Genomic DNA, 57,671 nt, shown 5'->3' with positions numbered 1-57,671 from the left:
GAAGTGGATGTACGCCTCCGCGTCATTGTCGGCGGCGTGGAAGCCGACGAGGAACGCCCTGATCCCGGCATCGTCCTCCAAGACCAGGCTCGTACCGGAAAAGAACTGCAAGAACAGCTTGGGAAGCAAGAGCGAAAGTTCGCGGGCTTGTTCGGGTGTCCGTGAGTCGCCCCACCACTGTTGCACGCGGGTGACTATCGCGTGGTGGTCGGAGACGTGGGCTCGGCGCGGCTCGGACATTTCACTCCTTGCTCGTAGGCTGCCGGCCTGGGTGCGGCCGGGTTGGGACTGACTGTGTGGATTTTGGTGCGTCTGACGCACCAAAATCCACACAGTCAGTCCGAGGCTTGACGATGAGGGTTGGTCGCTGGAGGGTTGCCGCTCATGGTCACCTGATCAGGGCGGGGACTGCGCGTCGCCGAGACGCTGGCGGACTTCGGCGGCTTTATGGGGGTAGCCGGTTTCGTCGTAGATGGCGGCGGCTTCCTGCCAGCAGACAAGGGCTTCGTCGGTTCTGCCGAGTTGGTGAAGACAAGTTGCCAGGACATCGAGCGGCTCGGCGATGGTTTCGTTGCGGTAGAGCGGTGTACTGCGGCCGATGGCGATCGCGTCCCGACACAGCGCTATACCCTTTTCTGGATTACCTAGGTGTCGCCAGACACGTGCCAAGTGCGTCATTGCCCACGCCTCGCCAGGGCGATCTCCGGCCTGGCGGCGCAGGCGAAGGCCTCGTTCGGCGTGCTCGAACGCGATCTGGTTGTGGCCGAGGCCGAGGTGGGCAGAGCTGAGATTGCCTTCCACCACCGCCTCCCACCGTCCAGTGTCGAGGCCGCGGCTCAGCGGCAACGCCGAGTTGAGCCATCGCACGGCCTCCTCGAACCGTCCCCGCCGAATCAACAAAAGGCCATGGTCGTTGAGCCCGTACACTTGAAGCGGTGTGTGGTCGAGTGCCTGGGCCAGTGTGGCTGCCTGCTCGAGATCGGCGCGAGCTTGGTCCCACCATCCCAGATTGCTGGCCGTTTCCCCACGGTTGAGCAGGAGGACCGCTTCCTGAGCGCGGTTTCCAGCGCGATTGGCAGCTGCTATTCCGGCACTGTAGGCGTCGATCGTCTCGTGCGGGCTTCCTGCGGAGTCTAGGAAGCTGCAGGCGCGGGCGAGGGGAATGGTGTGGTGGTTCAGTCGGTGATCGGCGGCGTATTGGAGTGATACCAGGATGTTGGTGCGCTCGGTGGTGAGCCAAGCCCATGCCTGCTCAAGGTCTCTAAGGGCGTGTGGGTGGTCGGGTTCGGCCACGGTAGCGGGTATCTGTGAGGACAAAGGGTAAAGGCGATGATCGGCCGCAGTGGCGGTGTGGGTGTAGAAGATCAACATCGATTCCAGCGCCCGGTCCCGATCTTCGGCGCTGTCGTGGCGACGGGCTTGGTCGGCGGCGTAGGCGCGCAGCAGGTCGTGGAACCGGTAGCGACCACCTGCCGCGGGTTCGATCAGGTGCGCGTCGGCCAAAGCGGCGAGCAGGGGGCGGGTGTCCGTGGGCGGCAGCTCGGCGAGCGCCGCGGCCGCGGGGAGGGACAGGTCGGGTCCGGGGTGCAGGCCGAGGCGGCGGAACAGCCGCGCTTGCTCGGGCGGTAGTCGCCGGTAGGACCAGTCGAACACCGCGCGCACGGCGGTTCGTTCATCGCCGAACTCGCTGAGGATGTCGAGCCGGGTGCCGTCGTCGGTCAGTTCGGTGACGACGTCGGCGACCGTCAGATGCGGGTGGGCGGCGGCGCGGCTGGCCGCGACCCGCAGTGCCAGCGGTAGCCGCCCGCACAGGCGGATCAGGTCGTCGACCGCGTCCGGTTCGGTGGCCGTCCGTGCGGCGCCGAGGATCCCGGTCACCAGGTCGAGTGCCTCGGGCGGGCTGAGGAGGTCGAGAGTGAGACGGTGCGCGGCATCGGTGACGACGAGGCCGGTCAGGCTGTCGCGGCTCGTGACCACCACCATGCACCCGGCCGTGCCGGGCAGGAGGGGACGGATCTGCTCGGCGGTGTGGGCGTTGTCGAGGACGAGCAGCACGCGTTTTCCCGCGAGCAGCGACCGCAGCAGCGCTGCCTGGGCGTCGACGTCGGCGGGGATCGCGCGGGCCGCGACACCCAGGGCCCGCAGGAAACCGCTGAGGGCCTCGCCGGGGGTGACGGGGACTCCGGGGCCGTAGCCGCGAAGGTTGACGTACAGCGTGCCGTCGGGGAACCGGTGTTGTATCCGGTGGGCCCAGTGCAGCGCGAGAGTGGTCTTGCCCATCCCGCCGGCGCCGTCGACCGCGGTGATCACCACCGATTGCGGCCGTCCCTCGTGCTGATCGGGATCGGGCGGGATCAGCGCGTCGAGCGCGGCCAGGTGCTCCGCCCTCCCGGTGAAATCCCGCACCGACCCCGGAAGCTGCCGCGGCACCATCCTCCCCGGACCCGGGCGCCCGGCAGGCACCGTCCGGGAGCCCGACGGGGCAGGAGCGGGCGCGGCCGGGTACGGATGGTCGGGCAGGGTGATCCAGCCGGTCGCGATGGTCTCCTTGACCTCGACCGGTACCGGACGCCAGGTCGCGGGCGCGGCGCCGGGGGTGTGGCGGACGACGTCGTCGAACAGCCAGTCCGACGCGATCACCGCCAGCACTCCGGGCGACGCCGCGAGCGCGATCTTCAGCGGGGCGGCGTCGCACAGCCGGAACGCCAGTGTCAGCGACGACGACGTGACCCCGTGCTCGTCGTAGCCGACTTCCCCGGCGTGCAACGCGAGCCGCAGCCGGATCCGCTGCGCTTCCGGGTGGGTGTCGTTGTGCACCCGCAGCCGCGTCACCACCTTCGGCAGCACGGCTTCGATGAACGCCGCCTTGTCCACGCCGCCCGGAACGAGCACGAACACCGCGTCTCCGCGGTCCTCCCGGTAACAGTCCTTCCACGCCGTCCCTGTCGCGGCGAAGGCCGTTTCCATGACGTCGTAGAGCCCGTCGCGGACGGCCCGCTGATGTGGTCCTGTCCGGCGTCGTTCCCCGAACCCTTCCACATCGGCCACCACGATCAAGTGATGCCGCGAACCACGCCCCGCCACCATCGCCGCTCCCTCCCTACGGCCCACCGGACAGGATCTCGTGCGCGACCCCGCCCTGCCCGCCGCGGCGCAGGCCTACGTCACCTGCGGTGGCGGCCTCCGCCCCGGCCAGACACCCGGTTCGTGAGGAGCTAACGGCCGTTCAGTGACACCGGCAGTATGCGGTGGCCGTTGGAAATGAACGAATCGAGATGCCGCAGCTCGTCCGGGGAGGTCGCGAGCGTCATCTTCGGGAAGCGTTCGAACAGGGCGGGCAGCGCGATCTCCGCTTCCAGCCGGGCCAGCGGAGCGCCGAGGCAGTGGTGCACTCCGTGGCCGAATGCGACATGCGACTTGTCGGCGCGGGTGACGTCGAATGCGTCGGCGTCCTGCCCGTGCAAGGCCGGATCCCGACCGGCGGCGGCGTAGCCCGCCAAGATCGCTTCGCCCTGCCGGATGACGACATCGGCGACGTGGATGTCTTCGACGGCGTAGCGCAAGGGCAGATGCGCCACCGGTGCCTGCCAGCGCAGCGTTTCCTCGATCGCGTCCGGCCACGAGATCCGCCCGGCCTGGAGCTGGGCGAGCTGGTCCGGATGGGTCAGCAGCGCGGTGATGGCCTGGTCGAGGAGGTTCACGGTGGTTTCGTGGCCTGCCGAGATGAACAGGATCAGGGTGTCGATCAGTTCGGTTTCGTCCAGCCGGGCGCCGTCGCCCTCGGTCTGCGCGGCGATGAGCGCGGTGGTGAGGTCGTCGCCGGGGGCCGCGCGCTTCGCGGCGACGAGTTCGGTGAAGATCGAGTGGATGTCCTGATACGCGGCCAGCATCGCCACCTGGCTCGCCGAGGTCCGGAAGAAGACGTCGACGGACTGACGCAGCCTGGCGCGCGCCGAGTCCGGGACCCCGAACAGCTGGCAGATCACCTCGATGGGCACGGGATAGGCGAAATTCTCCCGCAGATCGACGGGTTCACCCGCGGGCGTGGCCGCGATCGTGTCCAGGAGGCGGGAGACGATCCGGGTGATCCAGGGGCGCAGTGTGGCGATCCGGCGCGCGGTGAACGCCTGCGCCACGAGCGAGCGCAGCCGCCGGTGGTCGGCGCCGTAGGCGGTGAACATGTTCCGCACCGAAACCCACACCAGCAACGGCCAGTCCTCGCTGATTTCGGTCAGCGCGGGCCAATGCTGCCGGGCGTCCTTTGACACCCGCGGATCGTTGAGCAGCCCGCGCAGCAGTTCGTAGCTCGTCACCGACCAGGCCACGACACCGCCCGGCAGTTCCACCCGGGTGAGCGGGCCGCGTTCGCGCAACCGCGCGTTTTCGGCGTGGATGTCGTGGCCGTTCGGGTCCAGCACCAGCGGACGCGTCACCGGGGATCATCCTTTCTCGGGGAAGGGAAGTGATCCCAGCGTGCCAGCAGTGCCGTCGCCCGGGTACCAGCGAATCGGTGACGGATCACCGGACGCGGGAAGGTGGCCCGCTCGCCACCTTCCCGCGGCCGGACCGGTCAGCGGCGGCCGCTGAGGGTGGTGGCGCCGGCGTAGCGGGCTTCGGCGCCGAGTTCCTCTTCGATGCGGATGAGCTGGTTGTACTTGGCCGTGCGGTCGGAGCGCGACAGCGAACCGGTCTTGATCTGGCCGCAGTTGGTGGCGACGGCGAGGTCGGCGATGGTGGTGTCCTCGGTCTCGCCGGAACGGTGCGACATCACCACGGAGTAGCCGGCCTTGTGCGCGGTTTCGACCGTGGTGAGGGTTTCGGTGAGCGTCCCGATCTGGTTGACCTTGACCAGGATCGAATTCCCGATACCGCGTTCGATGCCGTCGTTGAGCAGGTTCACATTGGTGCAGAAGACGTCGTCACCGACGAGCTGGACGCGGTCGCCGATGGTGTCGGTCAGCTGCTTCCAGCCGGTGAAGTCGTCCTGGGCGACACCGTCCTCGATGGACACGATGGGGTAACGGGAGGTGAGGTCGGCGAGATAGGCCACGTGCTCCTCGACGCTGCGCTTGCGGCCTTCGCCGGTGTAGTCGTAGACCTCGCCGGTGTAGAACTCGGACGCGGCCGGGTCGAGCAGCAGGGCGATGTCCTCGCCGGGGGTGTAACCGGACTGCTCGATCGCGCGCAGCACGAACTCGAGCGCTTCGTCGGCGGAACTGAGGTTCGGCGCGAAGCCGCCTTCGTCGCCGACGTTCGTGCTGTGCCCGGCATCGCGCAGCGACGCGCGCAGGGTGTGGAACACCTCCGAGCCCATCCGGACGGCGTCGGCGAAGGTCTCGGCGCCGAGCGGGCCGATCATGAACTCCTGGAAGTCGATCGGGTTGTCCGCGTGCGCCCCGCCGTTGATGATGTTCATCATCGGCATCGGGAGCAGATGCGCGAAAACGCCACCGACGTAGCGGTACAACGGAAGTCGCTTCGCGGCGGCGGCGGCCTTGGCCACGGCGAGCGAGACGCCGAGGGTGGCGTTGGCGCCGAGCCGGGCCTTGTTCGCGGTGCCGTCCAGCGCGATCAGCGCGCGGTCGACGTCGGCCTGCGCCTCCGCGTCGAGCCCGGCGACGGCCTCGGCGATCTCGCCGTTGACGGCGTCGACGGCCTTGCGGACACCCTTGCCGTGGAAGCGGCTCTTGTCCCCGTCGCGCAGTTCGACGGCTTCCTTGGTCCCGGTGGAGGCGCCCGACGGTACGGCTGCCCGGCCGAGCGAGCCGTCCGCGAGTTCGACGTCGACCTCGACGGTCGGGTTGCCCCGGCTGTCGAGGATCTGACGGCCGTGGACGCGGATGATGGCGGTCATGGTCACTCCTCGATCGATCGCGCCACCCCCAGTGAGCGGCGAGACGTCCGCGAGGCTAGCAGAAATTCACTGAATCGATCCCGAACCCTGTCGGGGGCCATGTCCGTGAAGGCTTCCTTGAGAGACTCTGGGTTCCCTCAAGGAGGCCTTCGCGGACCGGCGTCCGTCCACAGTGGATGGTTGGGAAAGGTGCGAATCGGCGAACGCGGCGATCGAGTGCGCTCTCTTTTGCCCGCCGAAGTCCAGCGGTAAGGTCGGGCGAAAGCGACCGCGGCCGCAGCGGGAGAAGAACTTTGCTGGACATCATCGGCCTGAGCGAAATCGACGTCGACGTCTACGATGCCTTCGCAGGCACCGGTTCGATGAACCTTGCCGAGATCCGGCGGAGAACCGGGTTGCCCAAACAGCGGCTGCTCCGGGTGCTGCACGTGCTGGCCGAAAAAGGTTTGCTCACCAGGCTTCCCGGTTCGGCGGAGACCTATTCGGCGGTGCGGCCGGAGATCGCGCTGGAGGCGATGATCCGGCGGAAGGAACAGGAACTCGCCAGCGCGCGGTTGATCGCCGACAGGTTGCGCGATCGGTACCGGGCGACGTCCGGTGAACGCCCGGTCGACCTCATCGAGGTGATCCACGGGAACGCGCTCATCGCCGATCGGGCCGATCAGTTGCTGCGGTCGGCCGAACAGCAGGTCGATTTCGTCGACAAACCGCCTTACGCGCAGACACCGAGCGTGCTGCATCCGGCCGAACGCGATCTCCTCGGCCGGGGTGTGCGGTTTCGCGGGGTTTACGAGCGCAGCGCGCTGGAAATGCACGACCTGTCGTCCGACCTCGAGGCGGGGCTCGCCCTCGGCGAGGAGGCCCGCGTGGTCACCAGCGCCCCGCTGAAGATGATCGTGGTCGACCATCGGGTCGGGCTGGTGCCGCTGCGGTCCGATCTCCCCGACGTCGGCACGGCACTGGTGATCCACCAGTGCGCACTCCTCGACGCGCTCAGCGCGGTCTTCGCTTTCCTTTGGCAGAGCGGGCTTCCGCTGCGCCTGCCCGGCTCGGCCGAACTGGCGGACGTCGCGCCCTCTGACGACGCCCGCCTGCTCGCCTTGCTCACCACCGGATTGCCCGACCGGAGTATCGCCAAGCAGCTCGGCATGAGCTACCGGACGTTCCAGCGACGCCTCCGCGATCTCATGACCGCACTCGGCGCGACCACCCGGTTCCAGGCCGGACTCCAGGTCGCCACGCGGGGTTGGATCACCTTGCCGGGGACCCAACCCGCGCGTGACGAGGAGGACGTCATCGAACGCGAGGGCTCACCTTCGCCACGTCCGTGAGCGCGTAGGCCCGCTGGACCGTCTGCGTCACCGTGTTGCCGGAACTGTCCCGTGCTTCCGAACGCAGCCAGACGAACCCGTCGGTCGACGCGAGCTGCGGGTGATCCACCGTCGTCGACCACAACCCGGTCCCGTTCGGCCGGACGGTCGCCGCCGTCCAGGTGCGCCCGCCGTCCGTCGACGCGGAGACCTTCAGCTGGGTCACCGGCCCGCCGCCGCGTGCGCCACTGTGAGAGCCGGCGAACACGTCGAAGGTGAACGGACGTCCGGCAGGCGCCCGGCTGCCGAGATCCAGCGGTATCCGTGGGTCCAGCTGGATGAGCGGCTGGAAGGAACACGCACTGCCCGAGATGTAGCAGGAGAACCCGGGTGGTGCCGTGGCGGTGGATCGTGCCGAGGTGAACGTCCACGACGTGTCGGTCCGTGGGGCGTTCTGGAACAGCACTCCGTTCGGGGCTCCGATGTGTGCCTGGCCGGGCATCGCGTCGGTCACGTCCAGCCGGTAGGTGGCAGGGGTCGGCGCCAGCCGGAACTCCGGGACGAACGCGAATGGGTCGTCCATATTGGACCGTGGGATCTCGACCCCGTCCCGGTACAGCCGCGCCGTGGTCGTCGCGAAGTACTTCGCGTTCTCGTAGGGATTCGAGTAGTGCCCGCCCGAACCGGCACCGGCCGTGCCGTCCATCCACTGCGCCGCGGGAATGAACAGATCAGGATCCATGCCGCCACGGCACATCGAACACAGCACCGTCCAGCCGTTGGCCGTCGCCGGGTAACGAGCCGGATGGTCGTTGGGCAGTTCCACCGACCCGCTGTGCTGTGGTGCGCGGAACCAGTACTCGTCCGGCCGCGACCGCTCGCCCGCGCGGTAGATGTTCTGCGCGTTCATGCTCAGTGCGGCGCGACGGCCCGCGGTGTCGGTGCCGGAAAGGGTGACCACCCGTTTCCAGACCAGCCGGTCGTTCGCCGGGCCGGTGTACTCCGTCCACGTGCCCGGCACCGGGATCTTCGTGCCCTGCACCGCCTGTGTCTTCCACAGGCCGGTCGGGAAGGCGTACCAGGCCTTCTGTCCGGTCAGTCCCGGTTTTTCGGCATGGTATCTGGTCTTCGTGGCGACCAGCGAACTCTGGTCGACACGCCGGACGAGATCCTTCGACACTCCGTTGGGATCGAGGTAACTGAGGTTGTACAGCACGTCGGGAGCCGCGCGCACCAGCAAGCGCACCGAAACCGCGCCCGCGGTCCGCAGCGCCTCTCCTTCGTCCCAGCCGAGGGACAGGGTCGGTATCACCGCACTGCTGAGGCCCGGAACGCTGAGCGAGCCCGGTGAACCGGCGTAGGGGATCATCGCCGCAGCACCTGCGCCGGCCACCGTGCGGGCGGCGTTCGCGATACCGGTGGAGACGGCGCCCACCGGGTCCGGCGACCCGGCAGGGACCGGAATCCGCACCAGGACGGCCTTTCCACGGGCGTCGAGACCGGCGAGATCACTCGCGCCACCCGCGCCGCCGAACACGACCGGCAGCGTTCGTTCACCGGGCGACTTCGCCGTCAACGTCGGCACGTCGTACGCGGGATTCAGCACCTTCGAGCCGCTGCCGACGACCTGCATCTCGGCCGCGGTCTGGGTCAGCGTCGCGCTGTCCTGCAACGAAATCGCACCTGCCGACGTAGCGGCCGCGGGTGTCACACGCACCTCCCAGCCCGATCCTCCGGACAGTCCGGCTTCGCCGATGTAGCCGTTCACACCCGCTCCGCCGGGGATCACGCGCCGCAGCATCACCGTCCGGTCCCGCAGATCGGTGGGGGTGGGCGTGACCAGTCCCGCCGGGACGGCGCTCGCCGCGTTCAGCTCGATCTCGGCCGGACCCTTGACCGCGACCTGGGCCGTGCTCATCGCGGAATAACGGCGCACTGCCAGACCGCGTTCCATCACCCAGCCGAGTGCCGAGTAACGCCCGGCGGGCACGAGCACCCGGCCGATTCCGTCGACCAGGCCGATCTGCTGGCTGAGCTGGTCGAGGAACGGGTCGTTGCGGTTACCCGCTCCGCCCGAGTCGTCGATCAGCTGGGCCGAAGCGAGCTGAGCCGGCCCGCCGGCCGAATCCCGGACCCGGACCGTCACCGGGAACAGTTCGGCCGCGTTGTAGGTGCTCACAGGCGTCCGTACGGAGTTCCCGTTCGCGGTCGTGGCCACCACCACGCCGCCATAGACGCCCGCCACCCCTTCGCTCGGGTTCACGGAGAGGTCGACGGTGGTGCTCGACTTCGGTGGGATCGAAAGGTTCGTCTTCGCCAGGCGCATCCCTGTGGTCGGCTTCGCCGCGCCGTCCCACGGCTGCACGGCGAGGTTCAGGTTCAGGTTCAGCGGCTGGTCCCCGGCGTTGGTGTAGGAAAGCTGCCGTACGGCCTGCACCGCGCTGTTCGTCGTCCGCTCGTTACGGCCGAAGTTCGCGACCGCGGTGCCGGTCGCCTTCTGCGAAACGGCCCGTGCGACGTCGAGGAGTCCGGCTCCCTGCTCGTACCACCGAAGGCCGACGTCCTTGGCCGTGGTGACTAGCGTGTTCTTCAGTGCCTGGCCGGTAAGCCCTGGCTGCTGCTGAAGCAGGATCGCCGCGGCGCCCGCGACGTGCGGAGTCGCCATCGAAGTGCCCGACGCCGCGGTGTAGTTGTCGTCGACCGGCTCGCCCATCGACCCCTCCGCGGCCCGGGCGGCGACGATCCCGACGCCCGGCGCGGTGATCTCCGGCTTGACCGAGGCGTCCCGCAGCCGCGGGCCGCGGCTGCTGAACCAGGCGAGCTTGTTGTCCCTGTCGACCGCCCCGACGGTGAGTGCGGACGTCGCCGCCCCCGGCGTCGTGACGGTTCGGTCGCCCGGCCCGGAGTTCCCTGCCGCGACCACGAACAGCGTGCCGGACTTCGCCGAATACGTGTCGATCTGTTCGCTCAACGGGTCGGCTCCGTCGGTGACGCCGGCGCCGAGGCTGAGGCTCAGGATCTTCGCGCCCTGCGCGACGGCCCAGTCGATCGCTGCCATGACCTGTGCGGTGTCGCCCTCGCCGGAGGCATCGAAAACCTTGGCCACCATCAGGTTCGCGTCCGGTGCCACGCCCTTGTACCGGCCACCCGAAGCCGCACCCGTACCGGCGATGATCGACGCGCAGTGGGTACCGTGGCCGTGGCGGTCCACGACGTCGCCTTCCCCGCTGAAGTCAGCCGAGGAGATCGTCTTGCCTGCCAGGTCTGGATGTTTCTCGTCGATCCCGGTGTCGATCACCGCGACCGTGGTTCCCTTCCCGGTCCAGCCGCTCTTCCACGCCGACGGCGCACCGACCTGCGCGGTGCTCTTGTCGAGCGCCACCCGGACCTTCCTGTCCAGGCGGACCTGGGAAATGCCTTGGTTCAGCACGGGTTTTCCGCTCGGATCGAACGCGGCGAGCGAACGCCAGAACTCGCCCGCCCCCGCCTTCTTGACCTGGACGCCCACTCCGTTGGCCGTGACGAGCGGGGTGAGTCGCTGGGTCTGCGGGAGCGACTTCGCCTTCATGTCCAAGGATTGGACGGACAGACCTGATCGGTCGCCGTACCGTACGATGACCGGAATCGTGGTGCTTGCCGCGTCGTCACGCCGGTCTCCGACGAGCGTGGTGACGTTGAACAGCTCCCGTCCCAGCAATCCCTTGCCGACGAACGGAAGCACGTCCGATGGATACACCATCAGGCCTTCGGCCGTGGTCGTGATCTGGAACGCGGGGCTCGGCCGGTCCGGCCGCACCGCCGGTTCGACCTGCGCGGTGTCGTGCCCGGCGCCGTCTCGTTCGTAGGTCACCACGTCGCCGGTGAGCAAGGTGACCCGGTGGATGTCCGGCTGTCCGGCGGCGGGGGCTGGGGCGGGTCTGGATTCGGTGGCTGTCGCGGCGGTCGCGGTCACCGGTAGCGGTGAGAGAGCGACCAGCGCGGAGGCCGCCAGAACCGCCAACGGGTGCCATGGGCGTCTTGTCACGTGAGGGGAACGGAGGTACATCGAGCCTCACTCTCCTCGGATAGTGAGAAGCGGCCGTGGGCACGGCCGCCGCGAAAATGGATTTTCCCGAGGATGAGGCAGGAGTTCCCGGATGAACACAATTCTCGTTGGCGGTAAGTCGCCGTTGGCGAGATCCCGCCATGGAAGAGCCCGGACCGCCGACGGCGGCCCGGGCCCGGTCGAGAAGGGTCGGTCTTACTGACCCGCGCTGCGCAGCTGCAGCGAGAAGTCCACCCGGTTGTTGTCGGTGTCGGTGCTCAGGATGTTGCGAGTGTTCGACGCGTTGAGCTGGTCGGTGGCAGCGCTCTCCGGGATCGCGGCCTGGCCTTCACGCGCCTGCGTGACCGTGTTGCTGAAGCCGACACCGTCGAGCCTCGTGGCGGCCAGGTTGTGCACCGTGACGCCACCGGCGGTCGGGATGCCCTCGGCGTTGGCCAGGTTGATCGGGAGGACGTTCGTCTGGTCGAGGATGGTGCCGCTGAAGTTCTGCCCAGTCAGCACGAGGTACTGGCCGGGGTTGTTCCTCGGCGCCAGGACGGTGCCGGCGGGGACGACGACCGTCTCGAACGTCTGGCCCGCCGGCGACCAGATGCGGACCTGGTAACCGCTGATGTCCAGCGCCTGGTTCGAGACGTTGCGCAGCTCGATGAACTCGTCGAGCTGGCCGTTGATGCCGCGGGTCGAAACCTCGTTGACGACCACGGTGGACGAGACGAGCGGCGCGACCTCGGTGCCCTCGGTCTCACCGGCGGCGTTCGCGACGCCACCCGCCATACCCATCGCCAGAATCGCAAATACCGCCGAAGCGCCCAGAATTCGTCGCACGGGAGTTTCCTCTCAACTTGATTGTCGGGGATTTGTGTCGGACCGGAATTCTTTCGTCCGGCGCCGACCTGAATAATTATCCGAGGAGCGGAGCGCTGTCGGGAAGGGGCCAGTTTTTCGGTACTTTCCCGTCATTCGAGAATTGTCCACCGTCGCTCGTTCGTGTTTTCCGCCGACGGCTTCTCGCGACCGCGGCGGCACGTTCGAGCTCCCGGCTGGACGTGTCCAGCACGTCGCCGAGCCACTGCCGCCAGTACGGTCCGGGGATGCGCTTTCCTCGCTCCCAGCGGGAAATCTCTTCTCGGGTCACGCTGTCGTTCCCGGAGAGGGTATGCAACTTCGCGACCAGATCACCTTGTGACCAGCCTTTCGAGATTCGTTGTTCGGCCAACAGTTCGCACAGCGGGGTCGCGTCCCCGCGGTCGCTGTTCGCGGCCACGACCGCACCTTTCTTGGTACCTGGCGCACGGAATTGAAACCGGACTGACGAATGGCTCAGCCGAGTGGGAGCACGCAGTCGAAGTCAGCCTTGTTGTTGTCGGTGTCGCGGCTGAGGACGTCCCTTGCCTGAGCGAAACCGGGGCACGCGATGGCGGCCTGGTTCTCGCGGCAGGGCGACGACGGCGCCCACCCGATGCTGTCGACCCGGGCTCCGCGCCGGTCCAGGAGTATCTCGCCGTCTCCGACGATCGCGTCGACGACCAGCTGCTGGACGGTCCCGCCGAAGCCCTGTCCGGTGATGAGGAAGTGATCGCCGGCGGCGATCTCGCTCCCGGCGGGCAGGGAGGCCAGTTCGGCGGGTATGGCTCCGCCGGAACACGACTGGACGGACCAGCCGCCGATGTCGATCGTGGTGGCACCGGTGTTGTGCAGATCGATGTAGCCGGCCGTGCCGCCGAGTACTTCGTGGATCTTGACCGACGAAGCCCGGACAGTATCCGGGGCGGGGGTTCCGGCGAGCGCGAGGATCAGGAGCAGGGAACCTGGCATCGTCATGACTGCAACGCTAGAAAAACGATCTCGGTGCCACAGGATACGGCGGGTACTGAACCTTTTCCGGTCTTGGTACTTCCGGTACGTCGCTCACTCACCCGGCCTAGCATCGATACCCGGCGAGCCGATCCGCGGCGAACAACTCGCCTTCGGCCGGAGTGGTCTCCAGCTGCGGCAGCGGGTTGCCGCCCGGCCGGAAGCGCAGTTCCCGGAAGAGGTCACGCCTGCTGCCGAAGCCCAGCTTCTGCAGGATCCGGCTGACGTAGTTCTTCACCGTCTGCGTCGCGAGGTGCAGTTCTTCGGCGATCTCGTCGTTCGACCACCGGTAGAGGATCAGGGTGAGGATCTCCTCCTCCCGCCTGGTCATCACGCTCGCGTACTGCACGGTTTCGGTGACTCCCGGCGGGGTGCCGCCCGCCTGGAGGCACACCCGCTGTCCGGCGAGGGTGGAGCGTACCGCCGACATCACCTGGCAGCCACTGGCCGACTTGTGCACGAAGCTGTCCGCACCCGCGTTCAGCGCCATGGCGATGGCCGATGGCGAGGCGTCGCCCGCCAGGACCAGGACGGTCGCGTGTTCGAAGCGTTCCTTGACGAACTGGCAGATCGCGGTCCCGGCGGGCTCACCCCAGATCGACAGTTCGGTGATGACCATGTCGGGATGGCTCTTTTCGCACTGCCACAACGCTTCCGGCTCACTCGCGGCTTCGGCCACCGCCTCCACCCCCGCCGAATCCCGCAACAGGCTGCTGAGCGCGTATCTGATGAGGGGTTGATCGTCTACTACGAGCATGGTGACGCGGTTCATGGTTCCCCTTGGGGTATAGACGGGCGCCCGGCGTGGCCCGGGCTGTGCGGTCCGCCAGGGGCTGGGGCGGCGCCCGCATTCGCCGAGAACAGGGTCGCTCGCTCGGGCGATCCGTTAAATCGACCGCCGCGGCGACGTCGGTAGTCATTCTTTTCGTCGAATCCTCTTTCGTCGCGGTCCGGCATGGATCTTCCCGCTTCTCCTCGCGGGTGAGGACCCGCAATCGGGTGACAACGGGAGAAAAGCCGCCACACGAGGTGGCGGGATCTGGGCCGGACGGCGGAACGAGGATACAGATTCCGAACGCGTCGCACAGGACCCGTGGAAGGCCGCACCCGGTTGTGCCGTCCGGATCTCCTCGGGGAGGGATGATCCGACGGGTTCGCCGTGATCCGGTTCTCACCGGGTCGCGAACCGGCGCTCGGCATATCGGTTCGCGCCCGTTCATCGTACTGGATTGGTTCCTCTCGTTGAAAAACTCGAGGTGATCGGAGCCCGCGGTCCCGGCCGATATCGTTATCGGAAAGTCGTGTTCCCTGATCCGCTTCCGCGTCCATGCGCACTGGAGTCCTTTGAGGACGAAGTCGTACACCGTGCCGGGCTCGATCCGCGATGGCCGCTCGCTGACCGGGGAGACTGGGCCTGGCTCGCGCTCGACCAGCGAAAACAGGTGGCAGCCACCGAACATGCGGCGGTATCCGTCGGACGGATCCGCAGGTGTGCCTGGTCGGTGGATAGGCGCGGACGGCTCACCGGCCTAGCGTGGAGTGATGGAGCGGCACGAGGTGCGGTGTAGGGACGCGAGCCGAGTACGACGGACGGCTGCCCCGGGTTGGCCCGATCGTGGCAGCGGCGTACGTCCTGTCCCGCTGCCACGATCGGACGATCACCGGGTCGCGGCGGTTCGCCGTGGCGCGTAGAGGCGGTGCATGAGCAGTTCGAGCGGGCCGCGGTCGAAGTACCGGAGCCATACGGTGGCGAAAGCGACGTTCACCAGTCCGACGAAGGCCCAGAGGCCGACGATCCACCAGGGACGGGCATCCGCGAACCGTTCGGCGAGGCCGAAACCCCAGCCGTAGCAAAGGATACCGACCAGCAGGTTTTGGAGCACGTAGCAGGACAAGGCGGTGCGGCCGACCGCGATGAGTCCACTTCGGATGGTTCCCGGCCGCTCACGCATCCGGAGGCCGAGGTGGGTGACCAGGGCGAGCAGGCCCAGGGCGACGAGTGGGGGCAGCAGGTACCTGTCCACGAGCAGCCAGTCCGGCCCGCTGAATCCGGTCAGCACGTTCAACGGCAGGCCGATGGCGAAGCCGAGCACGAGCAGTCGCGCGCGTAGCCGTCCGCCCTGCTCCGTGTCCTCGAAGACGCCGGCCCTGCGCAGGCGGGAACCGAGCAGGAACAGGACGACGGCGGAGGGCACGATCAGGACGATCTCCCCGCGCAGTACCAGGAACTCGTGCAGTCGGACGGACACCTGTGCGGGCCAGCTGGCCGTCGCGGCGGGGCTGACCGGGGCCGGATCGCCCGCGGCGTCCGGTTGGGACACGAACATCGCGGTCAAGGCGAGCAGCAGCGTGGCGTACACGCCGCCCACCGCCACGACGACGATGCGCACGACCCGATCGCTCCGGCCGACGAGGTACGCGACGAGCAGCGAAGTGAGCCCGTAGGCCATGAGCACGTCGCCTTCGAAGACGAGCAGGAAGTGTGCGACACCTTCGAGGAAGAGGATGCCCGCCCGGAGCGGATACCGGCCCGGCCAGGAAACGCCGCGCCGCCGGGCGGACTGGTATTGCAGTTCCAGGCCGACGCCGAACAGGATCGTGAGCAGGGCGAGGAACTTGCCGTTGCTCAGCACTCGGAGGCCGATTTCGACATGTTCGGCCAAGCCGTTCGCGGTCCCGACGAAGTCCTGGAAGAAACCCGCGGGTCCGCCGGGGTGTGCGAAAAGAAAAACGTTGGTCCCGAATGTTCCGAGAATCGCCACCCCTCGTAGCAGATCAAGAGAAGAGATGCGCCCGCCGCGGGATTTCCGCGCGGCAGCGACGGCCGAGGTCTGGTGGATCATGTCATCGAGCGTGCCAGCGGCCGCGACCGGCCCCATCCGTCGTTGGGATGATCTTGCCCTGGTCACTTCGTAGCATTTCGAGATCACGCTCGTCCTAACGAGGAAGAGCAGGCCGATACAGTCACGAAACGTATTTCCGATCGGGTGAATTACTCTGATCGGATGTCATGCTTTCGGGGTGAGCGACGACGGTGTCGACTGTCCATTGTGGAGTGTGTTCGGGGTCGGAGTGAGGCCTCGGTTCGTTGATCGCCGGGGCGCGTCCTGGGAATCCGTCGATTTCACGATCGCCTCGGATTCGCCTCCTGGGACCGCTCGGGCGAATTGGCCATACCGCACCGTGCCCGGCACGACGGGCGTGAGTGAATCCGCCGGTATTCCGTGGTCAGTGCTACCGGAATTCCGGCCGCCGTCGGTGTGGAAACAAATAATCGGAAAGGAGGTGTGCACGTGTATTCGAAGCCGACCTTGCTCAAGCTCGGTTCTTTCGAGCGGCTGACGAAGCACAGCCGTCCGGCCAAGGCGATCGCCACGGCACTGCTGTGCCGCCTTTACGGCGGGTGGCCGACGTGGCGGGTCGGCGTACGCACCGGGCCGTATCCGGAGGTGGCGGGGCTGCTCGGCGACGGTCACCGCCCGGCTCGGTGACCGAGGCTCGCCGCCCGCCTGAGGATCGGCTGAAGATCCAGGCATGTTCCGCCAAAGCGGGGAGAATGGGCACATGGAACCGGATCGGGTATTGCTCGTCGAGGACGCGGAGGCGATCCGCGCCGCGGTCGAGTCCGCGCTGACCGGCGCCGGGCACCGGGTGCTCGGCCTGCCGGACGGTGACCGGCTGGAACGGTGCCTCGCCGAGTTCCGGCCCGATCTGGTGGTGCTGGACGTCATGCTGCCCGGGCGTGACGGCTTCGAACTGCTCAAGGTCGTGCGCCGGTCCACCACGGCCGGGGTGCTGCTGCTGACCGCGCGGGACGCCGTGGACGACCGGCTCCGCGGGTTCGGTGAGGGCGCCGACGACTACGTGACGAAACCGTTCGTGCTGGCCGAACTCGTGGCCAGGGTGGAGGCGGTGCTGCGGCGGCTGGGCCGGGCACGTCCGGTCGTCGAGGTCGGCGACCTGCTGATCGACGTCGAATCCGGGGTGGTGCGCCGGGCGGGCGTGCCGGTCGAGCTGACCGCGACCGAGCTGAAACTGCTCACCTTCCTCGCGAACCGCCGGGACCGCGTGGTCGGGAAGGCGCAACTGCTCACCGGAGTCTGGGGTTACGACGACTACGCGGCGAACCTGGTCGAGGTCCACATCAGCGCCTTGCGCCGCAAGCTGGAGGCGAACGGCCCGCGATTGCTGCACACCGTGCGCGGCCTCGGTTACGTCCTGCGCGACGGGGACGCATGAGCCGCCTCGGTACCGTTTCCCTGCGCCGCAGGGTGACTGTGACGGCGTCCTTGGTGCTCGGGGTGGTGCTGGTGGCGCTGGGGTTCACCATCGCCGCCGTGTTCTCCGCGCAGGGCGAGCGGAATCTGAACGCGTTGCTCGCGGGCCGGGTGCAGCTGGCTCAGCAGCTGGCGAAGGAGAACGTCGCGCCGGCGAACCTGGTGCGCCGGATCGACGCGCGCGGGGTGGTGGTGAGCCTGCGCCTGCCGTCGGGGGACACCATCGGCACGCCGCCGGAGCGGTCCGGTGGCGTGAAACGGGTGACCGCCGTGCTGACGGGCCCGCCGCGGATCAACGGTGCCGAACTGGTGCTGACCGCCGACACCGCGTTGCTCGACGGTGCCGAGCGCACCTTGGCCCGGGTGCTGGTGGCCGGCGGGCTGGTCGCGATCGTGGTGACGGCGTTCGCGCTGCTGCTCGGGATGCGGGTGGCCCTCCGGCCGCTGGACCGGATGACCGGGCTGGCGCGGTCGATCGCGTCGGGCAGCCGGGGCGGCCGCCTGTCGCCTTCGCGGACGGACACCGAGCTGGGCCGTACGGCGGAGGCGTTCGACGAGATGCTGAACTCCCTGGAGGCGTCCGAAGAGCGGATGCGCACCTTCGTCGCGGACGCCGCGCACGAACTGCGCACGCCGATCGCCGGGGTGAACGCGGCCGCCGAGGCCGTGCTGGAACTGGGTCCCGACGCGCGGCCCGAACAGCGCGAACAGCTGGAACTGCTGCTGATCAGGGAATCACGGCGAGCCGGACGGCTGGTCGAGGATCTGCTGGACCTCGCGCGGATCGACGCCGGTGTCCGGCTGGAACCGGGAACCGTGCGCCTGCGGGAGCTCGCACGCGACCAGGCGGATCGGCTGACGCTGCTGGCGCCGTCGCTGACGGTGGTGGTGTCCGGTCCGGAGATCCAGACCGTCGCCGACGAAGCCCGCGTCACCCAGATCCTGGCGAATCTCGCGGACAACGCCAGGAACGCGGCGGGCGACACCGGCCGGATCGAGTTCCATTGTGGACAGTCAGCGGCCGGTGTCTTCGTCGTGGTCGGCGATTCCGGGCCCGGCGTACCGGAAGCGGACCGGGAACGGATCTTCGGCAGGCTGGTGCGCCTGGACACCGCCCGGCGCCGCGATCGTGGTGGTTCGGGGCTGGGCCTGACGATCGCCCGCGGTCTGGCCAGGGCCCACGGCGGGGACCTGACCTGCGACGACGCGGGATTCCGGCTCACCCTGCCGTACCGATGAGGTCGTCCAGCCTGGTGGTGTGCCCGGACAGGACCCGGCCCGGGTCGGCGCCGAGCACGTCGCCGAGCACGGTGGCGTAGACGTCGCGGAAGTCGGTCGTCACCTTGAGATCGTCGTCGTCGAGATCGGTCAGGCTCGGTTGTTCACCGTGGAAACCGCCCTGGACGTGCTCGCCGAGCAGGAACATCGGCCCCGCCGTGCCGTGATCGGTGCCCTCGCTGGCGTTCGCGCGCACGCGCCGCCCGAATTCGGAGTACACCAGCACGGTGACCTGCTTGCCCCGGTCACTGCCCTGCAGCCGCCGCACGAACGGTGTCAGCGCGGCGTCGAGTTCGGTGAGCAGCCGTTGCTGCGTGCCGCGCTCGTCGGAATGGGTGTCGAAGCCGCCGAGCGACACGGAATACGCGCGGGTCGGCACGCCCGCCTCGACCAGTCCCGCCACGAGGTCCAGTTGAGCGGCGAGGCCCGAGCCACCGCCCGCCGACGCCCCCTTGTTCCGCTGCTCGTCCTCATCGTCCTTTTCGGACGCGTCGTGCGCGGCGCCGCCGAGGACGCGGACGGCGTTGTGCAGATCGCCGATCGAGCGAGCGGCCCTGGCGCGCCAGGGATCCTCGCCGGGGACCGGGGCGCCGAGAGCGGCGAACGCGCTGCCCAGCTCGCCCTTCGGCAGGACCAGCCCGCCGACCGGCATCGACGCGGCCGCGGTGGTCTCCCCGGCCAGCAGCGGTGGGAGGACCGGCTCGACCGAGACCGCGCGCAACGGATCCGCGCCGGAGGTGTCCAGCCAGCGGCCGAGCCAGCCGGTCGGCACCGAGGTGTCGGGGGAGGCGGTCTGCCAGATCGCCATCGAGCGGAAGTGGCTGTGATCCGGCTTCGGATACCCCACCCCGCGGACGACCGCCAGCTTTCGCTCGTCCCACAGGCCTTTCAGGCCCTTCATACCGGGGTTCAGCCCGAGTCCTTCGCCGAGGTCGAGCACTTCCTCCGGCTGATAGGCCAGCTCGGGCCGCGCGTCCTGGTAGGCCTTGTCACCCGCCGGGATCACCGTGTTCAGCCCGTCATTGCCACCGTAGAGCGTGACGACCACCAGGACTCCCGCGTTCGGATCCAGCGGGTTTTCCGCGGCCGCGCTCATCAGCGAGTCCCAGTCCACCCTGGTCGCGCCGACGGCGAGCGCGCCGGCCGCGGTCACCCCGGTCAAGGTGAGAAAACTGCGCCGGGTCACGGTCTTCATGCTGTCCTCCTCATCCGCTCACCACGTACTCGGGTGCGCACGCGGCCACCGTGAGCAGTGTGCGAGGGTCCTTGGCCACGCCGTCCAGTGCTTTCCTGGTCCGGTCGGACCAGGTGTCGATCCCGATGGTTTCCCGCAGCCGCCCCAGCGCGTCGTCCCGCGCCTTCTGGGCGACCAGCCGCGCGAGGTTCATCCGCGCCACCCCGGCCGACGTCGTCAGCCACGCCCCGCCCGCGGGCCAGCCACCGACGCTCGGCGGGCGGAACGGCAGCTGCCCCATCCCGCGCAAGCCGTTGAGCAGCTTCTTCGGATCGAGATCGCTCGCCTTCAGCCCGGTCGCGCGCAGCAGGCCGACCAGCCATTCGACGGGCTGTTTGACGATCGTCGCGGCCGTGTCCCGGAACGCCGCTTCCCCGGCGATCGTCCGGAGCGCGGCCGTGATGTCCCGGCCCGGCCCGTACGCGGCGATGATCCGCTGATGCGCGTCCGGCGGCGGGGGAGTCGGTGAAACCAGGCGGAACCACAGCCGCCCGGTCACGAAGGCCGCCGATTCCGGCCGTTCCAGCACGAGGTCCACAAAGGACTCCGCGGTGAAGTCGGCGGTCCGGCCGAAGATCTGTTTCGGCCCGCGGTCCTGGCGCTGCGGCTTCAGCGCGGCCGCACCGGTCTTCTTGTCCAGCGTCCAGCCGGTGAGCGCGCGGGCCGACTCGCGGACGTCCTCTTCGGAGTAGTGCCCGACGCCGAGCGCGAACAGTTCCATGAACTCCCGGGCCAGGTTCTCGTTCGGCGAACCGACCTTGTTGTCGTTGCCGTCGAGCCACTTCAGCATCGCCGGGTCCACCACCAGCGCCTTGGCCAGTCCGGTGAACGAGCCCCGTCCGAGCCGATGGAAGGTCTCGTTCTGCGCCAGCATCAGCGACGGCTCACGGACCTTCTGCTCGCTGGTCGCGAAATGACCGTGCCAGAACCAGGTGAGGCGTTCGGCGTCGTCGGCGACCATACGGTCCAGCCACCAGAGCGCCAGCCGCTGTTCCTGTTCGGCTCTGGCCTGCTTGTCCTCCTTCTTGTCCTTGCGGTCGGGCAGCGGGGCCAGGTGCGGTGCCTGCCGCGCGCCGCCCGGCGACAGGAGGCCTTCGAGTGCCGGGAGCGGCTCCCCAGGGCGGGGGCCGAACCCGAACCGATCGGCCAGCCGCCGGGCGGCGGCGCGTTCATCGAGAACAGCCATGGCCCGATTGTGGGCAGCGGCCGGACGCGCCCGCCAGGAACGCGGGCACATCTTCAGGTGACCCGAAGGTCGCGGCCGTAGGACCCAGGGCCTAGCGGCGCGGACAGGATCGGTCCCCGGTCCGACGCGCGCGGGTGTCCCGCTGGAATTGACTGGTGAGCGACGAGATCACGCTCTACGGGAAGAAGACCTGATGATCGAGTTCGACCGGCTCACCAAGCGGCGGGGATCGGCGACGATCCTCTCCGGCGTCAGTTTCGAAGCGCGCCCCGGCAGGGTGACCGGCTTCCTCGGGCCCAACGGTGCCGGGAAGTCGTCGACTTTGCGGATCCTGCTCGGACTCGACCGGCCGACCTCGGGGACCGCGCTGGTCGACGGCGTCCCGTTCGCCGGACTGCGGGATCCCCTGCGCAAGGTCGGCGCCGTCCTCGACGGCTCTGGGGCGCATCGTGCTCGGACCGCCCGGGCACATCTGAAGTGGGTCGCCGCGGCGGGCGGAATCCCGCGCGGCAGGGTGGACGAGGTCCTGGCGGAGGTCGGCTTGTCCGCGGCGGCGGGGAAACGCGTCCGCGGCTATTCGCTGGGGATGGGGCGGCGGCTGGCCCTGGCGGCGGCGCTGCTCGGCGACCCCGAGGTCCTGGTGCTCGACGAACCGGTCAACGGCCTCGATCCGGAAGGCATCCGCTGGATCCGCGGCTTCCTCCGCGAGCGCGCCGCGGCCGGGCGGACCGTCCTGCTGTCCAGCCATCTCATGGGGGAACTGTCCGAGACGGTCGACGACGTCGTGGTCATCGACGGCGGCAGGATCGTCGCGCAGGGAACGCTCGCCGAAGTCGTCGGCGGGCACCGGAACCTGGAGGACGCCTTCTTCGCGCTCACCGCGGGGGCCGCGCGATGAGGGCCTACCGGGGCGAACTGCGCAAACTCGGCTCCCTGCCGTCGGTCTGGGCCGCGGTCGCGGTCGGTGTCCTGGTCCCGGCCGCCCTCACGTTCCTCAACGCGAAGTCGGCGGTCGCGGCCGGTCGCGGCGGCAACGCGGACGTCGGGTTCCAGGAACTTGCGTTCGGCGTGGTGGGCGCGATCATCCTGGGCGTCGTCGCGGTGAGCAGTGAATACACCACGGAAGGGGAGAACGCCGGTGGCGGACGCCAGATCGCCACGAGCCTCACGATCGTGCCGTCCCGAGGGCGGTTGCTGATCGCGAAGCTGGCGGCGGTGATCACCGCGGTCGCCGCGCTGGCGGTGGTCTCCTCGGCCATCACCCTGACGACCGTCGAAGCCCTGCTCGATGCGGGTGACCTCGCCCGCCTGCCCGGGGTCGTCCTCTACTGGGTACTGACGGCGCTGTTCGCGTCCGGCCTGACTTTGGTGACGCGTAACGGAATCCTGCCGCTCGTCGTGCTGATCCTGAACACGTCGGTGGTCACGATCACCTACCTGCTCACGAAACTCACGCCGCTGGCCGTGTACTTTCCCGACCTGGCCGGGGTCCGCCTGTTCATCAGGCGGATGGATCTGCCCGTCCAGCTCTCGCCGATCACCGGTGGCCTGGTGATGACGGCCTGGGTAGCGGCGCTGCTCACTGCGGGTTTCCTGGTCTTCCGGGGGAGGGACGCGTGACGGGCGGCCGGGCGATCCGCGCCGAGACGCTCAAGTTGCTCAGCCTCCCGGCGACGTACTTCACCCTGCTGGGCACGTTCGGCGTTTCGGTGATCCTCGCGATCGCGTTTTCACGACAAGGCGTCTCACCCCTCGGCTACACCCAGGCTGGGTTCATCGTGCTCGGCGTCATCGCCGCGACGTCGGAGTACAGCGGCGGCCAGATCCACCGGACCCTCACGGCCATGCCACGCCGGATCGTCCTGCAACTGTCCAAAATGGCCGCGCTGCTGATCGTGGCCGTCCCCGCGGCGGGCCTTACCGCGCTGGCTGGCCTCATGGTTACAGGTGGGCCGTTGTCCGACGCGGTGGGAGCGAGTGCCTATCTCACGCTCACCGCGGTCATCTCGGCCGCCGTCGCGACGATCCTGCGGCGGAGTGTCCCGGCGGTGGCCGGGCTGCTCGGGTACTACTTCATCGCAGGCCCGCTTTTCCGGGATCGAGGCACGTTCGCGGCGTACCTGCCGGACGCCGCGAGCCGCGACCTGGGCGCGCTCGGCGGTTCGGCCGTCGCGCTGGCGTGGGCACTTCTCGCGGTCGGGGTTTCCGCGACGCTGTTCCGGATGCGGGACGCTTGACTCAGCTTCGCGGAGCCACCAGACCCAGGTCGTACGCCGTGATCACCAGCTGGGCGCGGTCGCGGGCCGACAGTTTGCTCAGCAACCGGCTGATGTGCGTCTTCACCGTCTTGACGGAGATGGTCAGCGTCTCGGCGATCTCGGTGTTGGACAAGCCGCGGCCGACGAACGTGAGGATCTCGATCTCACGCTGGGTCAGCCCGGCGGGCGGGCGCGGGCTCCGGTGCGGCGGCGCCGTCACGTAGTGCTCGATCAGCCGGGTGAGGATGGCGGGCGCGAACAGGGACTCGCCGGCGTGCGTCCGGCGGACGGCGGCGATGAGCTCGTCGGGTTCGGTGTCCTTGAGCAGGAAACCGCTCGCTCCCGCGCGGAGGGCGCCGTAGACGTACTCGTCCAGTTCGAACATGCTCAGCACGAGGATCCTGGTCCCGGCCAGGCCGGGACAGGCGCTGATCTCCTTGGTGGCCACGATCCCGTCCTGGCCGGGCATCCGGATGTCCATCAGCACGACGTCCGGGCTCAGCCGCCGCGCCATTTCCACCGCTTGCGTCCCGTCCTCGGCCTGGCCGACGACGACCATGTCCGGGGTGGCGCCGATGATGATCGCCAGGCTGTGCCGCAACAGCCGCTGGTCGTCGGCGAGCAGGACCCGGATCGGGGGCTGTTCGGCGTTCGTCACAGGTGTGCTCCGTCGGGTAGCCGCGCGGTGAGCCGGAATCCGGTTCCGGCCGGGGCCGCGCTCAGGTCGCCGCCGAGCATCTCGGCACGTTCTCGAAGTCCCGCCAGGCCGTGGCCGGCACCGGGGGTGGGGGACCAGGCACCTCGCGGTCCGTCGTCCTCGACGGTCACGACGATCGTGTCGTCATCGCGTCGGAGATCGACGTGAGTGGTCGTCGGCCCGGCGTACCGCGCGGTGTTGGCGACGGCTTCGCGGACGATTTCGCACACTGTCGCTTGTACCCCAGGGGAAACGTCCCCGAGTTCGCCGACGTCCAGCCGCGGCTCCATGCCCAGCGAGCGTGCGTCGTCGACGATGGCCGGAAGATCCGCGAGGCTCCGCACCGGCCGCAAAGGCGCTCCGCGCTCGTCGGCGTCGCGAAGCACGGCCAGCATGCGCCGGAGTTCGGTGCCCGCGTCGCGGCTCGCCTGTTCGATGTCGACGAGCGCCTGCTCGCGTTCCGCTTCCCGGATATCGCCTTGGACCCGCCTCGCCGCACTGGCCCGCAGCGTGATCACGCCGAGGCCGTGGGAAACGATGTCGTGGAGTTCCCTGGCGATCCGGAGCCGTTCGACCTGCGTGGCGTGCTCGGCGGCCCAGGTGGTGAGGCGCGCTTCGTAGTCGAGGCGCCGCTTGCGAGCACGGACCAGCGTCCACGTGGTCACTCCGGCGGCCGCGGCCACCACGAAGATCGGCACGAGGACCGCGCCGGGCCCGCTCGCACCGGTGGCCAGCAGCACGATCGCGGCCACGACCAGCACCGCACCGGCGACCAGCCACGCGCGCGATCGCCATACGGGGCGCTCCGGCGGTGTCATCACCGGCCATCGTATTACCGGCCGGTGGGCTTCTGGGGCGGGTTGGTCGTGAGTGGTAAGTGTCGTTCTAACGGCACTTACCACTCACGACCCCCTGTACCGAGCTGGGTCCGCTCCACTCACCTACCTGAAGCGCGTGAAGGCCCCCTTCCCTCGGCTGAGCCGAGGGAAGGGGGCCTTCACGCGCGGCCGCTGTGACTGCGGTACCGACGCCTCGCCGGGCATCAGACGGCATGCGCCAGCGTCAACGCGCCGCCCGCCGCCGAGAGCAGGAGGACGGACCAGCGGACGGAGCGTTCACCGACCCGGCGGCTCAGCGCCCGTCCCAGCAGGTCACCGGCGAGGGCGGAGCCCGCGACCGCGAGGAGCACGCTCACCGGCACCTCCACCCAGCCGAGACTGGGCAGCGCGACCAGGCCGAGCAGGAAGAAGTAAATCGACAGCGTCCCGCGGGTCTCGTCCGCGCCCCAGCCCGCGCTCGCCCCGTAGACCGCCACGGCGGGCCCGGAGAGCCCGGCGACCGAGTTCATCGCCGCGCTCAGCACGCCCGCGCCGACGGCGCCGGTCCTCCCCGCCAGCCGTCTGCTGGTGATGCCGCTCGCCAGCACGCCGACGGCGAGGACACAGCAGCCACCTGCGGCGAGCAGCAACGGACGTGCGGGAACTCCGCGCACCACGAGCGCGACGACCGGGGTGAACACCATCGCGGGCACCGTCAGCCAGGCGACCTGCGCCCACCTGATCGCCCGCCAGTGGGTGATCGCGACCGCGAGATAGACCGGGAAGCCGAGCAACAGGGTGAGCCGGACGGCGTCGAGCGGGCCCAGTGCCAGCGCCAGGAACGGTACGCACAGCAGGGAAAGCCCCATGCCGGACAGGCGCTGGGCGACGACCCCGGCCGCCGCCGCGAGCGAAGTCATGGCCAGGGTCCCCACCGGACCACTGTGGACCTGGCGCGGGCTGCGCCGGTAGCCGGTGCGCGGCGAGGACGTCATAGCCCACCGCTATGACCAGTGAACTGGACGGGCTCCGGTGCCGACCTCGCCGCGCGACACCGGACCTTTGGTGCCGACTGTGTGGAAATAGAGACGTTCAACGTCCCCATTTCCACACACCCCTCACCCTGAGTGACACTTCGCGGTCTCCTCGACAGGACACCGCACGAACTGGACCCGTCGATCGCGCGGGTTCTGGCACTTCTGGCCGTTCCAGTCGTGCCGCACGCTCGGCGTCACTGCCTTTGGAACAGACGGGAGCGTGAGATGAAGATCGGTGTCCCTCGTGAAGTCAAGAACCACGAGTACCGGGTCGCGGTGACGCCCGCGGGCGTACACGAGTTCACCTCGGCCGGGCATGAGGTGTTCGTCGAGCGCGGAGCGGGGGAAGGATCGTCCCTTCGCGACGAGGATTACATCGCCGCCGGGGCGAAGGTGCTGGACAGTGCCGACGACGTCTGGGCGACCGGCGAACTCGTGCTCAAGGTCAAGGAGCCGATCGCCGAGGAGTACCACCGCCTCCGGCGCGATCAGCTGCTGTTCACCTACCTGCACCTCGCCGCGAGCGAGCCGTGCACGCGGGCGCTGCTGGACGCCGGGACGACGTCGGTGGCCTACGAGACGGTGCAGCTGCCGAACGGTTCGCTGCCCCTGCTGTTCCCGATGAGCGAGGTCGCCGGGCGGCTGGCCCCGCAGGTCGGCGCGCAGACGTTGATGCGCGCCAACGGCGGACGCGGCGTGCTCATCGGCGGGGTCTCCGGGGTGGCCCCGGCGCGGGTGGTCGTGCTCGGCGCCGGGGTGGCCGGGATGAACGCGGTCGCCGGCGCGGCCGGGACCTGGGCCGACGTCGTCCTGTTCGACAAGAACGTGGACAAGCTCCGCGCCGCCGACCGGATGTACCAGGGCCGGATCCGCACCGCCGCGGCGAACGCCTACTCGATCGCGGAGGCCGTGGTCGAAGCCGACCTCGTGATCGGCGCGGTGCTCGTGCCCGGTGCGAAGGCGCCGAGCCTCGTGTCGAACGAGCTCGTGTCCCGCATGAAGCCCGGCAGCGTGCTCGTCGACATCTCCGTCGACCAGGGCGGCTGCTTCGAGGACACGCGGCCGACGACGCACGCCGAACCGACGTTCCCCGTGCACGACTCGGTGTTCTACTGCGTCGCCAACATGCCCGGCGCGGTCCCGCACACCTCGACGTACGCGCTGACGAACGTCACGCTGCCGTACGCGCTGGAGCTGGCGAACCACGGTTTGTCCGGCGCTGTCGAGCGGTGCCCGGAGCTGCGCGGCGGGGTCAGCACCGTGGACGGACGGCTGACGTCCGCGCCGGTCGGCGAAGCCCTCGGGATCGGCTCGGTCGGGCTCAGCGAAGTGCTCGGCTAGGTGGTGCGGGCCGGGATCTGGAGCTAGGTTCAGATCCCGGCTCCGTGGCCGTGAGGGAGGTGCCGTTGCCGCGAACGTTGATCGAAATCGACCGGACATCCGCCGAACCGCTCTACCGGCAGGTGCGGCGCGCCATCGAGCACGGCATCGCGATCGGCACGTTCGACCCGGCCCACCGGCTGCCGAGCTCGCGTGAGCTGGCCGCCGAACTCAGCGTTTCCCGCAACACCATCAACCTCGCGTACCAGGAGCTGGTCGCCGAAGGGTTCGTGGAGAGCCGGGAGCGCAGCGGGCTGTTCATCAACGCGGAGATGCGGCCGCACTGCGCGGTGCAGGAGCGCGGCACCAGCCCGGCCATCGACTGGAGCGCGCGGGTGCGCCGGTACCCGGACGCCGGGGTGCCGCACATCGAGAAACGCGTCGACTGGCACACCTATCCGTACCCGTTCCTCGCCGGGCAGGTGGACGTCACCGCCTTCCCGGCGCGGTCGTGGACCCGCTGCCTGCGGGACGCGCTGTACCGGCCGCACGTGTTCCCGAGCCTGCAGGACAGCGTCGGCTCCGACGACCCGATGCTGGTCGACCTGATCTGCCGTCAGCTGCTCACCGCGCGGGGGATCGAGGCCGACCCGTCCGAGGTACTGATCACCGTCGGCTCGCAGCAGGGGCTCGATCTGCTCGGCCGCGCGCTGCTCGGGCCGGACAGCGTCGTGGCGATGGAGACCCCCGGCTACCTCGACGCCCGGCACATCTTCCTGCGCACCGGCGCCGGGTTACGCGGCGTCGACGTCGATCAAAGTGGCCTGCGTCCACCCGAGACACTCGACGGCGTCGATCTGCTCTACCTCACCCCGAGCCACCACCACCCGACGAACGCGACGTTGAGCATCGGGCGCCGCCGCCGGCTGCTCAGCCTGGCCGCGAGCGCGGGCACGGTGCTCGTCGAGGACGACTACGACAGCGAATTCCGGTACCACGGCAGCCCGACACCCGCGCTGAAGGCACTCGACGGCACCGGCGACGCGATCTACCTCGGCACGTTCTCCAAGTTCCTCTCACCCGGCCTGCGGCTGGGATACCTGGTCGGGCCGCGCGAGCTGGTGCGGGAGCTGCGGGAAATCCGGCGCTACGTGCTGCGGCATCCGCCCGGTCATCTCCAGCGGGCGCTGGCGCTGCTCATCGACAGCGGCGAGTACCACCGTTCCCTGCGGCGGTACCGCACGAAACTGATGCGGAAATGGGAGGCGACCTGCGCCGCGGTCGCCGAGCACCTGCCGTGGGCGCAGGCGGCGTATCCGCCGGGCGGGGTCAGCCTCTGGATGACCGGACCGTCCGAACTGGACTGCCGGGCGCTGATGGAGCGCGCCGAGCGCGACGGCGTCCTGATCGAGCCCGGTGACATCTTCTTCGTCGGGGACGACCCGCCGCGCAACCACTTCCGGATCGGCTTCGCGGCGGTGCCGTTGCGCGACATCGACCCCGGTATCCGGCTGCTCGGCGAGGCCTGCCGCGACCTGCTCGGCGGCTGAGAGCCGACTGGTACCACCGCACCGGACCGTTCTGGACCTGTTCATGCGGCCAGATGTGCCGCACTGTCTGGGGATCCTTCGTGAGCCAGGCACCGTCGCCAGGAGGTCCGTGTGGTGGAGTCCCTTCGAGAAGATCCCCGGAACGCAGCCGAGTTCGTCGCGCTCGGGGGCACCGTGCTCACCTTGGACCCGGCGGGGAGACGGGTCCGCGCGCTGGCCGCGACCGGCGGGCGGATCACCGCGCTGGGGTCCGAACGTGAGATCTCCGGGCTGATCGGCCCGGAGACCACCGTGCTCGACCTCGCCGGGCGGACGGTGATCCCCGGGTTCGTCGAGTCCCACAACCATCCGGCGTTCTTCGGGATGACACTGGCCGCGCCGGTCGACGCCGGCAGCCCACCCAACGACACCATCGCCGACATCGCCGGTCGGGTCGCCCAAGCCGCCAAGGAACTGGGACCGGGGGAGTGGATCCGGGGATTTCGTTACGACGACACGCTGCTCGCGGACGGCCGTCATCCGACGCGCGCGGACCTGGACCCCGTCTCCGGCCGGAATCCCGTGGTGCTGACCCATGTCTCCGGGCACTTCTGCACCGCGAATTCCCTGGCCCTGCGCGAAGTCGGGATCACCGCGGAGACACCGGATCCGCCCGGTGGGCTCATCGTGCGCGACGCCCGGGGCGAGCCGACCGGCGTGCTCGTCGAGACGGCGGCCTTCCTGGTCACGTCGCGGCTGCCCGGTCAGAGCGCGGGGGAGCTGGCCGAAGCCCTGCTCCTGGCGGACGAGGAATACCTCGCCCACGGCGTGACCTCCGTGCACGACACCGGGATCGGGCTCATCGGCGGAGCGGCGGAACTGGAGGCGTACGCGCTGCTGCGAAGGGCGGGAAAGCTGCGCGTCCGGGTGCGCGGCTACCTGTTCGACGGCCTGCTTCCCGGTTTGGACGAAGGAACGCCGGAAGCGCCGGACACCCTCGGCGCGGACGACAAGTTCGCGATGACGGGCGTGAAGATCGTCGCGGACGGGTCGATCCAGGGCAAGACAGGCTGCCTCGCCGAGGGCTACACCTGCGACCCGGACGAGCACGGCATGATGCTGCTCGAACCCGTCGATCTCGGCCGCCGGATCGCCGCGCTCGACGCGGCGGGCTGGCAGGTCGCCGTGCACGGCAACGGGGACGCGGCGATCGACGCGATCATCGACGGCTACTCGCGCCTCGGCTCACCGACGGGAACGGGCAGGCGGCACCGGATCGAACACTGCCAGACGGTGCGCGAAGACCAGCTGGACCGGATGGCCGCCCACGACGTCCTCGCGTCGTTCTTCGTCAAGCACGTCTACTACTGGGGAGACCGGCATCGCGACGTCTTCCTCGGCCCCGAACGGGCACGCCGGATCAGCCCGCTGGTCTCGGCCCGCTCGCGCGGGATCCACTTCGGACTGCATTCGGACACCCCGGTGACGCCGGTGCCGCCGCTGGAAGGGATCTGGTGCGCCGTGCGGCGGATCACCAGACAGGGCAAGGTCCTCGGCCCCGAACAGGCTGTCGACGTCGATGCCGCGCTGCGCGGTTACACGATCGACGCCGCGTACTTGGCCGGAGAGGAGAACGTCAAGGGCAGTCTGGAGATCGGGAAGCTCGCCGATCTCGCGGTGCTGTCCGGCGATCCCACCACGGTCGACCCCGACCGGATCCGCGAGCTGACCGTGGAAGCCACCGTCAGCGGCGGCGAGGTCGTCTGGCGGCGCGAGACGGCGGGAGCATCGCGATGATCCGCAGCCGGCCGAGTGTCCTCATCGGACTGTTAATCCCCGCTTTCGCCCTGCTGGCAGGAATCCTGGTGCTGTCGGGATCGACGGCGTCGGTGCTGGGCATCCCGGTGCTGTTCTTCTGGGTGTTCTGCTGCTGCCCGCTGACCACCCTGTGCCTGTGGATCAGCTGGCGTTTCTTCGACCGTGCCCACTACCCGGAGGACGACTGATGCTGATCGCGATCGTGGCGGTGGTGATGGCGGGTTCGATCGGGCTCGCGGTGTGGGCGGGCCGGTCGACGCGCGGTGGCGGGATCTCCGAGTTCCTCGTCGGCGGCCGGTCCTTCCCGGCCTGGCTGGTTTACTTCCTCGCGGTCGGCGAGGTGTACAGCATCGGGACGATGATCGGCTTCCCGAGCGGGATCTACGCGCACGGCGCGAGTTACGGGATCTGGTTCATCGGCTACATCCTGCTCGCCTACTCCCTGGGCTATTTCCTGGCCCCGCTGGTGTGGCGGGCGGCGAAACGGTACGACGCGATGACCGTGCCCGACGTGTTCGGACGGCATTTCGGCAGCAGGCGGCTCGAGCTGATCACCTGCGTCACGATGCTGATCGCGCTGGTCCCGTGGGGGCAGTACCAGTTCATCGGGCTCCAGGTGGTGCTGAGCAATCTGGGCCTGCGGCTGGATCCCGTGCAGTGCGTGGTGCTGGCTGGGATCGTGGCGTTCGTCTACATCGCCGTCTCCGGCGTGCGGTCGCCCGCGTTCGTGTCGATTCTCAAGGATCTGTTCATGCTGCTGGGCGTCGTGCTCGTCGGGGTGGCGGTGGTGCTCGCCGCCGGCGGCACCGCGAAGGTCAGCGGACCCGAGGTGCTCAGCGCCGCGCAGACCACCATGGGCGGCTCGGAACTGACGTTCGCGATGACGACGATCCTCTTCCAGAGCATCGTGTTCTACCTCGGTTTCGGTGGCGCGTACGTGTTCCCGGCCCGGTCCGAACGCGCGGTGAAGAGTTCGACCGTGTGGATGCCGATGTACATGCTGATCTACCCGTTCCTGGTGCTGGCCGCGTACTACGGTGTGAGCGCGCATCCGGATCTGAAGAACCCGAACACGGTGTTCATGGTGACCGCCAAGGGTCTGCTGCCCGACTGGCTGCTCGGCCTGGTCGCCGCGGGCGCCGCGCTCTCAGGTGTGCTGGTGCTCGCCGCGACCGCGCTCAGCATCGGCGGCATGGTCTGCCGCAACCTCGCGCCGAACATCCCGGCCGCCGCGCAACGACGGTGGACGGTGGTCGCGGTCGCGAGTTTCCTGGTCCTGGCTGCGGTCCTGACCCTCGTCGCGTCGACGTTGATGCTCACGATCCTGAACCTGACCTACAACCTGCTGGCCCAGGTCGTCCCCGGCTGGCTCGCGATCCTGTTCGTCCGCCGGGTGCGGACGGCCGCGGTCGCCGCCGGGATGGTCACCGGGGTGGTCGCCGCGATCGTCCTGTACGTCACCGGTGCGACGTTCGGCGGGTTCAACGCGGGTCTGGTGTCGATGGTGCTGAACGTCGCCGTGGTGGCTGTCTGGAGCCTCGCGGCGCCGGACAAGGCACGGATACCGGTGGCGCGACCGATCGAAGACACTCCTGTGGTCGTGCCGGTGCCGAGTCCGTGAAGGACTCCTTGAGGGACCCAGAGTCCCTCAAGGAGTCCTTCACGGACTTCGGGGATACGGAACACGAAAGGGTGGAATCGCGGAAACTCACCCAACCGTCCGGCCCGGGTTGCGGGACGGCTCCAATGACCTTTGATGGAAGTACGCGCCGGAGACCCGGCGTTCGGAAATCGCGATATCAAAGGAGTTCCGATGGGCATCGACTTCGAAGGCATGAAGGACAAGGTGAGCGGCGAGCACGTCGACAAGGCCGCCGATTTCGCGAAGTCCCGTTTCGGTGAGCATTCCGACAAGATCGACACCGCCGCCGACAAGGCGAAGGACTTTCTCGGTGATTCAGGCGGCGAGCAGCAGGGTGAACAGCAGCAGGACTCACCCTCGGGCCAGTAGCCCGAGGACGTCGCGGAACGGGGCGTACCCCGACGTGACCGAAGTGTCGAGAACCCGGGAGCGGCGGTAGAAAGGGCTGAGGTCGAGCCCGACGCCGACCCCGCGGATCTCGACGGTGCTTTCCTGTCGCAGCACCGTTTCCCGAAGATGCTCGTCCAGGTAGTGCGGATCGTTCGCCAGGCTCGTCGCGCTGTCCATGGGACTGCCGTCGGAGAGGACGAGCAGGATCCGGCGTTCCTCGGTTCGCGCGCGCATCCGGTCGCAGGCCCAGGCCACCGCCTCACCGTCGATCCCTTCCCGGAACAGATCGGCCTTCAGCAGGGCCGCGAGATCCGGGCGCGCCCGGCGCCACGGGGTTTCGGCGTCCTTGAACACGAGGTGGAGCCGTTCGTTGAGCCTGCCGGGATGCCGCGGTCGTCCGGCCCGCCTCCAGTCGAGGGCCGGCCTGCCCCCGTTCCAGCCGCCGGTCGTGAAGCCGAGCACCTCGCAGGCCGCACCGGCGAGTTCGATCGAGCGCGCGAAGAGATCGACCAGCGTGGCGACGGGTTCCGCGTGCGCCGTCATCGAACCCGAGCAGTCGATCAGGAACGTCACGAGCGTGTCCGCCACCGGTTCGATCCGTTCGGTGCGGAAGATCCGTCGTTCGGTGGGGGAGCTGATCAGCTGCGCCAGGGTGCGGCCGTCGAGGTGACCTTCCTCCTGTCCGCCGTCCCAGCCGTCGCGCGCGGGCCGGGCGAGCACCGCCTTGAGGTCACGTGCCAGCCGTCCCGGCCCGACGCCCTGCCTGCCGACACGCTTGTCCAGCCGTTCGCGGAGTTCGGCCAGCAGCCCGGGGCGCACCAGGTCCGACGCACGCCGCTCGCGGTCGTACGCGGTGGTGTAAACCCGGTACGCCGCACCGGATTCGCCCAAGGTCCGGCTGGTTCCCGCGGTCGCGGACGGAATCTGCTCGCCTTGGCCGGCGTCGAAGTCGATCAGGAGGCTGAATCGCGGGTCGGTGGGATCGCCGTCGTCCTCGGCCTCCTGTTCGGCCCCGGTGAGCAGGACACCGACCGTCCGGGCGATCGCCAGCGCGTGCTCGGCGAACGCCTTCTGGTCCCTCCTGTGCCGCCGCAGTCCGGCGAGGTCGTGGCCGAGCGACGGCGCCAGCGCGAACCGGGTCGCCTCGATGAGGTCCTCGGTCTCCTCGACCACCGGCTCGCCGGTGATCCGCGAACGGCAGATCTGCGCCACCGTGTACAGCGTCAGCCCGCGGGCGGTCTCGGTCAGGCCGGACCGGCGGAACTCCAGCGACCAGCGGAGGTGACGGAGGCGCAGGTTCCGCCGTACCCCCGGCAGCTCCGCGGGCGAGAGCGACTCGACGCGGAACTGTTCCAGCAGCTCGAAAATCCCGCGTTCGGCCGGATCACCCGGGCACAGGCTCCGGTGCAGGGCGGCGTCCGAGACGGTCAGGCGTAACGCCATCCCGTCCGCGATCCCGCGTGAGGACAGCAGATCGTCGTCGGCGGACTGCCGCAGATGCGGCGCGTGCAAGGGCAGCGGTTCGCGTCCCCGATGCAGCCGCCGGGCCCGGAAATGCAGTGCCGGATCGCCGCTGAGCGCCCGGACCGCGGCCGCGCACAGCTCCTCGACCTGATGGAAGCGCCGGGTTTCCGTCTGGCCGGCGGTCATGCCGAGAGCAGCCGGAGCTCGTCGTCGAAGCACCGCTGGAAGTACTCCGCCACGATGGCGCGCTCGGCTTCGTCGCATTTGTTCACGAAGGACAGCCGGAACGCCGTCGCCGGGTCGCCGAAGATCTCGATGTTCTCCGCCCAGGTGATCACCGTGCGCGGGGACATCAAAGTGGACAGATCACCGGCCTGGAAACCCTTGCGGGTCAAGGCGGCCACCGCGACCAGGGACGCGGCGAGGGGTTCGGGAACGCCGGGCACCCTGGCGCGCACTATCGCGATCTCCTCGGCGGCGGGCAGGTAGTTCAGCGACGCCACGATGTTCCAACGGTCGATCTGCGCGTGGTTCAGCCGCTGCGCGCCGTGGTAGAGCCCGTTGAGGTTGCCGAGCCCGACCGTGTTGGCAGTGGCGAACAGCCGGAAGGACGGATGCGGCCGCAGGACCCGGTTCTGATCGGTGAGGGTGAACTTGCCGTCGCGTTCCAGGACCCGCTGGAGCACGAACATCACGTCCGGGCGGCCGGCGTCGTACTCGTCCAGGACCAGCGCGACCGGCCGCTGCAACGCCCACGGGAGGATGCCCTCCTGGAACTCGGTGACCTGCTTGCCCTCACGCAGGACGACGGCGTCCCGGCCGACGAGGTCGAGGCGGTTGAGGTGACCGTCCAGGTTGACGCGCACGCACGGCCAGTTGAGCCGCGCGGCGACCTGCTCGATGTGGGTCGACTTGCCGGTGCCGTGCAGGCCCTGCACCAGCACGCGGCGGTCGCGGGTGAACCCGGCGAGCAGGGCCAGCGTCACGTCCGGGTTGAAGCGGTACGCCTCGTCGATCTCGGGGACGTGCTCGTCGCGTTCACGGAACGCGCCGACGACGAGATCCGAATCGATGCCGAAGACGTCGCGCACCGGGAGCCGCAGCTCGGGGACCATGAGAACTCCTTACGACGGAACACTTTCCGGTTCGGACCCGCCCTCGGCGTCGACGCGGCTGATCGCCTCGGCCGCGCGCTGCAGCGCCGGGAGCGTTTGCAGCGCCTTGTCCGCTGTCAGTCGCATGACCGGCGCCTGCACGGCGACGCAGAGGTTGGCACGCCCCGGGACGAGGACCGCGACGCAGACCAAGCCGGGCAGGAACTCCTCGTCGTCGAGCGCGAACCCGTCGCGGCGGATGCGGGTGAACTCGGCTTCGAGCGCGTCGAGGTCGGTGAGAGTCTTGTTCGTGTACTGCTTGAGCGGCGCGTGCGCGAGCAGTTTCCGCCGCTGCGCCGGTTTCATCTGCGCGAGGATCATCTTGCCGCTGGCCGAACAGTGGATCGGCACGCGTGAGCCGGGGCGGAGGTAGAACCGCAGCGGTTCCGGGGTCTCCACCCGGTCGAGGTAGACGATCTCGTTGCCCGACAAGGTGGTCACGTTGCAGCTCTCGCCGAGTTCGTCGACGAGGTGACGCAGGACGGCGTGCCGGGCGCCGTGGTGGGTCGCGTTGAGGAGCAGGTTCTCCGCGAGCCGCCGCAGCCGGTGGCCGGTGCCGTAGTGGCGGCCGTCGGCCTGGCGGACCAGCAGGCTCGCGCCTTCGAGCTGCTGGAGCATGCGGTGCAGGGTCGGTTTCGGCAGCCCGGTCTCCTCGACGAGCCCCTGCAGGGAGACCAGCTGATCCTTGGCGGCGATCAGCTCGAGCAGGGAGAACAGCCGGATGGTCGGCGTGTCCCCGTTGATCGGATCGGGTTCGCGAAGCAGCTCCATGTCCCGAAAAGTAGCACAGAGCGTCTCGTTTTTCAGAATCTGGCGTTGACCCTGGGCGATAGTCGCCCTATCGTCGATCGCATCCTGATTTCAGGAACGCCACGTATCGTTTTTTGTAAATCTCGCCTGTCGAAGGAGCGGAACATGACGGAACGGAAGACGGGTGACGGCCGCACGGTCGTCAGCGGCCGGAAGAAGATGACCCCGTCCGAGGCCTTCGTCGAGACGCTCGTGGCCAACGGCGTCACCGACATCTTCGGCATCATGGGGTCGGCGTTCATGGACGCGATGGACATCTTCGCGCCGGCGGGCATCCGGCTCGTACCGGTCGTGCACGAACAGGGCGCCGGGCACATGGCCGACGGCTACGCCCGGGTGAGCGGCAGGCACGGCGTCGTCATCGGGCAGAACGGCCCCGGCATCAGCAACTGCGTGACCGCGATCGCGGCCGCCTACTGGGCGCACAGCCCCGTCGTCATCGTGACGCCGGAGGCGGGCACGATGGGCACCGGCCTCGGCGGCTTCCAGGAGGCCGACCAGCTGCCGATGTTCCAGGAGTTCACCAAGTACCAGGGGCACGTCAACAACCCGAAGCGGATGGCGGAGTACACGGGCCGCTGCTTCGACCGGGCCCACTCGGAACTCGGCCCGACGCAGCTCAACATCCCGCGCGACTTCTTCTACGGCGAGATCGAGGCCGAGATCCCGGAACCGGTCAGGCTCGATCGCGGTCCCGGCGGGGAGCGGAGCCTCGACGAGGCCGCCGCGCTGCTGGCCACGGCGGAGTTCCCGGTGATCATCTCCGGCGGCGGCGTGGTGATGGCCGACGGCGTCGAGGAGTGCAAGGCGCTCGCCGAACGCCTCGGCGCGCCGGTGGTGAACAGCTATCTGCACAACGACTCGTTCCCGGCGAGCCACCCGCAGTGGTGCGGGCCGCTGGGCTACCAGGGTTCCAAGGCCGCGATGAAGCTGATCTCGCAGGCGGACGTCGTGATCGCGCTCGGCTCGCGGCTCGGCCCGTTCGGCACGCTGCCGCAGCACGGCATGGACTACTGGCCCAAGGACGCGAAGATCATCCAGATCGACGCGGACCACAAGATGCTCGGGCTGGTCAAGAAGATCACCGTCGGCATCTGCGGCGACGCCAAGGACGCGGCGGTCGCGCTGACCCAACGCTTGTCGGACCGGACGCTGGCCTGCGACTCCACCAAGGACGCCCGCGCGGCGAAGATCAAGGCGGAGAAGGACGAGTGGGAGGCCGAACTCGACGCCTGGACCCACGAGACCGACCCGTTCAGCCTCGACATGATCGCCGAGCAGGAGGGCGAGGAGGGCAACTGGCTGCACCCGCGGGAAGTGTTGCGGGAACTGGAGAAGGCCATGCCGCCGCGGGTGATGGTGTCGACCGACATCGGCAACATCAACTCGGTCGCGAACAGCTATCTGCGCTTCGAGGAACCGCGCAGCTTCTTCGCCCCGATGAGTTTCGGCAACTGCGGGTACGCGCTGCCGACCATCATCGGCGCCAAGGCCGCGGCGCCCGACCGGCCCGCGATCTCCTACGCCGGCGACGGCGCCTGGGGGATGAGCATGGGCGAGATCATGACCGCGGTCCGCCACGACATCCCGGTCACCGCGGTGGTGTTCCACAACCGTCAGTGGGGCGCGGAGAAGAAGAACCAGGTCGACTTCTACAACCGGCGGTTCGTCGCGGGCGAGCTGGAGAGCGAAAGCTTCGCGGGGATCGCGAAAGCCATGGGCGCGGAAGGCGTCGTCGTCGAGAAGCTCGACGAGGTCGGCCCCGCGTTGCGGCGCGCCGTCGAGGCGCAGATGAACGAGGGCAAGACCACCGTCATCGAGATCATGTGCACCCGCGAGCTGGGCGACCCGTTCCGCCGGGACGCGCTGTCCAAGCCCGTGCGGTTCCTGGAGAAGTACAAGGACTACGTGTAGGTCGTTTCGCGTGTAGGTCACTTTGCGCGTGAAGGCCCTCTTCCCACGGCTCAGCCGAGGGAAGGGGGCCTTCACGGACTGGGAACACAGGCGCGGCGTGAGCAAGGGCGTGACTCGCGTGATCAGAGACGTGACTCGCGTGATTGGAGGCCGCACTCGGGGTGTTCCGCCTCTGATCACGCGAGTTCCGCCTTCGATCACGTGAGTGCGGCGCGGCGTTCCCTCGTCCGTGAAGGCCTCCTTGAGGGACTCTGGGGCCCTCAAGGAGGCCTTCACGGACTTGCGGGTCACCACTCACGACCAACTGGACCCATCGAACGCCGCCGCTCTGGTGCTGGGCCGGTGCCAGGCGGATTGCGAAAGTCAAAGCACAGACTCGTGTCTCGAAGGAGGTCTCCGGTGGACGTCACCCAGCTGCGAGCGCAGGCTCGACGGCATCTCGGCCCGCACTTCACCCGCAAGGACACCTGGGCCTCGGATTTCCCGGTGTTCGTACGCGGCGAGGGAAGCTACCTGATCGACACCGAGGGACGCCGCCATCTCGACGGCCTCGCTGGGCTTTTCTGCGTCAACATGGGCCACGGGCGCGCCGACATCGCCAAGGCCGCCGCCGATCAGGTCGGCACCCTGGCCTACGCGAGCAACTGGGGTTCGGCGCACACGCCCGCGATCGAAGCGGCCACGCTGCTGGCCGGACTCGCGCCGGGCGACCTCGGGACGACGTTCTTCGTCAACTCCGGCTCGGAGGCGGTCGAAACCGCGCTGAAGTTCGCCCGGCAGTACCACCGCAGCCAGGGACAGCCCGAGCGGACGAAGATCATCAGCCGCGACATGGCCTACCACGGCACCACCATCGGTGCCCTCTCGGTGACCGGGCTGGCGAAGATCAAGGAACCCTTCGGTCCGCTCATGCCCGGTGTCCGGCACGTGCCGAACACGTTGGGACTGCTGGGAGACTGCGGTCCGGCGTCCGAATTGGACTGTGTCGCGGCGATCGAGCGGGTCATCCTCGAAGAAGGCCCGGAGACCATCGCGGCGCTGTTCGCCGAGCCGGTGCAGAACGGCCGCGGCGCGCTGGTCCCGCCGAAGGGGTACTGGCCCGCGTTGCGCGCGCTGTGCGACAAGTACGGCATCCTGCTCGTGTCGGACGAGGTCATCTGCTCGTTCGGCAGGCTGGGGCACTGGTTCGGGCACGGTGTCACCGGCGTGGTGCCGGACCTGATCACCTTCGCCAAGGGATCGACGTCGGGCTACGCGCCGCTCGGCGGGGTGATCGTGCGCGAGAAGCTGGTCACCGAGCTGTACGACTCCCCGAAGGGCGGGGTCTTCACCCACGGCGCCACCTGGGGCGGGCATCCGGTCGCCACCGCGGTCGCCGTCGCGAACCTCACCGCGATGCGGGACGAGAAGGTGCTCGACAACGTGCTCGCCGAGGGCCCGGAACTATTCGCCGCGTTGAACTCGCTCAAGTCCGCGCACCGCTGCGTCAAGGACGTCCGGGGCACCGGGTTCTTCTACGCCATCGAGCTGATGGCCGACAGCGACAGCGGCCGTGAGTTCACCGACGCGGAGTCGCTGAAGGTGCTCCGCGAGGTGCTCCCGGAAGCGTTCCGCCGCACAGGCGTCATCCTCCGCGGCGACGACCGCGGCGCGACGATGCTGATGATCTCCCCGCCGCTGGTCGCCGATCGCGAGGTGCTCACCGAACTGCTCCACGGCGTCGACGCGATGCTCAACGACGTCGAGAAGGCCGTCCAGCCCTGAGTCTGCCCTTTTCACCCGGTGGGGGTCGCCGTCTTCCGGCGGCCCCCACTTCGCATGCGGAGGTACTTCGATGAGCCTGACCACCGAGAGCACGCCGGACGTGACGCTCGACAGATGGCGGAAAGCGTTGCGCGGAAAGAATCTCCGCGTCGCGTTGGCGGACGGCGACGACGAGCGTGCCGTCCGGGCCGCCCTCGCGCTCCGGGCCGAGGGCGTCGTGGCGCCACTGTTGTTCGGCGACGGGGTGCGACTTCGTGCGGACGGAGCTCCGGACGACGTGATCGTGGACGTCGCGGACGCCCTCGCCGACGACCGGATCGCCGAGGCCCTGGCCGAGGGATTCGCCCGGCGTCCGGAAAAGCTCGCCGACGCCCGGCGCGATCCGGTGTTCGTGGCCGCCGCCGCCCTGCGGGCCGGCCGGGTGGACGCCTGTGTCGCCGGGGCGACCCGGCCGACCGCGGACGTCCTGCGCGCGGGGTTGCGGGTCGTCGGCCTGGCCCCGGGAGTGTCCACTTTGAGCAGTTGCTTCCTCCTGCTGCTCCCGGACGGGCGGAGGCTGACCTTTTCTGACTGTGCGGTGGTTCCCGAGCCGGGTGCCGCGCAGCTGGCCGACATCGCCCTCGCCGCCGCGGCGACCCATCGCGGTCTGACCGGGGAGGACCCCGTGGTCGCGATGCTGTCGTTCAGCACGCAGGGGAGTGCCGACCATCAGCGCGTCGAGGTCGTCCGTGAAGCGACTTCACTGGTGCGTCGACGCGAGCCCGGCCTCCCCGTGGACGGAGAGCTGCAGTTCGACGCCGCGCTGGTCGCGTCCATCGCGGCGGCGAAGGCTCCCGGTTCCATGGTCGCGGGCCGCGCGAACGTCCTCGTGTTCCCGAATCTGGACGCCGGCAACATCGGCTACAAGATCGCCGAGCGGCTCGGGGGCGCCGTCGCGCTCGGCCCGATCCTCCAGGGGCTCGCGGCCCCGCTCAACGACCTTTCGCGTGGCTGCTCGGCGTCCGACATCGAGACACTCGCCCTCCTGACCGCCGCTCAAGCCCTGAACGTGCCGTGACGCTAGCCGAGCAGGGCCAGGGCGACGTAGGCGATGGTGCCGACCAGCAGCGTGGACAGCAGGCCCAGCAGCAACGCCCGGCCACCGGTGCGGACCAGGGTGCCGATCCGGACCGCGCACCCGAGTCCGAACAGCGCTCCCGCCAGCAGGAGCGTGCAGACCACCTTGGCGACGTCGAGCGCCACGCCCGGCAGGATCCCGGTGCTGCGCACCACCACCATCGCCAGGAAACCGAGGACGAACAACGGGACCAGCGGGGTGCGCTTCCCGCCCGCGGCCGGGCGGCGACGGCGTTCGTGCACGCTGACCGCGGCGACCATCGGCGCCAGCAGGACGACCCGGCTCAGCTTCACCACCACGGCGACCGCGACGGCGGCGGTCCCGGCCGGGGTGGCGGCCGCGACCACCTGGGCGACCTCGTGCACGCCCAGCCCGGCCCAGCCGCCGATCCGCAGCGCGTCCATCCCGAGCCAGCCGCCGAGAAGCGGGACGGCCGCGATCGCGAGTCCGCCGTAGAAGGTGACCAGGGCGACCGCGGTCGCGACGTCGGAGTCCTCCCGTTCGACGACTCCTTCCATCGCCGCGATCGCCGAAGCGCCACAGATGGAGAACCCGGTCGCGACCAGCATCGCGAGTCCACGCGGGACGCCGATCAGCCTGCCGAGCCCGATCGTGCCGAGGAACGTGAGACCGACGGTCAGGACGACCGCGAGCAGCGTCCCGGGGCCGAGGGAGAGCACCGACGGGAGCGCGAGCTGCAGGCCGAGCAGGACGACCCCGGCGCGCAGCAGCTTCTTCGTCACCTTCGCGATCGCTTGCCGGGTGCCGTCCGAGAGCACCGGCAGCGAACCGGCGAGCACCCCGAGCACGACCGCGAGGGTCAGCGCGCTGAGCACGGGGACGGCGGTGCTCAGCAGATACGCGACGGCCACCCCGAGGGCGGTGACGGCCAGACCGATCAGATGCGGCTTCGTGCGCCGCGCAGCCAGGGTGCTCATGATGACGAGCGTCGTCCGGGGAGGACCACGCCGGTAGCCGGGAGAGCGACAGGTAGGTCATGCACTTTGGCTATGACCGCACCAGAGCTGGATTCCTTGCGCTTGCTCGTACTCGTCGGCGAGCTGGGCAGCATCGGGCAGGCCGCGGCCGTCCTCGGGATGACGCAGCCGTCGGCGAGCAAACGACTGTCCACTGTGGAACGACGGCTCGGGCTGGTGCTGATCGACCGCACTCGCCGCGGTTCCGCGCTCACCCCGGACGGCCGGGTGATCGTGGGCTGGGCGCGCCGCGTACTCGACGGGCTCGACGGACTGCTCGACGGCGCCGAAACCCTGCGCACCCGGCACGAGGCGGAACTCCGGGTCGCGGCGAGCATGACGCTGGCCGAGCATCTGGTCCCGAGGTGGATCGGCGAACTCAACCGTGCGAACCCCGGCCTCTACCTGGGCCTCGAGGTCACGAACTCGGACAAGGTCGCCGACCTGGCCCGCGAGGGCAGGGTCGACATCGGCTTCGTCGAGTCACCCGGCGCCCTTCCCGGTCTCACGTGCTGGAAAGTCGCGGTGGACCGGCTCGTGGTGGTCGTTTCCGGCGACCATCCCTGGGCGCGGCTGCGGCGTCCGCTGACCCCGGCGGAGCTGGCGAGCACGCCGCTCGTGGTGCGGGAACCCGGCTCCGGAACCAGGGAGACCATCGGCGCCGCCTTGCGCGAGGCCGGGGTGGGACCGGTGAAACCGTTGCTGGAACTGGGTTCCGCGTCTGCCGTCCGCAACGCCGTCGTCGCGGGCGCGGGCCCCGCGGTGATCAGCTCGCTGGACGTCGCGGACCGCGGGCTCGTGCCTGTCGCGGTGGAGGGTGTCGACTTCGGACGGGAGCTGCGCGCGGTCTGGCCCGGGGGACGGCGTCTCGCCGGTCCGGCGGCGGAACTGCTGGCCTTGGCGACGCGCCGGCCGTCCTGACCGTGATCTGGACCCCTTTCCCACATCGTAACTGGCACTCGCCCGGGGCCCGACTTGTTCCTACGGTGACCGGAACCACAATGGAGCTCCCAGCGCCACCGCTCCGGCGGTGCGTGCGAGAAGGAGGAGACGTGACTTCAGCGTCCGACCCGGCACAGAGCAGCGGCCTGAAACCAGGGCTCAAGCAACGACATATGAATCTGATCGCCCTCGGCGGCGTGATCGGAGCCGGGCTGTTCGTCGGCAGTGGCGTGGTCATCCAGTCGGCGGGGCCCGCCGCGGTGATCTCGTTCCTCATCGCGGGCCTGATCACCGTGCTCATCATGCGCATGCTCGCGGAGATGACGATCGCCAAACCCGCGCTCGGGTCTTTCTACGTCTACGCGAGGGAAGCGCTCGGCAACCGCGCGGGCTTCGCCGTCGGCTGGATGTATTGGTACTTCTTCGTCATCGTCGTGGCGGTCGAAGCCGTCGCGGGCGGCCGGATCCTGCAGCTGTGGGTACCGGACGTGCCACTGTGGGTGCTCAGTCTCGGCCTGCTCCTGGTCCTCACCGGCACCAACATGGTCTCGGCCCGGTCCTACGGCGAGTTCGAGTACTGGTTCTCCTCGATCAAGGTCGTCGCGATCGTCGTCTTCCTGGTCGTCGGCGCGTTGTACCTGTTCGGGTTCTGGCCGGGCGCCCACGGCGGCGTGACGAATCTGGTCTCCCACGGCGGCTTCGCGCCACTAGGGATCGGCGCGGTGCTCGCGGCGGTGGTGCCGTGCATCGGCTTCTACACCGGCGCGGAGATCGTCACCATCGCCGCCGCCGAGTCCGCGGAGCCGAAGAAGGCGGTCGCGAAGGCCATGCGGTCGATCATCCTCCGGGTGGTGCTGTTCTACGTCGGTTCGGTGTTCCTCGTCGTCGCGATCAAGTCCTGGGACGATCCGGCGACCGCGGTCAGCCCGTACGCGGCCGTGCTGGAGGTGCTCGGCATCCCCGCCGTGGCGACCATCATGAACGCGATCGTCCTGACCGCGGTGCTCTCCTGCCTGAACTCGGCGCTGTACACGTCGTCGCGGATGCTGTTCGCGCTCACCAGCAACGGCGACGCGCCGAAGGCCTTCACCCGGCTTTCCCGCAGCGGTGTGCCGAGGCGCGCGATCCTCGCCGGGACGGCCATCGGGTACGTGTCCGTCATCGCCGCCTACACCTCGCCGGATCTGATCTTCCAGTTCCTGGTCAATTCCTACGGTGCCGTCGCGCTGTTCGTGTACCTCTCGATCGCGCTCGCGCAGGTGCGGCTCCGCCGCAGGCTGGAACGGGAGGACCCGGACAAGCTCACGCTCAAGATGTGGCTGTTCCCGTGGCTGAGCTACGCGACCATCGCGCTGATGGCCGGGGTGATCCTGGCGATGGCGCTGCTGCCGTCGACCCGCTCGCAGTTCTGGCTCAGCGCGGTGACGCTCGCGCTGATCCTCGTCGGATTCGAGATCCGCAGGCGGCGCGGCAAACCGGTGGCCAAGGTGCCGTCGGGGCCCGAACCCGTCCCGGACGCGGCCCCGGCGGCCCTCCGGGAGTGATCTCGCGACCTAGGTCGCCCAGCCGCGGATCGCGGCGACGAACTCCTCGGGCGCGTCGGTCTCCACGTAGAGACCGGCGCCCTCGACGTAGAGGTCGCCGTCGACCGGCCAGGCCCAGGTGTTGGCGAGGACGAGCCGGTCGAAGACGCCCGGACGGCGCTGCGCGGCGGCCAGGCCGATCGGGCCGCCCCAGTCCTGCCCGACCAGGGTGGCGTCCTTGAAGCCGAGGGCGTCGACGAACCCGGTGACCACGTCAGGTCGGCTGCGTGACCGGTTCACGCGCGCCGGTTCGTTCGGCGCCGATCCCGGCCGCCACGACGAACAGCACACCCGCGGCCGCGCCGAGGTTCGGGATCTGGTGGAGCACGATGAGCCCGATCGTCAGGGCGATGGCCGGTTCCAGGCTCATCAAGGTCCCGAACGCGGAGGTGCTCAGCCGCCGCAGCGCGAGCATCTCCAGGCTGAACGGGATCACCGGCAGCAGGATCGCGAGCCCGAGGCCGATCAGCAGCAATTCCCAGGTCAGGTGCTCGAACACGCCCGGCCCGTAGGTGAACGTCGCGACGATCCCCGCCACCGGCATCGACACGGCGAGGCCGCTGACACCCGACACCTCGTCGCCGACCCGTTGCGTCAGCAGGATGTAGCACGCCCAGCAGGCGGCGGCCGCGAGCGCGTAGCCGACACCGAGCAGGTCGGCGTCACCCCGCCACGGCTGGGTCAGCAACACCACGCCGATCGCGGCGAGGACGGGCCACAGCCTCTTGCCGCCGCGGCCGCGGGTGACGGCGATGGTGAGCGGCCCGAGGAACTCCAGCGCGCTCGCCGTCCCGAGCGGCAGGCGGGCGACGGCTTCCATGAACAGCATGGTCACCCCCGCCGTGACGACGCCCAGTGCGCAACAGGCCGCGAACGTGGTCCACCGGAACATCGACGGACGTGGCCTCACCAGGACCAGCAGCAGCACCCCCGCCCACGCCAGGCGCAGCCACGCCGCGCCGTCGGGGCCGATGCGGTCGAAGAGGCTGACGGACACGGCGAGGCCGAGCTGGACGCAGAGCATGGCGGCGACCGTGAGCGCCGCTCCGGATCGGGTGGAGGAAAGCACATCACCAGCAAACCGATCCGTATCGTTCACGTCCACGTGTCGATCGTGGACGTACCGTTCGCGAATTATGGATAATCGGCGGGTGGACACCCGCAGGCTGCAGTTTCTCCTCGAACTGTCCCGGCACGGTTCGATGCGCGCGGTGGCGGACGTGCTCGGCACCACGACGTCGACGGTCTCGCAGCAGATCGCGGTGCTGGCGAAGGAAACCGGCGCGCCGCTGCTCGAACCGGACGGCCGCCGCGTGCGGCTCACTCCGGCGGGACGGCGCCTGGCCGAGCACGCCGTGACGATCCTGGCCGCTGTGGAAGCCGCCCGCGCCGACCTCGACCCGCACGCCGAACCGGTCGGCACCGTGCGCGTCGCCGGGTTCGCGACGGCCGTGCGGCGGTCCGTGCTCCCGGCGGCGGACGTGCTCGCCGAGCGTCACCCCCGGGTGGAGCTGCGGATCAGCGAGTACGAGCCGTACGAGGCCTTCGCGGCCCTACTGGCCGATGACATCGACCTCGCCCTCACCTACGACTTCGACCTCGCCCCGGCGGGCGTGGACCCCATGATCACCGCGAGTCCACTGTGGACCGCCCGGTGGAGCCTCGCGGTCCCGGCGGCCGAGGCGGCCGACCACGGGAACACCGTGCAGGTCTTCGAGGCGTTCCGTGACCACGGCTGGATCGTCAACTCCCGCAACAGCGCCGACGAAGACGTGATCCGGCGGCTGGCGTCGACGGCGCGGTTCGCCCCGCGCGTCACGCATCGCGCGGACAGCCTGGAACTGGTGGAGGACCTCATCGCGACCGGTCCGGCTCCCCACGTCGGCCTGCTCCCCGCGAACCGTCCCACGAAACCCGGGGTCGTGCTGCTTCCGCTCGCCGGGCCGGAAGTACGGCTGCGCGCCTTCGCCTGCACCCGCCGCGGGCGGGAGGTATGGCCGCCGCTCGCGCTGGTCCTCAGGCTCCTGGTCCACTGAAAGTTCCCCGCACGCCGGCCGCGGGTATCCGGGACCTCATCGAAGGAATACCTCAGCGGGAAGGGTGGCGCGGCCGGCGGTCCTGGATTCGCCGGGCAACGGCGAGCGCGATCGGCGCCGCGAGCCAGCACAGGTAGGCGCCGGTGCCCCCGGTCAGGAACGCGACGGGAATGGAGACCCCGAACACCGCGGTCAGGCAGACGCTGCGCGTCAGGCTCTGGGCGAACACCCGGGGCGGGCCTTCCGCCCGGTAGAGGTGTTCGCGCCTGATCTCCCGGATGATCAACGCGAACGACGCGGACGCCAGCACCTGTACCGCCGCGTACAGGCTGAACCGGAGCGGGAAGGCGCCGTCGGCGGTGATCACCCGCGTCGCGAACGGCATCAGGACCTGCATGAACAGCCACACCAGGGTGAGGCTGACCAGGCGGCTGCTCAGCGAGCGGACGTGGGGGAAGATCTCGTGGTGGGCGCGCCAGTGGGCGGCGATCACCATGAAGCTGAGCGCGAAGGCGAGGTACTCCTTGCCGTGGTCCGACACCGAGCTCAGCATGGCCCCGGTGGTGTCGCCGTGGGGGACCGGCAGGTCCAGGGCCAGCAAGGTGAGCGCGATCGCGATCACCGCGTCGACGAAGATGGTGAGCCGCTCGGCGGCCTTTTCGGTCGAGTGGTCGGTCTGGGATGTCATGGTGAGGACCAGCTCCCGCAGCGTCAGACGGCGATTTCGGCGGCCGGTCGGGGAGTGGCCGCGAGTCGGCGGGAGCGCACGGCCAGGACGATCATGACCGCCGGGATCAGGATGTCGGTGACGAGGACGCCGCCGGTGTTGCCGGGAGCGTGGTCACCGTTGGCGAACCACTGGTAGACGTGGCCGATCACGGCTCCCCAGAGGAACATTCCGCCGCCGAGGCCGATGGTGATGCGTTCGCGCGCGGACGCCGAGGCGGCCCGGAAGCCCAAGACTGCCAGGCCGAGGTTGGCGAAGGCGATCTCGAACAGGAACGGGGTCCGGTCGAAGCCGATCGCCGTGGCCATGACGTCCGGGAAGGCGAGGAAGGCGACCGTCATCCACAGGCTGCCGCAGCCGAAGGCGCCGATGGCCCACCAGCGCTGCCAGATCTCCAGCCGCTCCTGCTGCGACGCGACGTGGCGGGTCCGGATGAAGGCGCCGACGGCGGGCACCACGATCCAGACCATCGGGAAGGCGGATTGGGCGAGGTAAGAGAAGGAGTTCATGCCATCAGTCTTAACTGGTTAATATTAACTTGTCAACACTCTGGTACAGTGAGGTCGTGGACGACGGACTCGCAGACTTGTTGCACCGCGTGGTCATGCTGATGGGGGAGGCGACCCGGCGGCGCACCGATGACCTCGACGGTTTGACCTACAGCCAGATACGGCTTCTCGGCACGTTGGAGGACATCGAGCCGGCGACGCAGCACCGCCTCGCGCAGGCGCTGTCGGTGTCCGATCCGGCGATCAGCCGGGCGCTGAGACCACTCGAAGCCGATGGCCTGGTGGAGATCGCCGTCGACCCGGAACACGCGCGGCGGCGGTTGGTCCGTCTCACCGAGACCGGCCGGAAAGCCTTCCACGCCGCCGGGAAGCCGCTCTACGACGAGTTCCGCGCGGCACTCGTCGCGGCCGGGTTTCCTTACGAGCGTTACCTCGAAGACACCCTGCGGCTGGCGGAAATCCTCACGCCCGACTGAGGTGTTTGTCTTCACGGACCCGGCACCGCGATCGCCACACGCGCCCCAGACGCACCAGCGGTCACAGCAACGGCGCGTGAAGGCCTCCTTCCCTCGGCTCAGCCGAGGAAACTCGACCTTCACCCCTTGCCGAGTACATGAAGGCCCCCTTCCTTGCGATAGGCGCAAGGAAGGGGGCCTTCATGTACAGCAGGCGAGCGAGGGCGCCGGGACCGAGTCGGTGAGGGTGGTCGTGAGTGGCGATTCGGGTTATTGAGGGGTAAGGCAAAGGTGTCTTGTCGGGTGCCGAGTCCGTGAAGGCCTCCTTGAGGGACTCTGGGTCCCTCAAGGAGGCCTTCACGGACCGGTGTTCGTCGTCGATCAGCGGCGTGGAGGGGACTTTCGCCTCATCGCGCGCGAAAAGTCCCCTTCACCTCGGGTCCTTGCGGTCGGCAAAGGGGCACGCCGTCCGAGAGTGTTGTGAAAGCCACTTTCACAACCTTCAAGGTTGCGAAAGTGGCTTTCACAACACCCGGGGTCGATGCATGCGCGAGCGACAGGTCACGACACGTTTGCCTTACCCCTCAAGAGAACACGAGTCGCCACTCACGACCCCCTCGACCCAGTGCGGTCTGACGGCCGGGCACACCTCTGCTCAAGACACCATGTGTCCGCCTAGGACGGTCAGCACCGAACGGGCATCGAGCAACTCCTGCCCACTGGCAGTGACCGGATCCCGGTCGAAGACGGCCAGGTCGGCCAACCGGCCGGGCGCCAGCGTCCCCTTGCGGTCTTCGGCGTGTTCCAGCCACGCCGGGCCGGTCGTCCACAGGCGCAACGCCTCTTCACGGTCGAGCAGTTTCTCTTGTGAGGGCAGGGAAAACGGGTTGGGTCCCGGTTCACCCGTGAAGGTGGCGACCCCGCGTCGCCAGTCCGGTTCGGTCACCGGGGCGTCCGAACTGTCCGCGACCACCACGCCGTGATCGAGCAGTGTCCGCGCGGGGAACGCCTCGCTCCACTGGTCTTCGCCCACGATCCGGACCATCGACGGACCGCTGAACGTCCGCATGAGCGAGCTGGTGATCACGCCGGTTCCGGTCCGGGCCAGGCGTTCGTGCACTTCCGGCGACAGGAAGGTGCCGTGGATGAGCACGTGCCGGGCGTCCGGCCACGGGTCGGCCTCCGCGGCGGCCTCGATGGCGTCGACCACGGCGTCGGCCGCGCGATCGCCGGTCACGTGGACCTGCACGCGCACCCGGCGCCGTTGCGCCACGGCGATCAGCTCGTGCAGTTCCCGCACCTGCTCCGGATCGCCGGATCCGGGTGTGACGAGACCGCCGTGCCCGCCGCCGGGATACGGCCGGTGCATCCACGCCGTGCAATGCGTCGGGACACCGTCGGCGAACAGCTTGATCCCGCCGATCCGCAGCAGGTCGTCCCCGCTGCCCAGGTCCGCACTGTCCAGCGCCCGGCTCAGGTCGGCCGCGGAAGTCGTGGGGGAGGGCCAATTCCAGTGCAGCAGCGCGGTCACCCGCGTCGTCATCCGGCCCGCCGCGTGCAGATCCCGGTAGTCCTGCCACAGCCCTGGCGGCACGATCGGATCGGTCACGCTGGTGACGCCCAGCCGGTTCAGTCGCGCCATCGTGCGCGCGGTCGCGTCCAGCCGCTCGTCCCGGCTCGGCTGCGGCAGCAGGCCTGCCACGAGTTCCTGCGCGCTTTCGACGAGGATGCCGGTCGGTTCGCCGGTGGCGTCGCGGACGATCTCTCCCGCCACCGGATCCGGTGTCCCCACGGTGATCCCCGCCCGCTCCAGCGCGGCGCTGTTGACCCAGATGGAATGGGACGACGCGTGATGCAGCACCGCGGGCCGGGTCCCGGTCACGGCGTCGAGCCACGTCCGCGACGGCACGGCGCGACCGTCGGCGAACTCGGCGATCGTGGTCTCGCGCCAGCCGCGGCCGACGATCCACTCGCCCGGAGGCGCGGCGTCCAGTGCCCGCCGGACCTCGGCGAGGCTCGCCGCGGCCGCGAGGTTCACGCAGAACTCCGGTCCGGCCAAGGCGTACCAGGCCAGATGCAGATGCGCGTCGTTGATCCCCGGCAGCACGGTCCGTCCCCGCAGATCGACCGACGGCGTGCCGGGAGCGGCCGCGGCGGAGACCGTGTCGTCGTCCCCGACCGCGACCACGCGTCCGCCGGAAAGCAGGATCGCCGTGGCGTTCCCCATTCCGGTGTCGAAGGTGCGCACGAGACCGCCGCGCAGGAGCAGGTCGGAAGTCATACCGCCGTCCTTTCCCCGGCGGGAACGGCCGCCTGGTGGTCCGGATGCCAGGCCACGGTCACGTCGTCGCCGGGACGGTGTCCGTGCGCCGTGCCCGCGGACAGCACCGCGCAGCCGCGCGCGCCGTCGGCGTACCGCAGCCAGATCCGGCTGTGGTCGCCCACGTAGACGATGTCGGTGACCTGGGCGCTGACGCGCTGGTGCCCGGACGGCACCGGTTCGGCACGGGTGTACAGCGTCAGCCGCTCCGGCCGCACGATCGTGACTTCGCCGGGCGTGAGGGACAAGGCGTTGGACTCGCCGACGAACTGCGCGACGAACAACGTTTCCGGGCGCTCGTAGAGATCCTCCGGCGTGCCGACCTGTTCGATCCGGCCCTCGTTGAACACCGCGATCCGGTCGGACAGGGTGAGCGCCTCCTGCTGGTCGTGGGTGACGAACAGGAACGTCATGCCCAGCTCCCGGTGCATCCGGGCGATTTCGCGCTGCAGCTGGTCGCGCAGCTTCTTGCCGAGGGCGCCCAGCGGCTCGTCCATCAGCAAGGCCCGGGGCCCGTAGACCACGGCGCGGGCCAGCGCGACCCGTTGCTGCTGACCGCCGGAAAGCTGACGCGGCAACCGGTCCCGCACCGCGGACAAGCCGACCAGTTCGAGCACTTCGGTGACGCGGCGCTCGATCTCCGCCTTCGGTCGTTTGCGCTGGGTGAGCCCGAACGCGACGTTGCGGGCGACCGTCATGTGCGGGAACAGCGCGTACTGCTGGAACACCACCCCGAGATCGCGGCGGTGCGGTTTGAGCCGGGAGATCTCCTGGCCGTCCAGGGTGATCGAACCCGCGGTGAGCGGGGTGAAACCGGCGATCATCGACAGCATCGTCGTCTTGCCCGAGCCGGAAGGGCCCAGGAAGGTCATGAACTCGCCGTCGGCGATACGCAGGGAGACGTCGTCCACGGCGGGACGCCCGATGCCGGCGTACGCCTTGGTCACGTTCGCGGTGGTGATCCCGCGGTGGTCGTCAGTCATGGTGGCTCCGTCGGCGCAGGAACGAGGGCAGGAACAGCAGGATCGTGGTGAACACGACGATCAGGCTCGACGCCGCGGCGATGGTGGGGTCGATCTCCAGGACGATCGATTCGTACATCTTCACCGGCAACGTCTTGATGGCGGGCGTCTGCAGGAAGAGGGCGACCACGACCTCGTCGAAGGAGGTCGCGAAGGCGAACACGAAACCCGACATCACGCCGGGAGCGATACTCGGCAGCACGACCTTGCGCAGGGTCGTGAGTTTCGACGCGCCGAGACTCGCCGCGGCCTTCTCCACGACCGGGTCGTACCCGGCGAGACTGGTCTGCACGGAGGTCAGCACGAACGGCACGCCCAGCACGGCGTGCGCCAGCACGAACCCGAGCATCGTCCCGTTGAGCTGCCACCGCAGGAACGCCCCGTAGACGGCGACCGCGACGACGATCCCCGGCAGGATCATCGGCGCCATCAGCAGCTGCCGCGCGACGCCCCGGCCGCGGAACCGCGCGCGGTCGAGACCGAACGCGGCCGCCACCCCGACGACCGTCGCGAGCACCGCCGCCAGCAGACCGACCTGGACCGAGTTGGCCAGCGCGGCGAGCCACTGCTTGCTGCCGAAGAACTCGCCGTACCAGCGCCACGACCAGTCGTCCGGGGGAAATTGGAAGGTCGAACCGGCGCCGAAGCTCATCGGGATGACGACGAGAGTGGGGGCGACGAGCACGAACCCCACGACGGCGACCCACGCGCGCAGTCCCCAGCCGAGCGTCCGCTGCCGGAGCGCGGCCCTGGTGATGGACGGGTCACTGGCCACGGTCGGCACCTCCCGCCGCACTGGTGCCCAGCGGCGCGGCGACCCGGCTGAGCACGGCCAGCACCACGAGCGTGATGACCAGCAGGATCGCCCCGAGCGCCCCGGCCCCGGCGAAGTCCAGCAGGTCGTTGACCTGAGTGCCGATCACCTGCGCGGCCAGCGCCTGCTGCGGCGTGCCGAGCAGCGCCGGGGTGATGTAGAAGCCGAGCGACATGATGAACACCACCGACACCCCGGCCAGGACCCCCGGCATCGACAACGGCAGGTACACCCGCAGGAAGGCGACCGGGCGGGACGCGCCGAGGCTGCCCGCGGCGTGGAGGAGGCTCCGGTCGATCCCGGTCATCGAACTGTGCAGCGGCAGCACCATGAACGGCAGCATCACCTGCACCATCGCGACGGTCACCCCGGCGACCGAGCCCAGGAGCACCACCCCGTCGACGCCGATCGCGGCGAGCGCCTTCTCGATCACGCCACCCCGCTGTTCGAGGACGTACCAGGCGAAGTTGCGGGCCATCACGCTGGTCCAGAACGGCATCAGGACCAGCAGCGTCAGCACCGTCCGGGCCCGGCGCCCGACCAGGGTCATCGCGTAGGCGTACGGGTAGGCCACGATCAGCGTGGCGACGGTGATGATCAGCGCTGTCCGCAAAGTCCTGAGCACCACCCGGATCTGCACCTTGTCCCCGAGGACGGCGAGGTAATTGCCGACGCCGAAATCGGGTTCGGTGAAGCTGCGCCAAAGGATCGCGGCGAGCGGGTAGAAGAAGAACACGAGCACCACGGCCGCGGCGGGGAGCAGCAGCCACGTCGAGGAACCGGCCCGCCGGGCTGCTCGAACGGTGGCGGTCATCCGGTCCTCCAATCCGACCAGGCCTTGACGAGCGCCGTCCGGTTCGCCGCCCACCAGCGCACGTCGCTGAGCACGCGCAGGTTTTCCTTGTCGTCGCCCCAGATGTCGAGCTCCCGCCCGATGGGGGTGTTCGGGCTCGGTGCGGCGGTGTTCGCCGGCCCGACGCCCGCGGCGGCCGCGAAGGCCGCCGCTTGCGCCGGTTCCGAGGCGAACCGGATCAGCCGTTTGGCTTCCTCCGCCCGTGGTGTTCCCTTGGGCACGACGAGCACGTCCCAGGTCACCGGGACGGGAATGCCGGGCACGACCTTCCAGTTCGTCGCGCCCGCTTTCAGCAGTGAGAACGCGCGGGCGCTGACGATGAGCGCCATGTCCGCCTGCCCGCCGGCCATCCGCTGCTGCTGGTCGCCGTAGGTGCTGGTGATGGTGAGTTCCGGCCGGACGCGGTCGTACATCGACAGTGCGCGGCGGACGTCGAGCGGGTACAGCTTGTCCCGCGGGACGCCGTCGGCCAGGAGGGCGGCCTCGATCGTCCCCACGCTCGGATCGCCGCCGTAGATGATCCGCCGTCCGGGAAAGGCCCGGGGATCGAAGAAGTCGGCCATTGTGGACGGTGGGTGGGCCCCGTAGGCCTTGGTGTCGTACATCAGCATCATGCCGAAGAACGCGTCCGGCACCCCGCAGTCGGTCAGCGATCCTTTCGGGAAGCCGGCCGCCAGCGGTCCCATGTCGACGGGTTCGAGCAGGCTGCCGCAGACCGCGGCGGCCGCGGACGCGTCGGTGTCGACGACGTCCCAGGTGACCTTGCCCGCCTCGACCATCGCCTTGAGCTTGGCGTTGCTCGACGGGCCGTCGATCGTGACCGTGGTCCCGGTCTTCTTCTCGTAGGGGTCGAGCCACGCCGAACGCTGCCCGGCCTGATAGGCGCCTTGGCCGTAGGAGACGAACACGAGCGAATTCGGGCCGCCTTCGGAAATGGCGCATCCGGTGACGAAGAGCGGGACGGTCAGCGCGGCGGACAACAGCGTCGGTATCCGGCGTCTCATGGGGTTTCTCCGCTCAGCTCGCGGCGGCCGCGACATGGCGGCACAGCACGTCGGCCAGGGTGTCGATCTGGTCCTCGGTGATGACCAGCGGCGGGGACAGCACGATGCTGGTGCCGGAGGCGCGGACCACGACGCCGTCCGCGCGGCAGCCGGACTGCACCGACGCCGTCGGCACGCCGGTGAACTCGATGCCGAGCATCAGGCCGACACCACGGACTTCGCGCACGTGAGCCAGCTCGGTGAGCGGGTCGAGCCGTTCGCGCAGGCGGGCGCCCAGGACACGGGCGCGTTCGAGGAGGTTCTCGCGCTCGATGATGTCGAGGTTCGCCAGCGCGACCGCGGCCCCGACGGGATGGCCGTTGTAGGTGAAGCCGTGCAGGAACGTGGCCCCGTCGGCGAGGTCGAGCACCCGGCGGCCGATCAGCACCGCGCCCATCGGGACGTAGCCGCTGGTGATGCCCTTCGCGGTGACGATCATGTCCGGCTCGATACCGAAGTGGTGACTGCCGAACCAGTGACCCGTCCGGCCGAAGGCGGTCACGATCTCGTCGACGATCAGCAGGATCCCGTTGCGGCGCAACACTTCCTGCACGCGGGGCCAGTACCCGTCCGGCGGTGGCACCATCCCGCCGACACCGAGCACCGGTTCGCCGATGAACGCGGCGATGCGGTGCGCGCCGATCTCGGCGATGCGCTGTTCCAGTTCCGCGACCAGCACGTCCGCCGCGTCCGGGCCGTATTCGATGGCGTGCGGCTTGCCCAGCCATTCCACGTCCGGCAGGAGCGGGCCGAATCCGGCGCGCAGGCCCTCGATCCCGGTCGCGGCGAGCGAGGCGCCGCCCATGCCGTGGTAGCCGCCGGTCCTGGCCAGCACCACTGTCCGCTCCGGCGAACCGGCGTGGTGGAAGGCGAGGCGGGCGAGCTTGATCGCGGTCTCGTTGCCTTCCGAACCGCCGTTGGTGAAGAACACGCGTTCCAGACCGGCAGGGGCGAGCGAAAGCAGCCGTTCGGCGAGGTGGATCGACGGGGCGTTGGAGTAGTCGCCGAAGGACGAGTAGAACTCCAGGCGGCGGATCTGGCCGGCGGCGACGTCGGCGAGCTCGGTGCGGCCGTGACCGACCGGGCACTGCCACAGGCCGCAGGTGCCGTCGATGTATCGGCGGCCTTCGGTGTCCCACAGCAGCGCGCCTTCACCGCGGTCGAGGATGAGCGGTTCGGCCGGGGCGCCGATCGTGGTGTGCGGATGCACGAGGGTGCGCCGGTCGAGGGCGGCGAGTTCGGAGGTGCTGGTCATGAAGGTCCTTTCTGTGCCAGTGGTGCTCAGAACCGCAGCGCCACGGCCTTGGTCTCGGTGTAGGCCTCGATTCCTTCTGCGCCGCCTTCGCGTTCCTGACCGGAGTTCTTCTGGCCGCCGAAGGGCAGTTCCGGGCGGACGGGGGCCGGGTCGTTGACCCCGATCACGCCGAAGTCGAGCCGGTCGAGCGCCCGCCAGACACGGCGCAGGTCGCTGCCGAACAGGTAGGCGGCCAGCCCGTAGTCCGTGGCGTTGGCGAGGTCGATCGCCTCGTCGTCGCCGGTGAACGTGGCGACGGCCAGCACCGGGCCGAACGTCTCCTCGTGGCTGACGAGCATGTCCGCGGTGACACCGGTCAGGACCGTGGGCCGATAGAAGTGACCGCGCAGCGCCGGATCGCCGGGCTCCCAGCGGCTCCCGCCGATCAGGACCCGGGCGCCCTTGGCCACCGCGTCGGCGACCTGGTTCTCGACCTTCGCGAGCCCGGCTTCGTCGATCAACGGGCCGACCTTGGTGCCTTCGGCGTCTCCGCGTCCGACGCTCAATGCGGCCGTCTTCTTCTCGATCAGCGCGAGCAGGTCGTCCCGCACGCTCTCGTGGACGTAAAGCCGGTTCACCGCCGTGCAGCTTTGGCCGGCGTTGAAGAACTTCGCGGTGACCACGCCGGTGGCGGCCGCTTCGAGGTCGGCGTCGGCGAAGACGATCGCGGGGGAGTGGCCGCCCATTTCGAGTGACGTGCGGCGAAGCGTGTCGCCGGTCCGCCGCAGCAGGCCCAGGCCGACCTCGGTCGATCCGGTGAAGCTGACCTTGCGGAGCCTGCGATCGGCCAGCAGCGCTTCCACGAGCTCCGCGGGCCGGGTCGTGGTGACGGATTGCAGGACGCCCGCGGGCAGGCCGGTCGCCTGCACGATGTCGAGCAGTGCGGTGGCGATGAGCGGCGTCTGCTCGGCGGGTTTGGCGATGACCGGGCAGCCGGCGGCCAGGGCGAGCCCGACCTTGCGCAGCAGCATGCTGGCCGGGAAGTTCCACGGCGTGATCGCGAGGACCGGCCCGACCGGGGAGCGCAGCACCAGACCGGGGCCCGCCGCGGAGGCGGGGGTGACGCGGCCGTAGGCCCGCCGTCCCTCTTCCGCGGCCCACTCCAGCATCCGTGCGCCGCTCGCCAGTTCGCCGGCGGCCTCCGCGAGCGGTTTGCCGTTCTCCCGGCTCAGCAACGAGGCGAGTTCGCCTTGGCGCGCGCGGATTTCCGCCGCCGCGGCGCGCAGGTGACCGCCGCGGGTCTCCGGGTCGGTGTCGGCCCAGGATCGGGCGACGCCGGCCGCGGCGTCGAGCGCGGCGAGAGCGTCGGCGGGTTCCGCGTCGGCCGCCTGGCCGAGGACGACGAGGCTCGCCGGGTCCACGACGTCGAACGTCGCCGGGGCGGAACGCCAGTGACCGTCGATCAGCAAGGTCGCGGCAGCGGTGTCGGGCATCGAATGGCCTTTCGCTCGGGATGCGCCGAGTCTGACCCCCGAGTGTTGATTAAGTCAACACCTAATTCGGTTTCGAGTGTCTCGAAAGGACAGTGCGGAGCTGTTGCCCTGTAACGAAAGAAGGCAGTACCGAGACCCGATGCACGCGTGACGCGTGTCATCGGGCCGCGGTGCCGCCTTTAGCTGTGGTTCGCCAAGATGGCGTGCAGGGCTTCGAGTGCCGGGCCGGGGTCGACGTCCGGATCCGCCACCTGATGCAGGAACATTCCATCGAGGGCGTAGAAGACGAGCTGCGCGAACCCGTCGTCCGCGCCCAGTTCCTTGCCGACCGCGTCGAGGTAGCCGCGGTAGAGCCGCCGGACCACCGGACGCAACTCCGGGCGCCGCGCGGACTCCACGACCAGCTGGTACTGGAAGACCTGGATCTCGGCGCTGTCCTTGTATCGCTTCCGGACTTCCTCGCCGTCGGCGAACATCCCGGTGCGCGCGCCGATCAAACCGTTCTCCGCGCTCTCTTCGAGCACCCAGTCCAAAGAGGACTGAAGGAGATCGTCGATCGACGAGAAGTGGTGCTGTACCGCACCCGTGGTGCAGTCGGCCGCTTTGGCGACCGCGCGATAGGTGAGGCCGCGGAGCCCTTCGTGTGCCACGACTTCGACCGCCGCGCGCTGGAGCGCCCGCTTCATTCGCGCGGGGTCGCTCGGTTTGTCGGACCGGCTCATCCGGAACCTCCTTGTGCAAGGAGGCTACATTACAGATGTAATGTCCCGCTAGTGCCTTGGTGTGCCAAGTCCGTGAAGACATCCCTGGGTTTTGTGTGTCAAGCGGCGGTGGTGGTGTGGTGGGCCCAGGCGGTTGTTTCGTTGTAGTGGGTGTGGGTTTTGAGGCATCCG

The 57,671-nt window shown here is 69.3% G+C and carries 51 protein-coding genes (1 of these 51 running past the window's edge); 20 read left to right on the top strand and 31 right to left on the bottom strand.

Going from position 1 to position 57,671, the window contains the following annotated elements; translation table 11 throughout:
* The 4 genes from IE302_RS07755 to eno form a co-directional block, all read right to left on the bottom strand.
* A protein-coding gene (locus IE302_RS07755; protein ID WP_191253286.1) for a GNAT family N-acetyltransferase crosses the window boundary here: on the bottom strand, positions 1–240 show its start. The gene continues 264 nt to the left of window position 1, outside the view; only the first 240 of its 504 coding nucleotides appear in the window; it begins with the start codon at positions 238–240; its stop codon lies off the left edge, out of view.
* A 156-nt stretch (positions 241–396) separates the two neighbouring features.
* Entirely contained in the window at positions 397–3,051 is a 2,655-nt protein-coding gene (locus IE302_RS07750; protein WP_229907736.1) for an ATP-binding protein, read from the bottom strand.
* Between the two features lie 164 nt (positions 3,052–3,215).
* A complete protein-coding gene (locus IE302_RS07745) occupies positions 3,216–4,433 on the bottom strand; it encodes a cytochrome P450 family protein (RefSeq protein WP_191253282.1) in 1,218 nt (405 codons plus the stop codon).
* 137 nt (positions 4,434–4,570) lie between these two features.
* Positions 4,571–5,854: a phosphopyruvate hydratase gene (gene eno / locus IE302_RS07740; protein WP_191253280.1), complete on the bottom strand. Its 1,284-nt coding sequence runs from the start codon at positions 5,852–5,854 to the stop codon at positions 4,571–4,573.
* A gap of 293 nt (positions 5,855–6,147) precedes the next feature.
* On the opposite strand from eno, the gene IE302_RS07735 reads away from it, so the two are divergent.
* Entirely contained in the window at positions 6,148–7,185 is a 1,038-nt protein-coding gene (locus IE302_RS07735) for a helix-turn-helix domain-containing protein (protein WP_191253278.1), read from the top strand.
* Here the strand turns inward: IE302_RS07735 and IE302_RS07730 are convergent.
* The 6 genes from IE302_RS07730 to IE302_RS07705 all read right to left on the bottom strand — a co-directional run bounded on the left by IE302_RS07730 (position 7,148) and on the right by IE302_RS07705 (position 15,906).
* The gene (locus tag IE302_RS07730) at positions 7,148–11,188 is read right to left on the bottom strand and encodes a S8 family serine peptidase (protein ID WP_229907663.1); all 4,041 of its coding nucleotides are present in this window, start codon (positions 11,186–11,188) and stop codon (positions 7,148–7,150) included. The genes IE302_RS07735 and IE302_RS07730 overlap by 38 nt on opposite strands.
* Positions 11,189–11,404: 216 nt before the next feature.
* Complete coding sequence (locus IE302_RS07725) at positions 11,405–11,989, bottom strand: lamin tail domain-containing protein (protein ID WP_229907662.1); 585 nt, start codon at positions 11,987–11,989, stop codon at positions 11,405–11,407.
* Between the two features lie 121 nt (positions 11,990–12,110).
* Positions 12,111–12,473, bottom strand: coding sequence for a helix-turn-helix domain-containing protein (locus IE302_RS07720; protein WP_191253275.1), 363 nt, complete (start codon positions 12,471–12,473; stop codon positions 12,111–12,113).
* 56 nt (positions 12,474–12,529) lie between these two features.
* Positions 12,530–13,030 (bottom strand): lamin tail domain-containing protein, encoded by a 501-nt coding sequence (locus IE302_RS07715; protein WP_191253273.1) that lies wholly within the window; start codon positions 13,028–13,030, stop codon positions 12,530–12,532.
* Between the two features lie 100 nt (positions 13,031–13,130).
* Positions 13,131–13,835, bottom strand: coding sequence for a response regulator transcription factor (locus tag IE302_RS07710; protein ID WP_229907661.1), 705 nt, complete (start codon positions 13,833–13,835; stop codon positions 13,131–13,133).
* A gap of 886 nt (positions 13,836–14,721) precedes the next feature.
* Positions 14,722–15,906, bottom strand: coding sequence for a DUF418 domain-containing protein (locus tag IE302_RS07705; RefSeq protein ID WP_191253271.1), 1,185 nt, complete (start codon positions 15,904–15,906; stop codon positions 14,722–14,724).
* A 450-nt stretch (positions 15,907–16,356) separates the two neighbouring features.
* On the opposite strand from IE302_RS07705, the gene IE302_RS07700 reads away from it, so the two are divergent.
* The 3 genes from IE302_RS07700 to IE302_RS07690 all read left to right on the top strand — a co-directional run bounded on the left by IE302_RS07700 (position 16,357) and on the right by IE302_RS07690 (position 18,579).
* Positions 16,357–16,554, top strand: a complete 198-nt coding sequence (locus IE302_RS07700; protein ID WP_191253269.1) for a lasso RiPP family leader peptide-containing protein — start codon at positions 16,357–16,359, stop codon at positions 16,552–16,554.
* 73 nt (positions 16,555–16,627) lie between these two features.
* Positions 16,628–17,302: a response regulator transcription factor gene (locus IE302_RS07695; protein ID WP_191253261.1), complete on the top strand. Its 675-nt coding sequence runs from the start codon at positions 16,628–16,630 to the stop codon at positions 17,300–17,302.
* A complete protein-coding gene (locus IE302_RS07690; RefSeq protein WP_191253258.1) occupies positions 17,299–18,579 on the top strand; it encodes a sensor histidine kinase in 1,281 nt (426 codons plus the stop codon). Before IE302_RS07695 ends, IE302_RS07690 begins: the two co-directional genes overlap by 4 nt.
* Here the strand turns inward: IE302_RS07690 and IE302_RS07685 are convergent.
* Both IE302_RS07685 and IE302_RS07680 read right to left on the bottom strand, forming a co-directional pair.
* Positions 18,560–19,813, bottom strand: a complete 1,254-nt coding sequence (locus IE302_RS07685) for a DUF1501 domain-containing protein (protein WP_191253256.1) — start codon at positions 19,811–19,813, stop codon at positions 18,560–18,562. The genes IE302_RS07690 and IE302_RS07685 overlap by 20 nt on opposite strands.
* Positions 19,814–19,823: 10 nt before the next feature.
* Entirely contained in the window at positions 19,824–21,038 is a 1,215-nt protein-coding gene (locus tag IE302_RS07680; RefSeq protein ID WP_191253254.1) for a DUF1800 domain-containing protein, read from the bottom strand.
* Between the two features lie 193 nt (positions 21,039–21,231).
* Here IE302_RS07680 and IE302_RS07675 point away from each other — a divergent pair, with 193 nt between their 5' ends.
* Genes IE302_RS07675 through IE302_RS07665 form a run of 3 tightly spaced genes read left to right on the top strand, consistent with a single transcriptional unit; the run spans position 21,232 to position 23,275 of the window.
* Positions 21,232–21,936, top strand: a complete 705-nt coding sequence (locus tag IE302_RS07675; protein WP_191253252.1) for an ABC transporter ATP-binding protein — start codon at positions 21,232–21,234, stop codon at positions 21,934–21,936.
* Entirely contained in the window at positions 21,933–22,658 is a 726-nt protein-coding gene (locus tag IE302_RS07670) for an ABC transporter permease (protein ID WP_191253244.1), read from the top strand. The genes IE302_RS07675 and IE302_RS07670 overlap by 4 nt, the downstream gene beginning before the upstream one ends.
* Complete coding sequence (locus tag IE302_RS07665; protein ID WP_191253242.1) at positions 22,655–23,275, top strand: hypothetical protein; 621 nt, start codon at positions 22,655–22,657, stop codon at positions 23,273–23,275. The genes IE302_RS07670 and IE302_RS07665 overlap by 4 nt, the downstream gene beginning before the upstream one ends.
* Before the next feature lies 1 nt (position 23,276).
* Here the strand turns inward: IE302_RS07665 and IE302_RS07660 are convergent, their stop codons facing one another.
* The 3 genes from IE302_RS07660 to IE302_RS07650 form a co-directional block, all read right to left on the bottom strand.
* Positions 23,277–23,954 (bottom strand): response regulator, encoded by a 678-nt coding sequence (locus IE302_RS07660; RefSeq protein ID WP_191253240.1) that lies wholly within the window; start codon positions 23,952–23,954, stop codon positions 23,277–23,279.
* A complete protein-coding gene (locus IE302_RS07655) occupies positions 23,951–24,811 on the bottom strand; it encodes a sensor histidine kinase (protein ID WP_229907660.1) in 861 nt (286 codons plus the stop codon). The genes IE302_RS07660 and IE302_RS07655 overlap by 4 nt, the downstream gene beginning before the upstream one ends.
* A 224-nt stretch (positions 24,812–25,035) precedes the next feature.
* The gene (locus IE302_RS07650; protein ID WP_229907659.1) at positions 25,036–25,806 is read right to left on the bottom strand and encodes a sulfite exporter TauE/SafE family protein; all 771 of its coding nucleotides are present in this window, start codon (positions 25,804–25,806) and stop codon (positions 25,036–25,038) included.
* A gap of 267 nt (positions 25,807–26,073) precedes the next feature.
* On the opposite strand from IE302_RS07650, the gene ald reads away from it, so the two are divergent.
* From ald to IE302_RS07620, 6 genes are all read left to right on the top strand, one after another.
* Complete coding sequence (ald, locus tag IE302_RS07645) at positions 26,074–27,189, top strand: alanine dehydrogenase (RefSeq protein WP_191253236.1); 1,116 nt, start codon at positions 26,074–26,076, stop codon at positions 27,187–27,189.
* 65 nt (positions 27,190–27,254) lie between these two features.
* A complete protein-coding gene (gene pdxR / locus IE302_RS07640) occupies positions 27,255–28,718 on the top strand; it encodes a MocR-like pyridoxine biosynthesis transcription factor PdxR (RefSeq protein WP_191253234.1) in 1,464 nt (487 codons plus the stop codon).
* 111 nt (positions 28,719–28,829) lie between these two features.
* A complete protein-coding gene (locus IE302_RS07635; RefSeq protein ID WP_191253232.1) occupies positions 28,830–30,494 on the top strand; it encodes an amidohydrolase in 1,665 nt (554 codons plus the stop codon).
* Complete coding sequence (locus IE302_RS07630) at positions 30,491–30,703, top strand: DUF3311 domain-containing protein (protein ID WP_191253230.1); 213 nt, start codon at positions 30,491–30,493, stop codon at positions 30,701–30,703. Before IE302_RS07635 ends, IE302_RS07630 begins: the two co-directional genes overlap by 4 nt.
* Positions 30,703–32,136 (top strand): sodium:solute symporter family protein, encoded by a 1,434-nt coding sequence (locus tag IE302_RS07625; RefSeq protein ID WP_191253228.1) that lies wholly within the window; start codon positions 30,703–30,705, stop codon positions 32,134–32,136. The genes IE302_RS07630 and IE302_RS07625 overlap by 1 nt, the downstream gene beginning before the upstream one ends.
* Before the next feature lie 192 nt (positions 32,137–32,328).
* The gene (locus IE302_RS07620) at positions 32,329–32,526 is read left to right on the top strand and encodes an antitoxin (RefSeq protein WP_191253226.1); all 198 of its coding nucleotides are present in this window, start codon (positions 32,329–32,331) and stop codon (positions 32,524–32,526) included.
* Here IE302_RS07620 and IE302_RS07615 read toward each other — a convergent pair.
* Genes IE302_RS07615 through IE302_RS07605 form a run of 3 tightly spaced genes read right to left on the bottom strand, consistent with a single transcriptional unit; the run spans position 32,509 to position 35,936 of the window.
* A complete protein-coding gene (locus IE302_RS07615) occupies positions 32,509–34,197 on the bottom strand; it encodes a cobaltochelatase CobT-related protein (RefSeq protein WP_191253225.1) in 1,689 nt (562 codons plus the stop codon). The two genes, IE302_RS07620 and IE302_RS07615, sit on opposite strands and share 18 nt — an antisense overlap.
* Entirely contained in the window at positions 34,194–35,126 is a 933-nt protein-coding gene (locus IE302_RS07610) for an AAA family ATPase (protein WP_191253223.1), read from the bottom strand. Before IE302_RS07610 ends, IE302_RS07615 begins: the two co-directional genes overlap by 4 nt.
* 9 nt (positions 35,127–35,135) lie before the next feature.
* Positions 35,136–35,936, bottom strand: coding sequence for an IclR family transcriptional regulator (locus IE302_RS07605; RefSeq protein ID WP_191253221.1), 801 nt, complete (start codon positions 35,934–35,936; stop codon positions 35,136–35,138).
* A gap of 144 nt (positions 35,937–36,080) precedes the next feature.
* Between IE302_RS07605 and xsc the strand changes: the two genes are divergently transcribed.
* From xsc to IE302_RS07590, 3 genes are all read left to right on the top strand, one after another.
* Positions 36,081–37,889, top strand: a complete 1,809-nt coding sequence (gene xsc, locus IE302_RS07600) for a sulfoacetaldehyde acetyltransferase (protein WP_191253219.1) — start codon at positions 36,081–36,083, stop codon at positions 37,887–37,889.
* Positions 37,890–38,288: 399 nt separating this feature from the next.
* Positions 38,289–39,653, top strand: coding sequence for an aspartate aminotransferase family protein (locus IE302_RS07595; protein WP_191253217.1), 1,365 nt, complete (start codon positions 38,289–38,291; stop codon positions 39,651–39,653).
* 70 nt (positions 39,654–39,723) lie between these two features.
* Entirely contained in the window at positions 39,724–40,710 is a 987-nt protein-coding gene (locus IE302_RS07590; RefSeq protein WP_191253215.1) for a phosphotransacetylase, read from the top strand.
* Positions 40,711–40,712: 2 nt separating this feature from the next.
* Here IE302_RS07590 and IE302_RS07585 read toward each other — a convergent pair whose 3' ends face one another.
* Positions 40,713–41,708: a YeiH family protein gene (locus IE302_RS07585; protein WP_191253213.1), complete on the bottom strand. Its 996-nt coding sequence runs from the start codon at positions 41,706–41,708 to the stop codon at positions 40,713–40,715.
* A 72-nt stretch (positions 41,709–41,780) separates the two neighbouring features.
* On the opposite strand from IE302_RS07585, the gene IE302_RS07580 reads away from it, so the two are divergent.
* A complete protein-coding gene (locus IE302_RS07580) occupies positions 41,781–42,668 on the top strand; it encodes a LysR family transcriptional regulator (protein WP_191253211.1) in 888 nt (295 codons plus the stop codon).
* 194 nt (positions 42,669–42,862) lie between these two features.
* On the top strand, positions 42,863–44,233 hold the full coding sequence (locus IE302_RS07575) for an amino acid permease (RefSeq protein ID WP_191254702.1): 1,371 nt from the start codon (positions 42,863–42,865) through the stop codon (positions 44,231–44,233).
* A 9-nt stretch (positions 44,234–44,242) separates the two neighbouring features.
* Here the strand turns inward: IE302_RS07575 and IE302_RS42660 are convergent, their stop codons facing one another.
* The gene (locus IE302_RS42660) at positions 44,243–44,485 is read right to left on the bottom strand and encodes an alpha/beta fold hydrolase (protein ID WP_229907658.1); all 243 of its coding nucleotides are present in this window, start codon (positions 44,483–44,485) and stop codon (positions 44,243–44,245) included.
* Between the two features lies 1 nt (position 44,486).
* Entirely contained in the window at positions 44,487–45,377 is an 891-nt protein-coding gene (locus IE302_RS07565; protein ID WP_229907657.1) for an EamA family transporter, read from the bottom strand.
* A gap of 46 nt (positions 45,378–45,423) precedes the next feature.
* Between IE302_RS07565 and IE302_RS07560 the strand changes: the two genes are divergently transcribed.
* Positions 45,424–46,308 carry a LysR family transcriptional regulator gene (locus tag IE302_RS07560; RefSeq protein ID WP_191253209.1) on the top strand — a complete coding sequence of 295 codons (885 nt, stop codon included), beginning with the start codon at positions 45,424–45,426 and terminating at the stop codon, positions 46,306–46,308.
* A 52-nt stretch (positions 46,309–46,360) separates the two neighbouring features.
* On the opposite strand, the gene IE302_RS07555 is transcribed toward IE302_RS07560, so the two are convergent.
* Both IE302_RS07555 and IE302_RS07550 read right to left on the bottom strand, forming a co-directional pair.
* Positions 46,361–46,996 (bottom strand): TMEM175 family protein, encoded by a 636-nt coding sequence (locus tag IE302_RS07555; RefSeq protein WP_191253207.1) that lies wholly within the window; start codon positions 46,994–46,996, stop codon positions 46,361–46,363.
* A 23-nt stretch (positions 46,997–47,019) separates the two neighbouring features.
* Entirely contained in the window at positions 47,020–47,544 is a 525-nt protein-coding gene (locus tag IE302_RS07550; RefSeq protein WP_191253205.1) for a DUF6790 family protein, read from the bottom strand.
* A 56-nt stretch (positions 47,545–47,600) separates the two neighbouring features.
* Between IE302_RS07550 and IE302_RS07545 the strand changes: the two genes are divergently transcribed.
* On the top strand, positions 47,601–48,020 hold the full coding sequence (locus IE302_RS07545; protein WP_191253203.1) for a MarR family winged helix-turn-helix transcriptional regulator: 420 nt from the start codon (positions 47,601–47,603) through the stop codon (positions 48,018–48,020).
* A 634-nt stretch (positions 48,021–48,654) separates the two neighbouring features.
* Here the strand turns inward: IE302_RS07545 and IE302_RS07540 are convergent.
* The 8 genes from IE302_RS07540 to IE302_RS07505 form a co-directional block, all read right to left on the bottom strand.
* The gene (locus IE302_RS07540; RefSeq protein ID WP_191253201.1) at positions 48,655–50,280 is read right to left on the bottom strand and encodes an amidohydrolase; all 1,626 of its coding nucleotides are present in this window, start codon (positions 50,278–50,280) and stop codon (positions 48,655–48,657) included.
* Positions 50,277–51,302: an ABC transporter ATP-binding protein gene (locus IE302_RS07535; RefSeq protein ID WP_191253199.1), complete on the bottom strand. Its 1,026-nt coding sequence runs from the start codon at positions 51,300–51,302 to the stop codon at positions 50,277–50,279. Before IE302_RS07535 ends, IE302_RS07540 begins: the two co-directional genes overlap by 4 nt.
* Complete coding sequence (locus IE302_RS07530) at positions 51,295–52,116, bottom strand: ABC transporter permease (RefSeq protein WP_191253197.1); 822 nt, start codon at positions 52,114–52,116, stop codon at positions 51,295–51,297. Before IE302_RS07530 ends, IE302_RS07535 begins: the two co-directional genes overlap by 8 nt.
* On the bottom strand, positions 52,106–52,969 hold the full coding sequence (locus IE302_RS07525) for an ABC transporter permease (RefSeq protein ID WP_191253195.1): 864 nt from the start codon (positions 52,967–52,969) through the stop codon (positions 52,106–52,108). Before IE302_RS07525 ends, IE302_RS07530 begins: the two co-directional genes overlap by 11 nt.
* Entirely contained in the window at positions 52,966–54,012 is a 1,047-nt protein-coding gene (locus IE302_RS07520) for an extracellular solute-binding protein (protein ID WP_191253193.1), read from the bottom strand. Before IE302_RS07520 ends, IE302_RS07525 begins: the two co-directional genes overlap by 4 nt.
* A gap of 13 nt (positions 54,013–54,025) precedes the next feature.
* The gene (locus tag IE302_RS07515; RefSeq protein WP_191253191.1) at positions 54,026–55,306 is read right to left on the bottom strand and encodes an aminotransferase family protein; all 1,281 of its coding nucleotides are present in this window, start codon (positions 55,304–55,306) and stop codon (positions 54,026–54,028) included.
* Between the two features lie 26 nt (positions 55,307–55,332).
* Positions 55,333–56,778, bottom strand: coding sequence for an NAD-dependent succinate-semialdehyde dehydrogenase (locus tag IE302_RS07510; protein ID WP_191253189.1), 1,446 nt, complete (start codon positions 56,776–56,778; stop codon positions 55,333–55,335).
* 179 nt (positions 56,779–56,957) lie between these two features.
* Entirely contained in the window at positions 56,958–57,500 is a 543-nt protein-coding gene (locus IE302_RS07505; protein WP_191253187.1) for a TetR/AcrR family transcriptional regulator, read from the bottom strand.
* Positions 57,501–57,671 lie beyond the last annotated feature (171 nt).

This window comes from Amycolatopsis oliviviridis, assembly GCF_014654365.1.
Classification (GTDB): Bacteria; Actinomycetota; Actinomycetes; order Mycobacteriales; family Pseudonocardiaceae; genus Amycolatopsis; species Amycolatopsis oliviviridis.
Note: the sequence above shows the minus strand (reverse complement) of the source record. Positions and strands in the feature narration are given on the sequence as shown.

Excerpts from the sequence above, each read along its gene's own strand:
- eno (WP_191253280.1), bottom strand. The coding sequence starts at position 5,854 with ATGACCGCCATCATCCGCGTCCACGGCCGTCAGATCCTCGACAGCCGG.
- IE302_RS07725 (WP_229907662.1), bottom strand. The coding sequence starts at position 11,989 with ATGGGTATGGCGGGTGGCGTCGCGAACGCCGCCGGTGAGACCGAGGGC.
- IE302_RS07715 (WP_191253273.1), bottom strand. The coding sequence starts at position 13,030 with ATGACGATGCCAGGTTCCCTGCTCCTGATCCTCGCGCTCGCCGGAACC.
- IE302_RS07710 (WP_229907661.1), bottom strand. The coding sequence starts at position 13,835 with ATGAACCGCGTCACCATGCTCGTAGTAGACGATCAACCCCTCATCAGA.
- IE302_RS07705 (WP_191253271.1), bottom strand. The coding sequence starts at position 15,906 with ATGATCCACCAGACCTCGGCCGTCGCTGCCGCGCGGAAATCCCGCGGC.
- IE302_RS07695 (WP_191253261.1), top strand. The coding sequence starts at position 16,628 with ATGGAACCGGATCGGGTATTGCTCGTCGAGGACGCGGAGGCGATCCGC.
- IE302_RS07690 (WP_191253258.1), top strand. The coding sequence starts at position 17,299 with ATGAGCCGCCTCGGTACCGTTTCCCTGCGCCGCAGGGTGACTGTGACG.
- IE302_RS07685 (WP_191253256.1), bottom strand. The coding sequence starts at position 19,813 with ATGAAGACCGTGACCCGGCGCAGTTTTCTCACCTTGACCGGGGTGACC.
- IE302_RS07680 (WP_191253254.1), bottom strand. The coding sequence starts at position 21,038 with ATGGCTGTTCTCGATGAACGCGCCGCCGCCCGGCGGCTGGCCGATCGG.
- IE302_RS07675 (WP_191253252.1), top strand. The coding sequence starts at position 21,232 with ATGATCGAGTTCGACCGGCTCACCAAGCGGCGGGGATCGGCGACGATC.
- IE302_RS07670 (WP_191253244.1), top strand. The coding sequence starts at position 21,933 with ATGAGGGCCTACCGGGGCGAACTGCGCAAACTCGGCTCCCTGCCGTCG.
- IE302_RS07655 (WP_229907660.1), bottom strand. The coding sequence starts at position 24,811 with ATGACACCGCCGGAGCGCCCCGTATGGCGATCGCGCGCGTGGCTGGTC.
- IE302_RS07650 (WP_229907659.1), bottom strand. The coding sequence starts at position 25,806 with ATGACGTCCTCGCCGCGCACCGGCTACCGGCGCAGCCCGCGCCAGGTC.
- ald (WP_191253236.1), top strand. The coding sequence starts at position 26,074 with ATGAAGATCGGTGTCCCTCGTGAAGTCAAGAACCACGAGTACCGGGTC.
- IE302_RS07630 (WP_191253230.1), top strand. The coding sequence starts at position 30,491 with ATGATCCGCAGCCGGCCGAGTGTCCTCATCGGACTGTTAATCCCCGCT.
- IE302_RS07625 (WP_191253228.1), top strand. The coding sequence starts at position 30,703 with ATGCTGATCGCGATCGTGGCGGTGGTGATGGCGGGTTCGATCGGGCTC.
- IE302_RS07620 (WP_191253226.1), top strand. The coding sequence starts at position 32,329 with ATGGGCATCGACTTCGAAGGCATGAAGGACAAGGTGAGCGGCGAGCAC.
- IE302_RS07615 (WP_191253225.1), bottom strand. The coding sequence starts at position 34,197 with ATGACCGCCGGCCAGACGGAAACCCGGCGCTTCCATCAGGTCGAGGAG.
- IE302_RS07610 (WP_191253223.1), bottom strand. The coding sequence starts at position 35,126 with ATGGTCCCCGAGCTGCGGCTCCCGGTGCGCGACGTCTTCGGCATCGAT.
- IE302_RS07605 (WP_191253221.1), bottom strand. The coding sequence starts at position 35,936 with ATGGAGCTGCTTCGCGAACCCGATCCGATCAACGGGGACACGCCGACC.
- xsc (WP_191253219.1), top strand. The coding sequence starts at position 36,081 with ATGACGGAACGGAAGACGGGTGACGGCCGCACGGTCGTCAGCGGCCGG.
- IE302_RS07590 (WP_191253215.1), top strand. The coding sequence starts at position 39,724 with ATGAGCCTGACCACCGAGAGCACGCCGGACGTGACGCTCGACAGATGG.
- IE302_RS07585 (WP_191253213.1), bottom strand. The coding sequence starts at position 41,708 with ATGAGCACCCTGGCTGCGCGGCGCACGAAGCCGCATCTGATCGGTCTG.
- IE302_RS07580 (WP_191253211.1), top strand. The coding sequence starts at position 41,781 with ATGACCGCACCAGAGCTGGATTCCTTGCGCTTGCTCGTACTCGTCGGC.
- IE302_RS07575 (WP_191254702.1), top strand. The coding sequence starts at position 42,863 with ATGAATCTGATCGCCCTCGGCGGCGTGATCGGAGCCGGGCTGTTCGTC.
- IE302_RS07555 (WP_191253207.1), bottom strand. The coding sequence starts at position 46,996 with ATGACATCCCAGACCGACCACTCGACCGAAAAGGCCGCCGAGCGGCTC.
- IE302_RS07550 (WP_191253205.1), bottom strand. The coding sequence starts at position 47,544 with ATGAACTCCTTCTCTTACCTCGCCCAATCCGCCTTCCCGATGGTCTGG.
- IE302_RS07540 (WP_191253201.1), bottom strand. The coding sequence starts at position 50,280 with ATGACTTCCGACCTGCTCCTGCGCGGCGGTCTCGTGCGCACCTTCGAC.
- IE302_RS07535 (WP_191253199.1), bottom strand. The coding sequence starts at position 51,302 with ATGACTGACGACCACCGCGGGATCACCACCGCGAACGTGACCAAGGCG.
- IE302_RS07525 (WP_191253195.1), bottom strand. The coding sequence starts at position 52,969 with ATGACCGCCACCGTTCGAGCAGCCCGGCGGGCCGGTTCCTCGACGTGG.
- IE302_RS07520 (WP_191253193.1), bottom strand. The coding sequence starts at position 54,012 with ATGAGACGCCGGATACCGACGCTGTTGTCCGCCGCGCTGACCGTCCCG.
- IE302_RS07515 (WP_191253191.1), bottom strand. The coding sequence starts at position 55,306 with ATGACCAGCACCTCCGAACTCGCCGCCCTCGACCGGCGCACCCTCGTG.
- IE302_RS07510 (WP_191253189.1), bottom strand. The coding sequence starts at position 56,778 with ATGCCCGACACCGCTGCCGCGACCTTGCTGATCGACGGTCACTGGCGT.
- IE302_RS07505 (WP_191253187.1), bottom strand. The coding sequence starts at position 57,500 with ATGAGCCGGTCCGACAAACCGAGCGACCCCGCGCGAATGAAGCGGGCG.